A 57,671-nucleotide genomic window follows, 5' to 3' on the forward strand; every position below is an offset into this window, starting at 1 on the left:
TGAAACGTAACGGACTCGCAGCACGCCAGATTTTTCGATCAGGTTTTTCATGAGGTCATATTTTTTCCGAAAATGAGCGCGCAATTTTTCTAAATACACCGACATCTTCCCTTTTCGCAGAAAACGTTCAAAACACTGCTGTTGTAAGTCGGGAGATGAAATATCGGAATAAAATTTCGCGGAAACGACCCGATCGACCAGTTTTTTGGGCAGGATCATGCAACCCAGACGCAATCCTGGCATAAGAATTTTTGAAAATGATTTCAGGTAAACGACTCGATCGTTGGTGTCTCTGGATTTTAAAAGTGCATGAGGTTTCTCGTCAAAGTAAATTTCTGACTGGCAGTCGTCTTCGATGATAAGAAAATTGTGTCTTTCCGCAAGTTCCATCAATCGAAAGCTGTTTGCTTCAGAGAGACATACGCTGGTGGGGCATTGAAAAACGGGCATACAGTATAAAAAATGTATTTTTCTTTTCTCCAGTATTCTCTCCAGGCTCTTTATGTCCATTCCTTCTTCGTTTACCGGTATGGAAAGAATTGTCGCTCCCGCTCTCGTAAAGGTATTGAGCGCTACCGTATAACTGGGATTTTCTGCCAGCATGACGCTGCTGGGGTCAATTATCGATTTGCACAGCAGGTCGATCCCCTGTTGGCTGCCGTTTAATATCTGTATACATTCCGGTTGGGTTTTCACCCCCTGTTCCTCGAAATATTCCCGAAGCCGCTGACGCAGATGATAGTTCCCCTGAGCTTCACGATAGGCGAAACTCTTAGAAAGCCCTGATTTTGCCAGCTCGATGAGAATTTCCTCGAAGTCGTGGGTTGGATAAATGTCGATGTACGGCGTCGCACTGGAAAAGTTGATTAAAGGCTGTTCGAATACCTGACCTTTATTGAAGTTCTCCAGCACAATTTTCTCGGAGAAAAAATGAGAGCGGTGGAGGGCCTTGACGTAACAGCCGCTTCCCTGAACAATACTGATGATGCCCGTTTCTTCCAGCATTTCGTAAGCGTGAATGACAGTCGAAATGTTTATTCCGTATCTTTGCGCAGTTCTCCTGTAAGAAGGCAGTTTATCCCCCGGACGCAGCGTTCCGTTGATGATTTCGCGCTCAATGTTGTTATGGAGCTGTAGATACAGACTGTCATTTTTTGTTTTATGCGCACTGGAGTCCAAATGAGAAAACATCATACACCCCCAAGAAGCGTTGCTTTAAATTTCTGACCTCCGATTTGGCAAGAGTTGTTGTTTTGTTATTATGCACTGGAAAAATTGTATCGAAACACTTTCTAGTTTTGAATTCTTGAAAATATATAAAAATAGTATAGAGTTATCATTGGAAAATATCTATAAATAAGTGACCTGTGCTTACCCGCTTTATCATAATGATGTCAATTTATTATCTAAAAAACAAATGGGGAAAGGGTGAAAGTGTGTGAAGAAATTAATCGCTCTGATGGTTGTGTGTTCGAGTTTTATGTTCGGTATTTCCAGCAGCAGTGCGGCGCCTGTCGTTATTAAAATTTCCAATCCGGTTACCGAAAATTCAACGTGGTACAAGGGACTCCTCAAATTCAAAGAGATTATCGAAGAAAAAACCAGCGGAAAATACGAAGTGCAGATTTACAACAGCGATCAGTTGACAGCGGGAAACCAGACCCAGGCTCTGGAAATGATCCAAATGGGCGCCACGGATTTTGATTGCCGCGGTATGGTTATTCATACCGTTCTCGATGATCGCTTTACGGTGGTGAACATGCCCTTTATCCTGCCTGACCTTGAAACCGTCGATAAAATTCTTTCCGGTTCCGGCAAAGAGGCTTTGTTTCAATTCGCTTCCGAAAATGGTTTGCACCCCCTGGCTCTGGGTGAGTCCGGCTATCGCCAAATCACCAGCGGCCCTAAAGCCATCCGCGTTCCGGCGGACATGAAAAACCTGAAAGTCCGGATTCCCTCCATGCCCATGTTTTTTGACCTGTTCGAAATTCTTGGGGCAAACCCGACCACCATTAACATGAGCGAGGTATTTACGGCTTTGCAGCAGGGAGTCATCGACGCCCATGAAAATCCTCTGGATGTTTCCAGGTCGTATAAAATCAATGAAGTGCAAAAATACATCACTTTATGGAATGCCGTCTACGACCCCATTTTGTTCTGTTGCAGCGAGCAGTTCTGGGCCCGCCTTTCCGATGAAGAAAAGACTCTTTTCCAGAATGCCTCCTATGAAGCGTTGAACTATCATAAACAACTGGTTCGTTCGTAAAACGACTCCATTCTCAAACTTTTCAGTGAAACAATGGAAATCATCAGGCCGACGGAGGAAGAAATGGCTCAGTGGAAAGCGGCGGTGCAACCTGTATATGAAAAATGGTATGGCAAAATTGACCCGAAAATTTGGGCGGCTTTTGGTTATACCAAAAAATAACATTGTTGACAGGTGTTTATAATCACTGCTCCCTGCCGGCGGCACTTCAACGGCAGGGAGTATTTTGAGTTCGATTTCGCCCCCGCCGGTGGGGTGTGTCTGTCTTTTCCAAAAGCAGAATTTCCGCTTCGTTTTTTATTGTTTTTCATTGTCTTTCATTGAAAAATTCTTCAAAAAGATCGTTCACAGGAGGCGTGTTTATGACCGTTGTAAAAATGCTGGCGTATTTCGTCCGCCACCTGGAGGAGATCGTAATCGGCCTCAGCATGATCGTTATGATCGTCATCAATTTTGGGAACGTGCTTTGCCGATACGTGATCAATTTTTCTTTCGGATTTACGGAAGAATTATGTGTGATGCTGTTTATTCTTGTCAGCTTCATGGGGGCGGCCATGGCAGCCAGATACCGGAACCATCTGGGATTTGACATGTTACTCGAAAAATTTCCGCCTAAGATGAGAAAAGCTGTGGAAACCGCTACTCTGGTTCTTACCCTGGCTCTCATGGGCATTATGTTCTATTACGGACTGAGCCGATGTCGAAATTTATACAGGTATAAAAGTGTCAGCGCCTCCATGAGAATCCCTGAGTGGATTCCAGGGCTGATTATCCCGGCAGGCAGCATTGCCATTGGTATTCGAACAATACAGGCTTATCTGGAAAAATATCGACGGGATAAAACGCGGTAGGCTGGAACAGGGAGGAAAGAAACGGATGACCATAATCTTATTCGGCTGTTTTGTTCTCTTTGTATTTTTGGGAATGCCCATTGCCATATGTTTAGGGCTCTCGTCTGTGGGAGCTATTCTGTACAACAATATTCAACTGGTGATCGTTCCCAACATCATGTACTCCGGTACCGGCAAGTACAGCCTTCTGGCTATCCCTTTTTTTGTGCTGGCTGGCGTTATCATGGAGAAAGCGGGAATATCTCAAAGACTGATCAAATTTGCCTCGGTGATGGTGGGGCATATTTTTGGCGGTTTGGCTATAGTTACCGTTCTCGTTTCCTGCTTTTTTGCCGCTATTTCCGGTTCCGGCCCGGCAACGGTGGCGGCCCTGGGCCCCGTACTCATTCCGGCCATGTTTAACGCCGGTTACGAAAAAGACTGGGCGGCCGCGTTGGTGGCCAACGGGGGTAATATAGGCATTATCATTCCTCCCAGCGTCGTTTTCGTCATCTATGGCGTGCTGGCGGAAGTGTCCATCGGCAGGTTATTCACAGCCGGCATCATTCCGGGAATTTTGTTTGGCGCTGCTTTGATTTTCTGTTCTCTGTTCTCCCTGCGGAATGAAACAAAACTGAAAACTTTATCAAGAGCCACTGCGCGGGAGCGCTGGAAGGCTTTCAAAGATGCCTTCTGGGGATTGATGACGCCGGTTATTATTTTGGGCGGAATTTACGGAGGCTTCGTCACCCCTACGGAAGCGGCCGGCATTGCCGCGGTATACGGACTTCTGGTGGGTGTTTTTATTTATAGAGAAATCAAACTGAAAGATTTGTGGCGACTGTTCGTTGATGCGGGCATTTCTTCAGCTGTGATCATGTTTGTCATAGCCAACGCTTCGGTGTTTGCCTGGATTCTCACCACCAGCCAGCTGGCAGCCAGGATTGCCCAGAATTTGATCGGACTTACCAACAGCAGCGTATTAATGCTGCTTCTTATCAATCTGATTCTGCTGCTTGCCGGTTGTTTTTTGGATACGGGGTCCGCGATGTATATTTTTATTCCTATTTTATTGCCGGTCGTCAGGCATTTTGGCATTGATCCGCTGCATTTCGGAGTGATTGCGACAGTCAACCTGGCTATCGGAATGGCTACTCCGCCGGTGGGACTTGACCTGTTTGTGGCCTGCAACATTTCCGGAGTGGGACTGAAGGAAATCTCTTATCAAACCCTTCGATTTGTGTTCAGCAGCCTCATTTCTCTGTTGCTCATCACTTATCTGCCCTTCCTCAGTACATGGCTGCCTGAAGCGGTTCGAGTGAAGTGAGATGAGAAGTCTTATTCATCACAAAGAAGGCTGCCTGTTCCTTGTGCAGACGGATCACCTGTCAGGCGAGGATATTGGTGTTGCTATCGGTATTCTCTATGAATCCGGCGCGCGAAACGTGCAGGTCATTCCCACAATCACGAAAAAGAATCGACCGGCTTACATTTTTTTGATTGACGCTTCCCAGGCCGAAACGGAAAATCTGGAGGAAGCCATCGTGCGGGAGTTGAGCGTAACGGGCTGGCATCGCCTGAATTCAGATCATTGTTATATTCCGGCTAAGGAGATGAAGCGAACTTTTTGCGTAAGTACTCCCGGCAGTTCTTTTTCATTTGTCGCCAGGGCAAAATGGGATGAGGGAGCGGCGCAGTGGCGGCCGGAACAGGAAGATTGCCTTTCACTCAGATTATTGCTGAAAGCCGGACTTGTTTCCCTCCCTGGAGTCATTGAAATCAAACGCAAATTGTCCGCGGCGTTTTCTTCGGAAGAAAAAGAACCTTCTATAGAGTTCGGCTCTCGTTCTGCGTGAAAGTGTGCCAAAACTGCACTGAAGATGAGGAGGATCGACATGAAGAACATGGACAGGGATAAAATTATATCCGCGGCGGTGATGGCGACGGCAGCAGATGTCTGCAACATGACCTGCGACCGGATCGAATCTCTGAAGGCCGGGCACGGTATGCTGAATTTGGCCATTCACACGACAGGCAACGTTATCGCGGAGTCCATTTTGAGCGGAATGGACACAAAACTGAGCAATGCGAACGTACAGACTCTTCCTTTGGACGACGTGATGAAAAAAGTCGTTCAGACAGCGAAAGATTCCGGATGCGACGGAGCCAACGCCGCTCTGATCTCCGCTGTGATGATCTACATGGCCGGGACGGCGGCTCAGGTCGGAATACCCGCCGGCAACAGAAAACTGGGAGCCATAGCGAGAATTGCCGCAGGGGCGGACCGGTGCGGGGTGGCTACGATCCCTACGGCAAAAATGGGGAGTAAAATTTCCGGATTTGCGGCAGTTCAGGCGATTTATCAGGCCATGTGGGAGGGGAAACTGACGCGGATCAACGGATATAAATTGCCTTTAAATGTAGGTGTAAGCCCATTTTATGGTCACAGTGCCCTGGGAGAAGATTATTGTTTTCCGGATTTGGCAATCAATGGCGCTAAAATCGGAACCAAAGCCATGATGGATGCCTGTGCCGGAGCCGGGATGGCTCCTCACGCCTTCACCTGCGCGTTGTTCGGCGCGGCCGCCATTCTGGAGATCGTCCATCCCGATGCGGAAGTGGCGGAAGAACACGGCGTTTACGGCAAAATCAATACAGCTTATCTTGCGGGCAAGACCGCGGCGGAAACCGCAGGTTTGCCCGAAAAACTTCACATTAAGGGAATCGATGAAGAATATGACACGGCGAGGCTTATCGGCGATTTGGGTTTGATTTTGAAAGATGTCGGAGGACCTTCCGTCATTGGCATGATGGCACTGAGCGAGATCATGGCGGCGTTCAGAGAGGGAATTGCCGGTTCTTCCGGGGGTGCGGGAAATTCTCCCCTGGGACATCTGGGAGGGTATGCGGTGGTGGCAATGAAAGCTCTGCTGCATTTCAGGGGAGATAAGGAAGCGGCGAAAAAAGCCTGGGTGGAAGAACGAATCGGCAGCAATATGAGCCCCGAGCACGCGTTGTGCAACATTTATTTTGTAGCGAAAAAAGCTGCGGAAATCAAACCGGGGCCTGTGACGGACGTATTGTTGGATGGCGCTTACCCTGCGCTCGCTCAGGGAATTTTCCGCCGGGCTTCTTTTGCTTATGACGAACTCTCCTCCGGTAAAAAATTGGAGGAAGTGGTCGCCTCGCTGGAAGCGGAGCGGAAAGCAACTATCGAGGCCGGAGCCGCAAAAATTCTTTCCGAAAAACTGGGAAAAAAGATCTCCGTCAAAATTCTCACGATTCGTCCGGCAGCCAGAAGAAAAATCAGCAAACTGGCAACCCGCTATCTGTCTTTCGACCCCTATTTTGATATTGAAGTCACAGCAGACGGAAAAACGACTGTGCTGAAGGGCCTGGCCAACGACATCATCCCGAAAGCGGTCCTTGGAGAACTGCCGGACTTACTGTGGGCCATTCCGCCTGCCTGTCCTCCCTGTGCGGAAATTGTACTCAGCGGCAACAATCTGTTGAACATCGTAGTTCCGGTAGCGGTGGCCTGTGTTTTGAAGTTGCATGAACCTGCGGAAGCTGCGGAAATTGCAGAAAAGGCCGCCTATATTACAGCCTCCATTCCCGGTGCAAAAGCTCCGGCCCGTAAAATCGGAGAACTGGCCGTGAATATTATGAATTTTACGTTATCGGGTTCCGTTTCATAATTTGTTGAGAAAGGCCTGTTCTTATCGTCAGTTCAAAAGGAGGGGATTTTTGTGTCTGATATTTGTGAGGAAATGAACAGAATGGTCAGCGAGTATCTGCGTACAGCAACCTTTCCGGTCGCCGTCAAAGTGTACAGGAAAGGGGAGTCCGTGCCGCCGGAATGCAGAGCGAAGGCCCCGCTGAAGGATTTCGGGCATCGACTGGCGGTTTGTCAGGCCGTTACGATGGCGCGGAAACTGGGCAGCGTGATTCAGTTGTCCAAAAAGGACCAGGCCTGTCCGCTGGCTCAGGTCATTCTGGGATATGCGGAAGAGCCGGATTTCATTAAGGACGGCAGCGTGGTCTATCCTCTTTATGTCAGCAATATGGAGGCGGCGAAAAGGACTCAGGAGACGACGCCTAAAATGCCGAAAGCGGATACCGGCGCGATCCTTGTGGCCCCGCTGCATCGAGCCGCCTTCGAGCCGGACGTGATCATCCTCTACGGTAACGCCGCTCAGATCGTCCGCATGGTGCAGGGCGCGCTCTACCACGAAGGCGGGTACATCGAATCGCGTTTTTCCGGACGGGGAGCCTGCGGAGGCGAAATAACCGTACCTCTGACGCAGCAGAAATGCAACGTCATCGCTCCGGGAGGAGGCGAACGGGTCTTTGCTCTCACTTCCGACGAGGAACTGGCTTTTGCGGTTCCATCCTCACAGTTTCAGTCATTCATTGAGGGCGTTATCGAGACGCACAAAGGCGGCGTGGCTCGAATTCCCACACCCATAGCGGGCGTCAACCTGGAGCCCAGGTGGCCCTCCACCTACGAAAAGCTCGCAGCGTACATGGAGTCGCAGTGATAAAGTGTGAATTACAGTAAAAGCTGGAACGGTTTTTAATAATTTTCCTCACCGAAAAATGAGCTTTTTGGTGAAACCATTCACCGAATAGCTTGATATTTGGTGAATGAAGCTGATAAAATACCCTCATTATGGAAATATATTCGAGGGATTTGGAAAAAAGCATCAGGAACCGCCTGTTCGAGAACGGGAAAATCATCGTCCTTTACGGGCCGCGGCAGACGGGCAAGACGACGCTGGCGAAAAAAATCCTGCGCGAGTGCGGCGACGAAAAAAATTTTTTCAACTGCGAAGACTCGTCCGTCGCCGAGACGCTCGCCTCGCACAGCGCCGCGCGGATGAAAAATTTCTTCGGCACGGGGGACGTGATCGTGCTGGACGAAGCGCAGACCGTGCAGAACATCGGTCGCGCCCTCAAGATTTTTGTCGACGCGTACCCGGAAACGCACATCATCGCCACAGGGTCGTCGAGCTTCGACCTGGCGAACAAAATAAACGAACCACTGACCGGACGTCACTACGAATACTTTTTGTATCCGCTCAGCTTCAACGAAATAGCTCAGACGTCCGGCAACCGCGTCCTGTTTGAAAACCTGGAGAGCCGCCTGATCTATGGAAACTATCCCGAGATAGTCACGGCAAAATCTTTCGCCGACGCGCGGGAAAAACTCACCGCGCTGGCAACGAGCTATATGTACCGCGATGTTTTCAAATTCGGCAGCGTCAAAAACCCGGAGGTCCTCTCGAACATTCTGCGCGCGCTCGCCTTTCAGGCGGGGAGTGAAATCTCCCTGACGGAAATCGGCGGTTTGACCGGCGCGGACAAAAACACCGTGGCGAGTTACATCCGTCTCCTGGAGCAGGCGTTCATCGTTTTCCGCCTTCCGTCGTTCAGTCGAAATATGCGGAACGAAATCAAAAAAGGCAAAAAGATTTATTTCTTCGACAACGGAATCATTTCCGCCCTCACAGGCAATTTCGCCGCCCCTGAAACTGGCCGCGACGTGGGCGGTTTGTGGGAAAATCTGATGATGAGCGAACGGTTGAAATACAACCAGAACCATCAGCTTTACAAGACGCTGTATTTCTGGCGCCGGAAAGGAGCGGGGGAGATCGATCTGGTAGAAGAACACGACGGCGCGCTTTATCCTTACGAGTTCAAATGGAACAAAAACAAAATCTCCGCCGGCGCGCGTTCTTTTGTGGAAAATTACGGGACGCGCCAGGTCGAAATCGTCAACAGGACGAACTTTATCGACTTCGTGCGGTGAACTGCCATTCCTCACCGACAATGATCCCAAATGAGGCCCAGCGGCAGTCATGAACCTCCAACGCAGTCGGAGGACTGTTTGTCCCCGCCGGAAAAAGAAAATCAGGGAAAGAAAACTGAACTGAATCCGAAAAACCGCACTTGCGTGAAAGAGCTTTATATACTAAGGTGAAGCAAGTTTTTGTTCCTGAAAGAGTTTTTTGAATCAGTTTTTTTGGGGGATGAGTTTTGAAAGCTTTTGAAGGACGAATTTTCAGATGATGGATCGCTTTCCCGCGGTTGCCGTTATAGGGCCGACGGCTGTGGGAAAAACGATGTTGAGTCTGGACCTTGCGCGGGAACTGGGCGCGGAGATCATTTCGGTGGATTCGCGTCAGGTCTATCGTTATATGGATGTGGGAACGGACAAAATTTCCCGTGAGGTCCGCCGCGAAATTCTGCATCACGGCATCGACGTGGCGGATCCCGACGAAACCTTCACAGTGGCGTCTTTTGTGACCCTGGCGGAATCGGCGGTCCGACGCATTCGAGAGAGAGGGCATGTCCCTCTGTTTGTGGGGGGAACGCCCTTTTACTACAACGCCCTCTTTCACGGGGTGCTGAACGCGGACTTGCCCGCCGATCCCCGGATTCGGGGCCGTTTCGAGGCAATGGCGGAGACGGACGGGCCGGAAAACCTGCATCGGCTGCTCGCCTCCGTGGATGCGGTCACAGCGGAGCGACTTCATCCCAACGACGTGAGGCGGGTTTCCCGGGCGCTGGAAATTTACGAGCTGACGGGGCGGCCTCCTTCGAAGCTCTACGAGGAAGGGGAGAAAACCCGTTCTTCCATGGATGTGCTGTACATTGGCCTGAACCGGCCCCGGGAGGAGCTCTTCGAAAACATCGCGGCCCGGGTGCGGCAGCAGTTCGCATCGGGATATCCCGAGGAGGTGGCCTGGCTGATCGAAAAGGGATTCGACGAGCGATTCCCCTCGATGCAGGGGTTCGGTTACAGGGAACTTGCCGCCTGGTATCGCGGGACGATGACGATGGAGGAGGCCCTTGAGGGGGACATTCGGAGGACGAAGGCATTTTGTCGCAGACAGATGACCTGGTTTGGTAAATTTAGCCCCGCCTTGTGGTATGATACTTCTGCTTTAAACGGCAGCGAATTGATGCGCCGTATTTTAGAAGAGATGTCGAGACATCTGGAAGGCAAAACTTAAGTGAAAGAAGTTATCGTTGCCGATCACGCCGGATTTTGTTTTGGCGTGCGTCGGGCAGTAGACGCGATTGTATATGCGCTGGCGGCGAAAGAGGAGGTTTGGTCGATCGGTATGCCGATCCACAATGCCCAGGAGGTGGCCCGTCTTTCGGAGATGGGGCTGAAGGTGGCGGAAACGGTGGATGACATTCCTCCCGGAGTGACGGTTCTTGTACGCGCCCACGGAGAACCCCGCGCGGTTTTTGAATCGCTTCGGGAAAAGGGCCTGCAGGTGGTCGATATGACCTGTCCTTTCGTGCGCAAGGCGCAGATGTATGCCGAAAAACTTTCCTCGGAGGGTTTTCATGTCGTTCTTCTGGGAGATGCGCGGCATCCTGAAATACGCTCGATTATGGGCTATGTCGATGGTTCGATCGAAGTGATAACCGATGTTTCCGAGGCAGAGAATCTTTCCCCGCGTCCGCGAATTGCTTTGATTTCCCAGACAACCCAAAAAGAAGAAAACCTTACCGAGGCCGCTTCCGTTCTCGTGCGGAAAACAAAGGAATTATACGTCTGCAACACCATTTGCAGGGCCACGGTGGAGCGGCAGACCGCGGTGCGCAGTCTGTCGGAGGACGCAGTAGATGGAATCGTTATCGTCGGCGGACGGGACAGCGCCAATACGGCAAAATTACGGGATATTGCCCAAACCGGCGATGTGGACGTTATTTGGATAGAAAGCAGCGAAGAGCTGGACGGGAGGTGGGCAGAAGGGAAAGACCGCATAGGAATTGCCGCGGGGGCGAGTACGCCTCAGTGGCTCATTAACGAAGTTCGTAACAAAATCGCGAGAATGTAGGCAATCAGGGGGGCTGGGTGGCAATGGATCAGGTCATGGATAACGAAACGGTACACGAGTCGGCGGCACAGGAAACGATGGAAAGTATGATGGAGCAGATTGCTCTGTCGGATCTTCATAAGGGTGAAGTAAGGACGGGTACCGTCATTGGAGAAACAGAAAACGGATGGCTGGTAGACGTCAGTTACAAATGCGAAGGGTATCTTCCCGCGAAGGAGTGGACCCACCGTATTTTGGTCGGAGATGCTGAAAAACCGAAAGTTGGCGACAGCATCGAGGTTCAGGTGGTCAGCATCCGCGAGGGAGAAGAGGCGCAACTTCTGTTGAGCCGCTGGCGCCATGAATTTGACCGGCGGTGGGCTGAATTTGAAGATAAACTCGCCCAGAACGAGGTTATACAGGTCAAAGCCCTTCGTAAGGTCAAGGGAGGGTTGATGGTCGACTGCTGCGGTCTGGAGGGCTTCATCCCCATCTCTCATCTCGCTGCTGACGGTCGGGGTGTGAACCTCAACAAATTTGTGGGCGAGGTTTTCGATGTTAAATTGCTTGAAAAAGATCGCCGAAAACACCGAATCGTCTTCTCCAGAAAATCTCTGGTGGAGAAGGAAATGGCCCAGCAGCGCGCAAAGTTTTACGAGGAAGTGGCGGAGGGCAGCGTCATCGAGGGAGAAGTCAGCAGCCTGACGGACTTTGGCGTATTTGTCAACATCGGCGCGGTGGACGGCCTCGTGCATATGAGCGAAATTTCCTGGAAGCGCAGCGTGCGCATCAAGGACGCTTTCCGGAAGGGAGACAAAGTCACCGTCAAAGTGATCGGCATCGACCGCGAGAGCGACCGCATTTCCCTGAGCATGAAGCAGGTGGGCGGCGACCCCTGGAACACGGTGGTGGAGCGCCTCAAAAAGGGCGAGGTCATCCTTGGCCCCGTCACGAACGTCACCGATTTTGGCGCTTTTGTCGAGATCGAACCCGGAGTGGAGGGACTTGTTCACATCGGAGACATCAGCTGGGCCCGAATTCGCCATCCGAAGGAAGTCTTCCGGAAGGGGCAGGAGGTTCAGGTTCAGGTGCTGGACGTGGATGTGGACAAGCGCCGGATCAGTCTGGGTTACAAGCAGCTCAACGACCCCTGGAAGGATATCGACCAGCGTTACTCCAAAGGACAGGAGCTTCAGGTTAAAGTCGTGCGTCTGGCTGACTTTGGCGCTTTTGTCGAAGTCGAGGACGGCGTGGAGGGCCTGATCCATATTTCTCAGCTCAGCACGAAGCGCGTGGAAAAGCCCGGCGACGTTCTGCAGGAGAAACAGGACGTGGTGGCGCGCATTATTGAAATCAGCCCCGAGCAGCGGAGAATGCGTTTATCCATCAGCGCCATCGAGGAAGAAGGGCTTCGCGCCTCCCGGGAGGAAGAGAATAAAAAACGTGCGGCGGCCCGGACCGAGCAGGAGAAACACAATCGGGTTCTGCAGGAAGAAGAAGCCAACTACACCATGGCGGATCTCTTCAAGGACCAGAATATCACGCAGTGACACCCGGCTTGCGTTCAATCGGAACCTTTAATCGATATTGAACGGCGGTATAAAAAATTTCGGCAGTTCAGCCATAAGAAGCGAAACGGCGGCCTCAAGCCGCCGTTTTCATGATGTCAGGACCCTGGATTCCTTCACCGTCTTGGTCATCGCGCGGATATTTTCTATCGGGGACGATGTGCTGAGTCCGCAGGCGGGCGCCACGATATCGACGCTCTCCCGCACCAGACGTCCGGTCTGTTCCACAATGTTTTCCGGCGTCTGGAATTCCAGCGCGTAAGTGCTCACATTGCCCATTGTAACGAGCTGCGGATAATCATCTTTCAATTTTTTCAGGTTGACGACAGCGTCGGTGGATATGGCCTGTGAGCGTATTTCCGGTATATATTGGCGAACTGTCCTGATATCGCCGCATATATGAACTATAACCCTTGCACCGGCCTCGTTCAGTGCGCCGACAAGCCTGTTAAGGCATGGAACGGCATATTTTTTGAATGAGGCCGGCCCCATTATTTCACCCGTGGCGGTAGGGTCGGCGATCGAAATGAATGAAGCTCCGCTTTCTATCAACGCGCATCCGTAAGCAATCAGAAAATCCGTGACGTAATCCAAAAGCCTGGCTGAATTATCCCTGTCCTTTATCAAACCTTTCAGAAAAGTCATGGGTTCAACGATGGAAGCCGCGGTACTCACCGGCCCCGTCAGATTCCCTATGACGGGAATATCACCGTGCTTCCCCGCCAGGTAATGGACAGCCCGCGTGACCGTTCCCACCCGGCCCGACTCGAGGGCTGTCCTGATATTCAGCCGTTCCACTGAACCCGCGCTGGCGTATCTTTCCTCCCGTATTTTGGGCTCGCAGCCGAGCGTTCCGAAGTTTATCGCGCTGCCCAACACCTCCGCCTCCACAGTCATACAGAACGGAAGTCCGTAATTTTCAAAACCGGTGAACTCGTTTACGTCCTCCGCCAAAGACGCCATCATCCGGTCGTCGTGATGCGCTTCCGGGAGAGTGTGCCCTCCTTTTTTCATAACGTCCACGACCGCGGCGTTCATCATTCCGCCGGGGCAAATGACAGGAGGACGGTCGGCCGTTTCCCTGTCGAGTACGCGGGCAAGTCGCTCTTTCGGACTGATGTCAGTCATCTTACTTTACCACCGGCGCACCGCACAAATTTCCGGCGAGTTTCACAGCTTCAGTCGCGTTTCCGGCATAACCGTCCGCGCCTATTTTATCGGCGTACGCTTTCGAAACGGGACCTCCGCCCACCATGACCTTGAAACGCTCCCTGATATTCCGCGCATTCAATAAATCTACCACTTTTCTCATTCCGGGCAGCGTTGTCGTCATCAGCGTCGAAAGGGCGATCACGTCCGCTTCGTTTTTTAGAGCTTCGTCAATGAACAGGTCCGGAGGAATATCGCGCCCGAGGTCCAGCACGTCGAAACCCGCCGCCTCCAGCATGATTTTCACGAGATTCTTGCCGATATCGTGCGTATCCCCCTCGACCACTCCTATGACAATCCTGCGTCTGACTCCGGCGCCGCTGCGTCTGATGTGCGGTTGGAGTATATTCAATCCGGCATACATGGCGTCGGAGCACATCAAAAGTTCGGGAACGAAATATTCTTCGTTTTCGAACAAATCTCCCGCCCGCCGCATTCCGTCCGAGAGACCTCTGTCTATGGCTTCATAGGCGTCGACGTTCTGGTCGAGGGCTTCGCGGGCCAGTTCGACGGTCGTGTCCTCATCCATACCGACGACCGCGTTCGACAGTCGGGCAAAAATATTTTCAGCGTCATCCGTCATGTTGTCATCCATCATGTTCATTGTCTCTCCCGTCGATTCCCGCAGCGGCAGGTATCACCACTATAATACATATCAAAATAATATATTTTATAAATTATATAAATATTTTTTTTCGTGTCAACTATTGACAAATTTTAAAAGCAAGATATTATATCTAATAATTCATATTATTATTATATGATATATATAATATACTTAAGTTTGTTGGAATCTCCTGCTGAGATAAGTAATAAAAATATGACGTATTAATTTTTTCAGGGAAGCCGGTGAAAATCCGGAGCAGCCCCGCTACTGTAATCGGAACGAAACTGCAGCATGTCATTGGCGTAATACGTAAAAGCCGAGAAGACGCGGGAGTAGGAAAAGAAAGAACGCCGTAAGCCAGGAAACCTGCCGCTCAAATTCCACCCGAGGGAACCCTGTTTAACATGGATATTTTATGGATATTTTTCGGTTTGTCAGCGCTTTTATCGATGTCTGTTTGTTTTGTGCGCCGAAATTTTCGCACGTTACGCCAGATTGAATGTACGGCGCGCAAATCAGCAGAACAATCAATAATAGCCGGGAGGTGGGTTTTTTGTATCTGAGCGGTTTATTCTACCGGTTGAATATAATCAAGATTTTCCAAATATGTACCGATTGACGCATATTGTCCGCTTTTTCGGACGGATGCGGCGAAACGCGGTGCCTGTTTTATGAAAAGGGACCCCGCATGCGGGGCAGCGTCCGGCATTTACGAATTTCCGGACGTGGTAAAAACCACGAAATAATCAACAACACGGAGAGGGGGTATTTTTATATGGCAAGGGACGAAAAGCAGCTTATCAGCGATATCAGCCAGGCCATTCTGGACTTTGACGAAGATGCCGCCATCAAGGCGGCAAAGGAAATCATCGCGGCGGGAGCAGACCCGGTAAAGGCTGTTTCGGCGATGGGAGACGCCCTTAACAGCCTCGGGGACCAGTTCCAGAAAATGGAGGTTTTCCTGCCCGAAATTATCCTGGCGTCCGACGCATTGAAGGCGGGACTTACCATTCTTGAACCGGAAATTCTGAAAAAACAGACCAACTCAGAATCCAGACCGGTAGTTATCATAGGCACCGTCAAGGGAGACGTGCATCAGGTAGGCAAGGATATGGTGTCCACAATGCTTCTCACAGCCGGATACGACGTTCGCGATCTCGGAGTGGACGTCGCGCCTTCCAGGTTTCTGGAAGAAGCCAATAAATTCGACGCGAAGGTCATAGCGGCTTCGGCGCTGATGTCTACCACGCTTCCGGTGCAAAAGGACCTGATCGATTTTCTCGAAGCCAAAAACGTGCGCAGGAACTATAAAGTGATTGTTGGCGGCGGCGTCGCGACGAAAGAATGGGCGGCCCGCATCGGAGCCGACGGCTACTCGCAGGATGCGATCGGCGCTGTGCAGGTCGTGAATCAGCTTCTGGGGAGGTCGTAAAAGATGGGACACGGAACGAAAGGAAAATTCATAGAATATTGGGGACGCGGGGAAACGGGTCCCATAGCTTTTCAAAAAGAATTCGACACGAAGATCTTTTGGCCCAGACTGAAAGAACTCACTAAAAAATACAGAATCGAATTCGACCCCAAGCGAACGGTTCCGACCGACGATGACGAGTTGGACGCGATTTGGAAGGCCGGCTACGAACTTCTGCTGGACGTGGGTATTTTGAACACCACAACGGAAAGAATAATTAAGTTCAGCCCGGAAGAGGTAGACACCGCGCTGAAAAACCTTCCGAGTTCCGCCACGATAGGCGAGGGCAGCGATTCCATCACGGTCGGCCACCGAGGGTTCGAAGACTACGACAGCGGGCCGACTCCGGTAGGGACGATGGGACGCATCCTGGGGCCTATTTCCGAGGACCTTTATGCCAAGATAGCGCTGAGTTTCGCGCAGGAACCTCTGGTGGACTACGTTCATTTTCAGGGCGTCACTCCCGAGATAAACGGAGTGCCCGTAAAACCGGGGTCGCCCTTCGAACTGATTGCCGAAATCAACCGTGTGGCTACCGTCAAGGATGTTCTTCGCAGAGTGGGCAGACCGGGTTTGAGCGACGGAGCGAGCACGCCCGTCAACCTTCAGGCTGAAATAGCGGCCGCCAATATCAACTGGGGAGTCGGAAAGGGCGACGTGCGTCACGTTTACGTGATGCCGCATCTGAAAACCGACTATGACCAGATGACACGCGCTTATTTCTGGCACCAGTACGGAGCAAACCTGTGGGGTATTCTCCAGGCTTACATCGGCGGTGCGGCGGGAGGTCCGGCAACATCAGTCGTCAACGGAGTCGCGGACCTGATAGCCTACACTGTGCTCTACGAACCTACCCAGCTCGGCACTTGGCCAACCGACGCGCTCTATTTCAGCAATTCCAGCAAATACGCGCTGTATGTCGCCAATTTCGGCGGCGCGGCGTTCTCGAAACATACCAACTTCACCGCCCTCATCGGCGCGGCGTGGCAGATGACGGCGGGAATAGGCAGCGAGGAGTACTTCTGGGAAACGGCCGCCGGAGCGATCGGCAGCGCCACGTTGGGCTTCTGGGTCGCCGGGGGAACCGGACATCAGAGCGGAGGGCTCGACCAAGCCGGAGGGCTCGGCGCCAGGTTCGCGGCGGAAGTGGGCCGGGCGGTCGGCAAAGCGCGCTTCACGAGGGCGAGGGCCAACGAGCTCGTTCAGAAGATTCTGCCAAAATATCAGCCCTACATCGACGATCGTACGCTCCACACGAGAGGCGGCGATTTCAGGGAAGTGTACGATCTGAAGACCGTTCAGCCGAAGCCGGAATATTTGGCCATATACAATAAAGTCAAGGCGGAGCTGAGAGATCTGGGGCTTCCGATCGACTGAGGGACGAATGTCCGGCGTACGGAACGAACATCATGTGACCTTCCAGCCCTCGGGCATACGGGGAACGGTTGCGGAAGGAAAAACGCTGTTGCGGGCGGCTCAGGACCTCGGTGTTTTCATCGAAGCCGCCTGCGGCGGCGATAAAAAGTGCGGCAAATGTCGAGTGACAGCGGAAAACGGATGCCAGGGCGCGCTCTCGCCGGTAACTCCGGAGGAAACCCGTCTGTTGAGTGCAGATGAGCTTATGGCGGGCTACCGTCTGGCGTGCTGCGCCCGGATAACCGGCAGCGTATCGGTCACGGTACCGGAGGAAAGCCGCGGAACCAAACAGACGGTTCTGGAGAACGGCAGTTTGAGAAACTACAGGGTAAACCCGGCGGTGAGGAACTATTACGTAACGATGGAACCTCCCAGCCTCGAAGATTCGTTGTCCGATCGGGCGCGGCTCGTCGCGGCGCTGTCGAGTCAGCATGGCGTGGGTGGGGTTTCCGTGGACTTTGTGACGCTCAGGTCTCTGCCGGGAGCGTTGCGCGACGGCGATTGGAAGGTTACGGCGACGGTCTGGCAGGGCAGGGAAATTATCCGCGTCACCCCAGGAACCGCGCCCGACGCTTTCGGCGTCGCCTTCGACATCGGAACCACAACCGTCGTCGCCTTCCTGTGCAACCTGCGAACCGGGGAGGTTTTGGCCCAGGCCTCCCGGATGAACCCGCAAATCGTATACGGAGAGGACGTCCTGGCGCGTATCGCGTACATAATGAATCAGGAGGATGGACTGTCGATACTCAGGAAAGCCATCCTTGAAGCCGTCGACGATCTTTTGTCCGAATTGGCGGAGCAGGCCGGAATCGTCGCTGAACAGATAGACGAAGCCGTTCTGGTTTACAACACCGTCATGCATCATATCGCCCTCGGCATCGACCCGTCTTACGTTGGCCGGCTGCCGTTCGTGCCAGCGGAAAACGCGCCTCTCGACGTAAAAGCCCGGGATTTCGGGATCAAAATCAATCCGGCCGGCAATGTTCATTCGCTGCCGATAGAGGCCGGTTTCGTCGGTCCGGACAACGTGGCTGTGCTGATTGCCGAGGAGCCCTACAGGAGCGGCGAAACGCAATTGATAATAGATATCGGCACCAACGGGGAATTGGATCTGGGGAACAGAGACCGTTTGCTCTGCACTTCATGCGCAACCGGTCCCGCTTTCGAGGGAGCGCAGATCAGGTTCGGTATGCGCGCCGCGAATGGCGCTATCGAGCACGTCCGGATAGATCCGGCGACTCTTGAACCGGAATATAAGGTCATAGGCAGCGACGAATGGTTTCCGCGAAGCGGAGAGACAGGCGCCAGGGGTATCTGCGGGTCGGGCATCATCGACGCGATAGCCGAGATGTTCAAAACGGGAATCATTCTTCCGTCCGGACGATTGAACATGGAGGCGAGGACCGCACGGGTGAGAAAAGGGGACGATGGAAAATCCGAATATGTGCTGGCCCGGGCGGAGGAAACATCGACAGGCAAAGATATCTCCGTCACTCAGGCGGACGTGCGAGCCGTGCAGCTCGCGAAGGCAGCCATATACACAGGAGCGGCGTACCTGATGGAAAAATTCGGGGGTGGTCGCATATCCAGCGTTAAACTGGCGGGGGCTTTCGGAAGTTACATAAATCAGGAGAGCGCCCGCCTGATAGGGATGTTTCCCGACTGCCCGCCGGAAAACGTCACAGCTGTGGGAAACGCGGCCGGAGACGGGGCGAAGCTGGCCCTTCTGGACAGGGACAAACGGGATGAAGCGGCGCGGACGGCCCGACGCGTCGAATTTGTCGAAACAGCGGCGGAACCGGATTTCCAGCGCCGCTTTATGGACGCGATGACGTTCCCTCACGCGAAAGACAGGTTTCCCCATCTGGAAAACATACTTCAAAATATTCCGTCTTTCGGAGCGGAGCGCAAACGAGAGGCGAAACGATGAGAGCGGCGGCGCGCACGAAGATCCTGGCCTGCGAGGTCATGAAAAAAGAGCTCGAAAAAATCGCGCGCGAAAAAAATCTGAACGCCGATATCAGTTTCATCGAGCTCGGTTTGCACCTCGTACCGAAAAAACTGCACAACAAACTCCAGGAAGCGCTGGACACCTGTTCAGGGTACGATCGCGTCATCCTCGCTTTTGGGTTGTGCGGCGGCTCGGCGAGCGGCATCCGGAACGGCTGCGCCTCTCTGATCATCCCGAAATTCCACGACTGCGTTCCAATACTGTTGGGAAGCTTGGTGCAATTCGAACGGTATCAGAAAGAAGAACCTGGCACTTACTACTTATGTCGGGGATGGGTGGAGGGTGGACAGGGAATTTTACACGAATACGAAGCCTGGCGCGATAAATACGGTGAGGAGAAGGCGAAAAAATTGCAAAAAATCATGTACGCGAATTATCGGCGGCTGATATATATTCATTCCCCCGTCGCCTGTGGGACGGATTTACGCAGTCACGCCGGAGAATCGGCCCGAATGCTGAATTTGGAATACGGCGAAACTGTCGGGGACTTGGGAATCATGGAAAAAATTCTCGCCGGACCGTGGGACGACCCGGATTTGTTCGTCAACATAAGTCCTCACGGCGTCGTCACGGAAGAACATTTCGGAATATGAACGCATCGACGAAAAGAGTTCTGGCGGCTTTACGCAATGAAACGACGGATTGTACGCCGGTAATAAGCGTGTGCCAGCACGCGACCTACGACGTTATGGAACGGGTGAACGCTCCCTGGCCCCAGGCTCACGGCGACCCGGAAATGATGGCGGCTTTATCGGGCGCCGGAGCTGAAATACTGGGGCTGGACGCCGTGCGCGTTCCGTATTGTCAAACCGTTGAGGCTGAGGCGTTGGGAGCCGTGATAAAAAGCGGCGGAGCTCTCCATCTGCCCAGTATCGCGGAACACCCGTTCAAAATTGGAGACGATCCGGAATTTCCCCGGGACTTTTTGCAATTGGGCAGGATCCCTGTCGTTCTCAGGGCTGTCGAACTTATCAAAAAACGTTTTGACGGCAGCGCTGCCGTCATGGCCGGGTTGTGCGGACCTTTCAGCATCGCCGCCAGTCTTCTGGGTATCACTGTGCTGCTGAAAACAGCATATAAAAAACCGGAAGCGATAACCCCGTTTCTCGAACTGGGACTGAAATGCGGATCGGCCCTCGCCGAAGCTTACAGGCAGGCTGGCGCAGATGTCATAGTGATTGAGGATATGATGGCCTCGCTGGACATGATAAGCCCAAAAATGTACCGGGAAATCGTTGCCGGATACGAAACCAGGCTGGAGGAAGCCGTTAAATTGCCATCCATCATCCACATCTGCGGCAAACTGGACGGTATCATAGCCGATGTAGCTCGGACAGGAGCGAACGCCGTCAGTGTGGAGTCCTCCGTAAACATTCCCGCGGCACGGGAAACGCTCGCGGGATACGGGCTCTGTACCTCCATAGCCGGAGCGGTGCATCCTATGGAGGTTTTGCTTGAAGGTACGCCCGAGGATGTGACTTCGGCCGTAGAGAGCTCCATTGAGGACGGCGCGGCGCTGATTTCACCCGGATGCGCCGTGGCGCCGGGCACGCCGACTGAAAATTTGATCGCGATGGTAGAAGCGGGACACAGATACCGCCTTCGTTTCACGGAAACGAAATAAGCAAACAGACTGTTGAGCCGAGAGAAAGCTGTTTTCTGCCAGCTGCATACTGGCGGGCTGGCCGCATTCATAAGATTGTACTTTGCAGAGACTTTAAATCAAAAATACGTATCCTGAAGAAGTCTCTGTGATGATAGAATGGTGTACAACAAAACAGGAACGCGTTTCGACAAAGGGAATCCGGTGCGAATCCGGAGCGGCCCCGCCACTGTAAACAGGACGAAATCGCGAAAAATCACTGCCTGGATAAACCAGGCGGGAAGATGCGAGAGTAGGATGAGTGAAAGTCAGGAGACCGGTCGAGATGTTTTGCCTTAAAATTGCGCGTGGGCGTAAGAGGCTTTTTGAATCTGTCCGGTTTTTATCGATGGAGAAGCCTCTCAGGAAGCTTCTTTTTATTTTGTTTTCTGATTGAGGGAGTGAATTATGAATCGTATTCGACGTTGGACTCTCTGCTTCGCTTTTCTGTTGATGACGACCGGACCGGTTTTTTCAGCGATTCCGGAACGCATTATTTCCATGTCGCCGGCCGCAACGGAAATTCTTTTCGCTCTTTCTCTGGGGGAACGCCTCGTTGGAATCACCCGATTCTGCGACTATCCGCCGGAGGCCGCAAAAATCCCAAAAGTCGCCAGTCTGCTGGACATCAACCTGGAAACTCTTTTGAGCATTGCCCCCGATTTCATGGTTCTGGACAACCTGAACGAAAGCCTGAAGGAGAGGATAGAGCGGCTGGGGATCACCACTTTCGTCCTGCATCACGAAACTCTGAAAGAACTTTGCGACTCGATTGAGGAGCTGGCGGCGGCCTGTTCCGTTTTCGAAAGAGGTAAAATTCTGGCGGATTCCATGCGGGCCCGGTTCTTTCAGGCGGAGGCGCTTACCCGGTCTCTTCCCCGTCCCAAAGTGGTGGCCGCCGTGGACCGCGACATCACGGATCCGGTCATTCGTTCCCTTTACATCGCGGGGAAAAACTCCTTTTACGACGAGCTGATCTACCTGGCCGGCGGACGCAACGCTTTCACCATCGAAGGGCTTTCCTATCCCAGGCTGACGGCGGAGGGGCTGATCGGCCTCGACCCGGATTTGATCATCGACATCGTGGGGGACCACGGCTTTCGCGATGGAGTGAGACCTGACAATCTTCTCACCCAGTGGGACAGCCGTCCGGAGCTGCGGGCGGTGAAGGAAAAACACATTTACCTGCTGGCGGGGAATTACGCGCTCCACCCGGGGCCCCGTCTCGTTCTGCTGCTTCAGGATTTTCTGACTTTCATTCATCCGGAACTGAAACTTTCAGATCCGAAACCTTCAGATCCAGCCCCAGCACCTTCCGAGCCGAAACTCACGGAGCTGGCTTACTCGGACCGAATTCCTCCGGCGAAGTGAATGTCCGTCCGGTTCAGAGAAAAAGAAATGGAAGAAAAAGGCGGTCCTGCGCTGAAAGTGGAAAATCTTACGTTTCCCGTCAACGGCGAAGCGATATTGAAGAACCTCAGTTTCAGCCTGGGCAGGGGAGAGTTTGTAGCCATCGTGGGGCCCAACGGCGCTGGAAAGAGCACCCTTTTGAAGTGCATTGACCGCATTTTTCCCCGTTATCGGGGTGAGATTTTTCTGGACTCGAAGTCCGCCCGGCGGTTTTCTCAAAAAGAGCTGGCCCGAAAGATGGCCTATGTGCCGCAGCTCACCGATGGTTTTTCCGGCTTTACCGTTCAGCAGTTCGTGGAGCAGGGACGTTATCCCTGGAAGAAATCCTTCGAGATGGAGTCCGCGGAGGATCTTCGGGTGGTGGAAGAGGCCATGAGGCTTGTGAGAATGGAGGGGCTGGAAGGACGTTTCGTGGACTCCCTGAGCGGCGGAGAGCGTCAGAGAGTTCTGATCGCCGCCGCTCTGGCCCAGAGCTCGCAGTTGTTATTGCTGGACGAACCCACCACGTATCTGGATTATCGCCACCAGGTCGAGATGCTGGAGCTGATTCGTTTTGTCCATCAGCGGAAAAAACTCACGATACTGGCGGTAACTCACGATTTGAATTTTGCGCTGCAGTCGGCGGATCGGCTGATCGTCCTGTCAAAGGGCTCGATCGTCTGGGAGGGAAGCGCCGCCGCCCTGGCCAGGCCCGGGTTGCTGGAGCGGCTTTTCGAGACGGATTTTTTGCGCTTCGAGGGAGCGATGGACAGAGAACAGGCCCCTCTGGTGGTTCCGGCGGCTTTCGCTTCGAGGGTGACGATTCGAGAAGAGAGCAGACGTCCATGACAGGAATATTGGATAGGCAAAGGAGCCGTCTGCTTCTCGTGATTGTGGTCCTGGGGACTCTGGTGCTGCTCCTGGCTCCGTTTTGCGGCCCGGAAAGTCTTTCCTGGGAGGACATCCTGAAGCGCGGGGCGACGACGAAGAGCGGTCGGATTTTCTGGGACCTGAGAGTCCCCCGGGTGCTCCTGGCCTGGCTTTGCGGCGCGACACTGGGGCTTTGCGGCATGATTTTTCAGGCGCTTTTTCGCAATCCCCTGGCGGAACCCACCATGCTCGGCGTGGCCAGCGGGGCCTCCTTTGGAGCGGCTTTCTGCATCTACATGGGTTGGAACTTTTCGCTGTTTGGACTTTCGGGAACGGCGATCAGCGCCTTTGCAGGGTCTTTTTGCTGTGTGCTGGCTCTGCAGGCCATCGCGGATCTGAAGCTGGATTCCGGAGGGGTGGCGCTTCTTCTGGCGGGAGTGGCCTTCAATTTTTTCTTTTCCAGTCTCGTCATGATCGTCCAGTATATAGGGGCCTATCATGACTCCTTCCGGCTTCTGCGCTGGACTTTGGGGGGAATACAGGTCATCGGCCTGGAGGAGGGCGTTCGGCTTCTGCCGTTTTTTTTGCTGGCCGCCGGAGTCTCCATCGGATTTGCCCGGGAATTGGATCTGTTGCTCTGCGACCCCGAAATCGCGGTTTCCCGTGGGGTGAACCTGGGACGGACCAGGAGGATTTTATTTCCGGTCGTCTCTTTGTGCGTGGCCGCCTGCGTGGCTCTCTGCGGTCCCATTGCGTTTGTGGGGCTGGTGGTTCCTCACCTGTGCCGCCTCATGGTGGGAGTCTCCCATCGGAAGCTGGCGGCAGCCTCGATTTTTTTCGGAGGGGCCTTTCTGACGGCCTGTGATACGACCTCCCGAACGCTCTGGGCTCCCATGGAACTCCCCGTGGGGATCATCACCTCTTTTCTGGGGGCCCCGTTTTTTCTGTGGCTGCTGCTGCGCCGCCGGCCCTGCTGAGGGCGTCTTTTTTAGTACACGATTACGCGAAATTAAAATTAATATCTGAAATCAGTATTTGAAAAGGGAAATTGAAAAGGGAGAGTTTTTATGAGCCAGTTCATGTTTTATATGGATGCGGGGGGGCCGATCATGTGGGTCATTCTGGGGTTGTCCCTGACGGGTGTGGCCCTTCTGGCGGAACGTTTTCTTTTTTTCACCCTTGCCGGCGGCAGAGCGTTTTCCCCGCCTGAAACGGAGAAGGATCTCGACGGCGATGACCTCCAGGTGCTTGCGGACCGTTGCGTTCGGGCGGAGATGTTCGTCTGGCAGAAGCACCTCGGCCTGTTGGAGATTATCGTTCGGGTCACGCCGATGCTGGGACTTCTGGGGACCGTTCTGGGTATGGTGGAGATGTTTCGGGTTCTGACCCTGGGGACGGGAATCGATGTGACAAAAGTGACCGGCGGTATTCGGGTGGCCCTTTTCACCACGGTGGCGGGGCTGTGTTGTGCTGTTCCCCTTCTGGTTGCCAGCGGGTTTTTGAACGCCGCGGTGGACCGGCAGGAAGAGCGTCTGAACCGGCAGGCCGACGCCTGGATTCAGGAAAAGCTGAGGAGAAAATGAAAAAAGCCCGAAGGAGGGGAAACGGCGCGGACATCGACATCACCCCGCTGATTGATATTCTGTTCATGCTGATCATTTTTTTTGTCCTCGCCAGTACCTTCATTCAGGGACGCCTGACGGTGGACCTTCCCCAGGGGACCGGGGAACCGGTGAACGACGGCAATCCCTTTCTGGTGACTCTGACCCGTGAGGGAAAGGTTTTTTGGGCGGATTTTCCTCAGCCGGTCACCTCTGAGGACCTTTACCGCCTTGTACGGGAAAATGCCGGTAAACGGGAAATTCTGGTGGCGGGAGACAGGGACGCTCCCTACGGGGAAGTGGCGGGGCTGCTGGATGAGCTGCAGAGCGCGGGAGCGGAGCGCGTGGGGCTGGTTCTGCGGGGAAAATCCCGAACTGCGAGCCGGACGGATGTTTCTCACGAGTCGACGCCCTCTGCGGCGACGTCGCCTTCAAAGACGGGCTCGGCGTTTTCTCATGTTCCCTGAGGCCGGCTCCAAAATTGAATCTGCCCGCTGGGCCGCGGCCCTGCTCTTCAGTGTCGCCGTGCATACGGCGATTCTGGGGATTTTGCCCGGAGAGAGAGAGGCGGCGGATATTGCGTCCTCACCGGTGGTGACCGTGACGCTGCGTCGCATGGCGGAACCTCAGGCGCCGGCAGAAGCAGAAACAAAAACGAAAGCGAAAACGGAGGACTCGAAGGACTCGCAAAAATTTTCCGAAGCGAAAAACCTGGAAAAAATTCCGGAGGTGACACGGCCTGTTCCCCCCTCGAAGCCGCAAAAAAAACGGAAAACGGCTCCGGAAAAATCCCCGGCCAAACGACCTGAACCTCCTGCTTCGGAAAAACGGCCGGAATTGGCCTCGATGCCGTCGTCATCGGCAATAACGACATCGACAGCGTCATCGACATCGGCTGCTGCCTCAGCTTCGGCGGCGGCCTCGACATCGGCGCGGTCCTCTTCGTCCGCGATTTTGGATATATCGAGTCTCAGGGTTCTGAACAGGGTCAGGCCGGATTATCCCGCCATTGCCCGCAGGCGTGGAGACGAAGGGACGGTCACGCTGCTGATCACTCTGGAGGGAAGCAGCGTCTCGGGGGTTTCGGTGGAAAAGAGCAGCGGTTCTCCGGTTTTGGATCAGGCCGCCGTGTCCGCGGTTCGAAAATGGAAGTTCGAAAACGCCGGCAGGACGCGGGCACGGGTTCCGGTGACGTTTCGTCTGAATCGATAATCCGCGGTTTTTTGATTTTATGAATAAATCATCATTTGTATTGGAGGTCATGATATGAGAAAACGCGTAAAAATGTTTTTGCCTGCGGTGTGCCTGCTGCTGTCGCTCTGTGGGGAGGCGACGGCAAACACAGTCTATACGACGGTGGATTTCAGTTACACTTCAGGGTTGCTGGGACTGGTGGACGAGACCCTGACCGCCTCCGCGCTCGTTCCCAATCTGACGGGAGACAGCGCGGTCTTTTCCTTCTTTCACAATTCGGAGTCCCGTGTGGCGGTTGTGGACCGATCCAACTACGCGGTGGGGGACAGGATTATGATTTACGCCCCGGCTCAGGGATGGGAGGTCCCTCTGGCGAACGAATCCTGGGAGAGCGTCGTCAACATTCACAGTATGGCGGCCTCGGGAAACAGGCTTTACGCGGCCGGCTTCGGCGCGGTGGGGAGCGTAGCGGGAAAAATTGTCGAGGCCTCTCTTCCCGACGGAAAACTCACCGGCAGAGAATATGCTCTGCTCGCATCCTCGGACTTCACGGCTCACGCGGAGGAAGTTTTGGTGAAAGACGGGTTTGTTTACGCCCTTTTCACCCAGGAGAAGGGGGAGTATCCCAATTATATCTACGGCCCCAGTAAAGTCGTGAAGCTGACCCTGGATTTGACTCCGGTCTCGGAAAGTGACGCGGGCAAAAACTCCACGGATATGGCTCTGTGGGGGGATAAAATCGTCATCGCCGGCTGGGGAGGCCCTCAGGGGTTCGGCACCTCCGGCGGCGTGGACGTTCTCGATTTGGCCACCGGAACCGTAACGCCTCTGCTGGGGGACTCCTTTTCCGAGGGCGTCTCGGCCGTGTGCAGCGCCGGAGGGACCCTGTACTTCACAGGGCAGACCTACCTGACGGCAGAGGATTTCTTCCCCGTCAGCACCCTGTATAAATGGACGGGAACGGCGGTGGAGAAGGTTCGGGATATTTCATCCCGGTCGGGCTATACATTCCAGCTCGCCTGGGACGGCGACAACAACGCCCTCGTGACGGCGGCGGGAGACATTCTGCTCCTTTTCAACCCGGCCGACAACTCTCTGAAAAAGACGCTGCTCACTCCGGAACTGGGAGGCAATCTCTACTCTGTGGCGGTGATTCCCAATATCTCCAAACCGAACGGAGATAACGACAGCGACAGCGACAAAGACGGCGGCGGAGGCTGCAACTCGGTGACGGGAGCTTTGGTTTTGATTCTCTTTCTGCCTCTGGGGATGCTGCGCGGGAGAAAGTGACGAGAGCATGAAGGCCGGACGGAGAACACGGATTGCGATTATTCTCGTTTTATGGGGGAGCGTTTTTTTGCCGTCTCCCTCCGCGGCGGCGCCTGTAGAACTGGAAGAGGAAGTGGTGTCCGCTTCGGCCTTCGAGGAAGACCGCGACAAATCTCCGGGGAGTGTGACGGTGATCCATGCCGATGAGATGAAAGGAGAGATGCGGTCGCTTCCCGAGTTGCTGGAGCGCGCGCCGGGACTGCACGTGATCCGGGCCAGAGGCCGGGGAGCCTATACCGTGACCTCCATACGGGGCAGCACTTCGGCGCAGGTGGCGGTGTACCTTGACGGCGTTCTGCAGAACCTGGGAAGCGAGGCCGCGGTGGACCTTTCCGCCGTCCCCGCCGCGGAGGTGAGCCGGATCGAGGTTTATAAGGGGTATATTCCATCTCGTTTTCCGGAGGCGGGGATGGGCGGAGTCGTCAACATCGTCACCCGGGCGCCGGAGGCCAAAAAGCGAACGACCCTCACCCTGGGCGTCGAATCTTTCGGCGCGAAGGAGGGCAGAATCGCTCAGTCCGGCCCTCTGGGGAGGGGGAAATATCTCGCCTCGGCGGGATACCGTGGCAGTGACGGAAATTTCCCCTACCGCAACGATAACGGCACGCCCTACAACGAAAAGGACGACTACGACGCGAAGCGCAGCGGCAACGGATACGGAATGACCGACCTTCTTTTCAAATGGGAGGACGACCACTGGGACGGACGTTTCTCCTGGAGCCGCCAGGATCGCGACCTTCCCTCTCCCGCGCCAGGCATGGACAAATCGAATTCACCCCGGGGAGCCCGTCTGGATACCGACAAATGGGACCTGTCCCTGTCCCGCAGGCAGAAATGGGGAGCGGTGCTCTGGGGCTGGAGGCTGGAATATCTGGCTCAGAACAGAGTATGGGACAATCCGGACAACATTCTGGGGGGAATGGGGGAGCGTCACAACGAATATCGGGCCAAACGGTTTTCCGGTTCTCTGGACGCCTCCTGGACCTGGGGAACGCGGCATTTTTTCGAGGCGACGGTCTCGGGAAGCAATGAGTCACTGGACGTGGAAGGCGACGTGGTGACGGTGTTCCAGGGACGGCGCTCCTTTGATCGTGCCACCTGGAAGGCCGTGCTGCAGGACTCCATAAGCCTGACCCCCGATGGCTCCCTGCTGTTGACTCCCTCCTTCCGGTGGGACGCCGCGGGAAACGAGGGGAAAACGGCCTGGAGCGTGGCCGCCGCGAAGCAGATTGGAAGCGAATGGATTCTCAGGGCGGGGTACGGCTCTTATTCCCGGGCCCCGAACCTGTACGAACGCTACGGCGACGGAGCCACGATCCGCCCGAACGATAAACTGAAATGGGAAACGGGAACCCAGTGGGACTTCGGCGTCTCCTGGAACAACCTGAAGCGTGAGCGAAAAAACGCGGATGTGGCGCTGATGCTGACGGCTTTCGGGCGTGAGACGGAGGAGCTGATCGAGTTCATCATGGCCAGCCCCCGGTATGGAGTCTATGAGAATATCGCCCGGGCCCGGGTGTATGGACTGGAGCTGGAGGGAAGCATCGACAGCCCCCTCTGGAAGCTGGCCTTTTCCGGTACCTGGATGCGGGCGAAAAACGAAACTCCCGACAACTTCAGAGAGGGCAGACGTCTGCCCAATGCCCCGGAATGGACCTGGAGCGTCCGGCTGACCCGGCGTTTTCCCGACCGGAAGGGAAACGTCCGTCTGTGGGCTTTCGTGGAAGGACAGTTCACCGGCGACAACTACTTCGACCAGGCCGGAACGGTACGGTACGACGACCTGTTTCTGCTGAACATGGGAATGAAATGGCGTATTCAGGAGGATATGGAACTGGCCTTCGGCGTCCGGGACGTACTGGACAACGGCCCGGACGTCAAACTGAAAGCGGTTGGCGGCGGGCTCGACCGCATGAGCTGGTACCCGCTTCCCGGTCGGAGTTTTTACGCCTCGCTTTCCAGGGTTTTCTGAAATTCACCTCTGCTTCCTCAGGAGGGCAGAGGCAGTTTTTCCAGAACCTCCGCGAATTCGACCCTGTCGATCCGCTCCCTGAGCCAGACCACCATGTCCGCCTGATATTCGTAATCATAGCGTTCCAGCTCCTCCAGAATTTCGTCCGCCGCATCCATGCTGAAATGCAGACAGGCCTCTCTCAGCCGGTTCAGGAGCTCTTCGTCCGGCCTTCCCTTTTTGATGCGGGGCTCCGATTGCAGTCCGGACTCCGAAGTTTGAGCGAGCAGACGGGACAGGTCTTTGATCAGCTGTTCCGTAAGGGCGATGAAGGACTCGCCGTTGGCCGCGAGGTAAGCTCTGTCTCCTTCCCGGGCGGCGTGTTCCAGATATTCCGCCCTTCTGCCTGCCTCGTCGGCGCTTATGCTGTAGCTGCTGCCTTTGATTCCATGCACGGCAATGATGTATTGGGATAAATCGTCCGCCGTCTGATGAAGACGCGCCTGCTCCAGCAGATGGGGCGTGTTGAGGACATAAGAGCGGAGAACCTTCATCAGCGTTTTTTCGTCCCCGCCAAACAGGCTCAGGGCTTTTTCCAGGTCAACCCCTCGAATCTTCCGTCCGGGTTTTTCCCAGGACGGACTGTTCTCGTCGAAGATCGGGCTCGGCGCAATTTGTTCTGGCTGATCCCGATAGCCTTTGTCCCGCACCCACTGCCGTATGATCTGATCCAGGCGCATGATGTCGATGGGTTTCGAAAGAAAGGCCTGAAATCCCTTTTCCAGGAATTTTTCCTCGCTGCCGATGAGAGCATTGGCGGTCAGGGCGATAATGGGCACCGTTTCCGCGTATCGGGAGCCGATCTCGCTGCGGATGATTTGCGTGGCTTCCACTCCGTCCATTTCCGGCATCATGTGGTCCATGAAAATGGCGCTGTACCTGACGTCCGCTTTCCGAACCAGCTCGACGGCTTTTTGGCCGCTGGTGACGCAGTCGATGTGCATTCCGTAGGGTTTCATCATCCCTTTGGCCACGTCGAGGTTGGTGGGAACGTCGTCCACCACCAGAACCCGGGCGTGAGGGAGGCTGATTCGGACCAGAGTCGAATTGCGGTCGCGGCGGGTGTCGGCATAGCGGAAACTGCGGAGATTTTGCGCAATTGCTTCGCCAATGACCTCGTCCGACACAAATTTTTGCCGGAGGCGAACTCTGAATACGCTGCCCCGTCCATATTCGCTTTCCACCGTTATGGTCCCGTCCATCAGCTCGGTCAGTCGTTTGGTGATGGACAGGCCGAGACCGGTTCCCTCTATGAATTTGTTGAGCTTCGTGTCCACCTGGCTGTAGTCGGAAAACAGACGTTCAAGGTCCTCTTTCCGTATTCCGATGCCGGAGTCCCGCACCTCGGAAATGAGCCAGAGGTCTTCTCCCTCTCGTTCGCAGGCGATATACCAGTCCACCGTGCCTTCCTTCGTATATTTGAAGGCGTTGCTCAGAAGGTTGTTGAAGATCTGCCGTATTCTCAACTCGTCGCCCAGGAGGCTGACCGGCAGGGTTTCGTCCAGGTGCAGATGGAACCGGACGGGTTTTCCTCCGATGCGAATGACGTTCAGAGCCGCAGTGTCGTTGATCAGACTGGGGACGTCGTAAACGGCCGGGATCAGTTCGAACTTTCCCGACTCTATTTTCGAAATATCCAGAATGTCGTTTATGGTTCCAAGAAGAGTTCTTCCCGCGTTGTGAATTTTCTTCAGATAGTCCTCCGACTCCTGTCCCGAAGCATCGGTCAGGGCCAGTTCGCTCAGGCCGATGATGGCGTTGAGGGGCGTCCGCATTTCATGACTCATGCCGGCCAGAAAATCGCTCTTGGCCCTTGAGGCGCGTTCGGCGGTCTCTCTGAGTTCCTCAAGATGGACGTTCTGTTCGTCGATTTTTTGGATGGGACGGGCGATTTGGTTTGCCGCGAAAACAGCGGCCAGTATGCCCAGCAGCAAAAACACTCCTCCGGTGAGCAGCAGTCCATGTTTCAGGGCGGTTATGGGGGTTTCCGCGATGGGGGCCGCGACTCCCAGAGACCAGCCCGTTTTCGAGCTGCTGATAGGGCTGTAGGCGCAGATGCGTTCAAAACCAAGGAAGTTATACCGACCGACGCCTTTTTCTCCCTCCGTCATTCGTTTATGAAAAGCCGCGGTTTTCCGCATTTCCTTCTCGTCCTCCGGTGGAACGGACTGAGTGGACTGAAGTTTGGGTCTTTTGATGAAATTCCATCGGTCCCGGATAATGTTCCGGTCCCCGTGGGCGATAAAAGTCCCGCTCTCATCGAGAATGAAAATACTTCCGGTTTGCCATATTTTAAATTTTGAAATGATATCGCTGAAAAAATAACCTGAAATGGTTCCAACCAGAACGCGATCGCCGGAAGGGACGCAGATTCGGAAGACGAGTTCTCCGTTCGGAGCCGTTTCCGTGGTGGAAATGATCTGTTCTCCCTCGAAGGCCCGCCTGCAGTATTTATTGAGGAAAAAGTCGGGGAGGGGAGCGGCCGTTCCATAGGAGACGATGGTCCTTTCGTCCCTGTTCAGAAGCGCCAGAGACAGGTAAAGCTCGTTGATTTCGGTCTGGGCCTTCAGCACGTCGGATATTCTGGAGTCGGAAACCCGGTTCAGCAGAGTGGCAACAGCGTTCAGATTCGCCTTTAGCAGAGCGATTTCTCTGGAGAGCAGATTATCCGCAATTTCTCTGACCAGAACCATGTCTCCTTCAATGGTTTTCAGACCCTCGTTTTGATAAACAAACAGCCCCGCGGCCGTACTGGATATGGCGATTACTGCAACGATCGAAACGATGACGAGAATTATCCGCATCCGTAACATGACGATATTGCCTCCAGACTTCTCCGATTCTCCTTCATAAAACATGCAAATTCACGTACGCTTCCGCCTCTGACGGCGTTTTGCCCTCATCAGGTTGAGAAAAATTTCTATTTTCTTTTGTTGGAATATTTATATCTTAAAGAGAGGACTGGAGAAATCAGTTTTATTGCATAGTAAAGTAGATGTATATTTACCTAATTCTTGTGTTATCTGCCCCAGGCGCGACCTGAGGAAATGTTGAGGGAATATTGAAGAAATGTTGAAAAAATGAGCTCGTCCCTGCGGCTTTTCGAGCCACGGTTTTTCAAATCAAAGGTACAGGAAGCGCATTTGATTCAGAATTGACAAGAGACAGTTCTCTCCTGTCGTTTACAGCTTTTGTAACGCCAGAAAATGGCGTTTTGTCTACGCTTCCTGCAGGGCGTCCTGAACCATCCTTGTCAGTTTCTCGCGATCGTAGGGTTTTATGAGGTATCCCTTCGCTCCCGCCTCTTTGGCTCGGAGGACAAAGTCCCCCGTCGCGTGAGACGTCACAAAAATAACCGGAATCTTTTTCGTATCCTCCCCGCGATTGATGGCTTCCAGCAAATCCAGGCCGGACACGCCGGGCATCTCGATGTCGAGGAGCACCAGGTCGATTTTTTCGCTCGTCATGATTTTGAGGGCCGCCATGGCCGACTTCGCGATTCTGACGTCATAATCCGGGGAAAGGACTTCGTTGATTCTCATGAGATGCAGTCGAATGTCATCCACCGCAAGGATAACCTTTTTTTGAACGACCCTGAAAACGGTTTTGTCCTCTGTGCTTTCTTCTTTGGCAAGAACCATTGCGCTTCGTCCCTCTCCTCTGGTTTGGCCCACCTCTGATTCAAACCACTGATGATCGTTTCAGGTTCATTTCTTACGATAAAATACTCCAGGAAAAAGGAGGCGCTCCTGTCCAAGCTCTGTTCCCCGCTCAGGAGTATACCCAGTGTATTTACATAATCATTATTGGGCTTTTTTACTTAAATTGCTCATTATGTTATGCCATGGAGAGGGAGATCTGTCAAGACCTCTCTGAAAAATTGAGACCTGCAAAGCCGCGCGTGACGGTTGTCATAAAGAACATCCTCCGCCGTTTCGTCGGACAGGTTGAACCAGGCCCCGCGGCAGGCCCAGACGTAACGTGAGTTCGATTTCACGGAGGAGGACGTTTTAAAATGAGGACGTCTTAAAATGTTACGCGATGCCCTCCGGGGTAACGCGTGAGGCGCGCTCGCTGAAAAGCAGCATACCGATCGTCATCACCAGCAGGAACCAGGGTAAAATGGACATGGTCAGCGTTTTTGAGCATATTCCCACCAAAAGGGGGACAAAAGTGCCGCTGATGTAGGCGCTGGCCAGTTGCAGCCCTATGACGGCCTGAGAAAATTTTTCTCCGAAGCGCGCGGGAGTGTTCTGCAGCGTGGCCGGGACGAAGGGGGCGCAGCCCAGCCCCAACAGGATAATGCCCGTCAGGGTGGCTGACCTGGACAGAGGAAGTATCAGGAGGACGACTCCGGCAATGCAGGTACAGCAGCCCAAACGTATAATTTGAGCGCTCTGCAGTTTGATCATCAAAAAACCGGAGATGCACCGCCCGGCGGTGATGCTGGCGTAATAGAAAGAGGTCCACATGGCCGCCGTTATGGGGGACATGTGGTGCTGTTCAACGAGGTAACTGGCGATCCATAGAGCGGCGGATGCCTCACAGGCGCTGTCGCAAACCAAAGAAAAGATACTGTCCCTGATGCCGGGAAGCCTCAGCGCCTCTCTGTTGGTGACGGGACGCCGCTCCTGGTCCTTTGAGTTTCTGTCGGAAGCGGCGGTCTGACGTCCGCTCATCCTTTTCCACAGAGGGAAAGAGCCCAGCAGGATGAGAACGAGGACGAACAACAGCGCCGAGACGGCCGCGTATCCGCCTCTCCAGCTCATTCCGCCTTCCAGAAACCCGGACATGACCATGGGGCCAAGGGTGGCGCCAATACCCCAGAAACAATGAAGCCAGCTCAGATGCCTCGCCTTGTAATGCAAAGCGATGTAATTGTTGATCGCTGGGTCTATGAAGCCGGAACAGACCCCGAGAACGGCGGACCAGAGGCAAAGCTGCAGCAGAGAAACGGCGCCTGACGTGCCCAGCAGGGAGATGGCTGCCATCAGAAGGCTCAACAAAATGACTTTTTCCGTTTTTAAGTTGAAAATAACCCGATTGCTGTTGAGCGAGGAAAGAATGCCGCTTCCTCGCATGATCAGAGCGATGAATCCTGCGGCGGAGGCGGGAGCGATGACATCAAATCGCATGACAGGCCATATGGCGGAAAACAGGGAGCTCCACAGGCCAAAACCGATAAACGCTATATAGATTAAAATCAGCAAAACTATCATGAACATCTCTCCAAAATTTTCACCACTTACCAGCGTCAGGCGCCTTTTTTGGTACGCGGTTACGCAATCCGCTATAAACCCGTCTGCGAGCAGTCACGAATGTCAATGACGACGCAAAACTTGCCGCCGTCCATCAACGTCAGTAATTCCTTCAGCGACGCGATTCTCAAATCCGCCCTGGGATACTTTGCGGCGTCGCCGATTCCGATGGCGTAAAATCCACCGTTCTTTGCCGCATCGATGCCTGCTGCGGCGTCTTCCACAACGGCGCACTCCGAGGGAGACAGGCCGATAAACGCCGCCGCCTTTAAAAACACCTCCGGATCGGGTTTAGGGCGCGATATATTGTTGCCGTTCGATACCGCGTCGAAATACTCCGTCAGCCCTGTTTTCTCCAGTATCAGAGGCGCATTTTTGCTGGAAGAGCCGATCGCCAGCTTTATCCCGTGGCTCCGCAAAATTTTCAGCGTTTCCCTCGTGTCCGGATCAATGGATGCCGGAGAAAGCTCACTCAAAAGAAAACGATAGATCTCGTTTTTCACAAAGGCGATGTTTTCTCTTTTTTCGGGAGACAAATCCAGCCCCGCGTTGCTCAAAATGATGTTCAGGCTCTCCATGCGGGACACGCCGCGCAGACGGTTATTCAACACTTCGTCAAAAGGTGCGTTGAGCCTCTCCGCGACCATTTTCCAGGCCTTGTAGTGGAATTTATCGGTAAAGGCGATAACGCCGTCCAAATCAAAAACAATGCCATTGATCACCATGATTTCACCTTATTTGCGATATTGTCCTGCCGGGTCGTTCTTTCGGAGGAACGGGAACGGTTGGTTCCGCTTCACCGGTCAGAACCGCGTTTCCCACCGGCCCAGAAACGCGTCCACAGGGCTTTTTCCCTTAAATTCAGATTTGCCCGTGAGCTTGTCCAGAAGTGCGTCCACCACCACGTCGCTGGCGCCGAAGGTGTTGATATAGGTCTTGACGCGGGGCACGTCCAGCAGGTGATAGGGGTTTTCCAGGGAGATGAAAATCGATGGGACGGCGTTGATGAACATCGGGACGTTCGCCCCCATGGGCTGAGCCCACTCCATACGCACGGTGGTCTGGTTGGACTTTGTGGCCAGGTTCGCAGAGTAAATCAGCAGGTCGTACCGGTCTACCGTTTCGGAGTAGCCCGCCGCCAGTCCCTCGAAGGTCGGCGTCGGTTCAAAAATGTCCACGTGGAAGCCGCGTTCCCTCAGTTTCGTTACAAAAATCTCGTTGTTTTTGTTGTCCCCGAACATGCTGATTCCGTTTGGATCAATGGGAAAGAACAGGACGTGTTTGTATTTTTCAGGGCTGAGGGGCAGAACGTCCTGAATGTTTTTCTCCAGAGTGATGCTCCGGTCGGCTACCTCCCGCGCAATGGCCTTATGGGCCTCGCAGCCGACCACAGACGCCATTTCCGCCGGATCCGGCACGAGTTTCCTTTTATGGAGCCCGATTGCCGCTTTTGTCGCCAAAATTCTCGTCACCGCTTCGTTCAGACGCTCCTGGGAGATCGTCCCGTCTTTGATGCCCTCGCGCATATAACCAAAATCCTCTTCCAGATTTTTGGTGAAAAGGAACATGTCACAGCCCGCCGCGATGGTCAGGGGCACGGCCTTCTTCCGGTGCATCGGGATCGAAAAACCGTTCATGGTTGTGGCGTCGGTGACGATCATCCCGTTAAATCCCAGCTTTTCTCTCAGAAGCCCGTTCAGCAGTTCCGAGGCCAGGGTCGCGGGCAGAATATCCTCGTCCTTCAGCGACGGGTTCAGGGCCTTGGAACAGGCGGGCTGCATAATATGGCCGATCATCACCGTCAAAGCCCCCGCTTCGATGGAGGCTTTGTAGACTTCTCCATAGGTTCTCTCCCAGTCCTCGACGCTCATGTCGTTGATGGATGTGACAAGATGCTGATCCCGCTCGTCGCGGCCGTCGCCGGGGAAGTGCTTGATGGATGCCGCCACGCCGTGGGACTGTACGGCTTTGGTATATTCCGCTCCGCAGCGCCGGACCATTTCGGGGTCTGAACCGTAGGTGCGGGTTGCCGTGATGGGGTTGCGGAAGTTGTAATCGATGTCTATAACCGGAGCGAAGGCCCAGTTTCCCCCGGCCGCCCGGGCTTCGGCTCCGACCACGTCTCCCAGAGCGTAAGCGTATTTTGGGTCGTTTGCAGCCGCGATTTGCATTTGTGAACCGACTTTTGTCCCCTGGAGGGTCAGACCGTTGCCTCCGGCCTCCAGGTTCGCCGCGATGAACATGGGGATTTTGGAGTTCTCCTGCAGGATTTTAACAACGGAGAGAAGTTCTTCGTTACTCTCCATGGGACGGCACATGAGCCCTCCGATATGTAAATCGCTGGCAAAGCGCTTCAGCATCTCGTTGTCGTCCCTGTACGCCACAAGGCAGAAAATTTGTCCTAATTTTTCTTCTTCCGTCATGCCCGCCAGTGTCTCATTTACCCATTTCACGCTTTCCGCATCAAGGTTGAACGGTTTCGCCGTCAAATTAATTTTCACGTAAACTGCCTCCTCCGGTGTTTATACCTGTTTAGTGATAGCATGACATACATCTTTCACTTCACCATCCATATTTATCAATAATTACATGCAATGTCAAAGTTTAAATACGCATATATACATACGTAAACACTGTTTACATATCTATTTATTGTATTTTACAATTATTCACGAATTAATAAATTTAAACATAATAACAATTTATGCTGATTGAATTTTGGTAAGGATTGGAATGAAATAATTTGGGATTGCATATATCGTGAATCAGGCAAATGGGCATAAAAAAACGGCCCCTGATTCGGGAGCCGCCTCTTGCATATTTCATGTATAGGGGGACATAAAAATCCCGCAGAAATTAACGCTTCGAGTACTGCCTCTTGCCTCTCGCGCCTTTCTGACCAAACTTTTTGCGCTCGACCATACGGGGATCGCGGGTCAGAAGTCCTTCTTTCTTCAGGGTGGGGCGCAGTTCGGGATTCAACTGGATCAGCGCGCGAGCGATGCCCATTTTGACGGCTCCCGCCTGTCCTGTAAGACCGCCGCCGGAAGCGCGGACGAAAACGTCCACCTTGCCCTCCAGACTGGCGGTTTTCAGAGAGAGTAAAACCTGAGACTGCCAGACCAGACGGGGGAAATAATCTTCCACGGAACGGTCGTTGATTTTGATTTCACCGGTGCCTGGCCGAACTCTGACCCGGGCCAGGGCGTTTTTGCGTCTGCCGGTTCCCCAAAAATAACTGTTATCCTGCATTTATTCTTCCTCCTGCTTCCTACAGATCCAGCGCTGTGGGCGACTGGGCGGAGTGGGGATGAGTGGCGCCCGCGTAGACCTTCAGCTTGCGCTGATATTTAAGCCGTGTTTTGGGCAACATGCCTTTTACGACGTGCTCGAAAAGAAACTCCGGTTTTTTCTCCAGCATGACGCTCCAGGGAATCGAGCGATAACCGCCGCTGTGCCCCGTATGATAATGATAATGGGACTGGGCGCCCTTTTGACCGTTCAGACGGACTTTGGAGGCGTTGATGACGATAACGAAGTCGCCTGTGTCCACATGGGGAGTAAAAGTGGGTTTGTGTTTTCCCGTCAATATACGCGCGATCTGTGCCGCGAGACGTCCAATGGGTCTGTCCGCAGCGTCGACGACAAACCACTCTCTTTCTGTTTTTTCGGCTTTTGCAAGCCAGGAACCACTGCCTGCCATTCTGTTTCCTCCTCGAATAGACGTAGAAAGTTCATATAAACCAATCCTGTGCTCTCACGGAAAAACTTCCTCCGTCCGGAAATGTGGCAGGGGGCCTTTCCAAACGAATACTTCCGCGTTCCGTACAGCGGTGATTTACATCCTCTCTCCGACAAACTCCCTTATTTTATATGAACGAAATAATCGTTTACAAGCCCTTTTATTTTATAAGAATCAAAAGAATGGAGGTCAGCATAAAAAAGGCCGCCAGGATGACGGTGATACGCGTCAGGGCCGTGAATCGCTGCCACTGCCCCACGTCCGCCTGCGTGCCGCCGCCGAACGCTCCGCCAAATCCGCCCTGTTTGCGGTGCTGCATCAGAACCACCGCGGACAAAACGACACAGAGCACTATATGAATAACGGAAATCAACATTCTCATACCGTAAGAATCCTCCTAATCTATACTGCCGTAGACGGCCGGAAACCGGATAACTATTTTACCATGAAAAATCCCATTTTCGAATTCTTTTTTGATTTTTTTCTAAGAAACTTCATTCAAAATCTTGCATCAAAATCTTGCCTCAAAATTTCAAGGAGGGTTTCCGTCGCTTTCGCCCTGTGGGAAATTTTATTTTTGAGGGCGGGGGAGACCTCCGCCAGAGTCGCGTCATACCCGTCGGGAATGAAAAGGGGATCATAGCCGAAACCGCCGCCGCCGGCTCCGTCTTCAGCCAAACGCCCAGAGCAGACCCCCTCGCAGACCAGCGCCCACTGATTCGGAACCACCAGGGCCAGTGCTGCGACGAAGTGAGCGCGGCGGTTGGAGCGTCCCCGCATCTGCTCAAGAAGCCATCGATTGCGGTCGGCATCGCTGCCTTCCACTATTCGGGCGGATCGCACCCCCGGCCTCCAGGCGAGGGCTTCCAGTTCAATACCGCTGTCGTCCGCCAGGGAGGGGAGGCCCGAGGCTTCAGCCCAGGCCTGGGCTTTCAGAATGGCGTTCATGGCGTAAGTTGTTCCTGTTTCGTCCACCTCCAGAGGCGCGACTTTCGGAGCGAAAACAAGCTCTTTCACCAGGTCCTTCGGGAGAAGTTCAAGAAACTCCTGATATTTGTGACGGTTGCCGGAGGCCAGCAAAAGGCGGTCAAAAAGCAAGGCTGCTCTTTTCCTCCGTCGAAAAATCCAGGACCTCCAGTTGAATCCTTCGGATCTCGTTACATCCCTGTTCGCAGAGGTCCAGAATCCGGTTCATTTCCCTTCGGGAGAAAAAACCATCTTCTCCCGTTCCCTGCATCTCCACGAAATCTCCCCTGTGGTTCATGACGACGTTGAAATCCACCTCTGCCGCGCGATCTTCTCCGCTGTCCAGGTCCAGGTAAATTTCGTTTTCGAGGTTTTCCGTTTTGAGTTTTCCCGCGCTGACGGCGGAAATGACGGAAATCAGCGGAAGCTGACGGAGAACGCCGTTTTGCACGAGAAGCCTCAGGGCATCCGCCAGAGCCACGAATCCTCCGTTGATCGCCGCCGTTCGTGTCCCTCCGTCGGCCTGAAGAACGTCGCAGTCGACGGTGATCGTTCGAGGCCCCAGTTGGCTCAGGTCCACCCCCGCCCTCAGAGAGCGGCCGATCAGACGCTGGATTTCCGCGCTTCGGCCGCTGATTTTCCCGGAGGAAGGGCGCGGAGTTCGCCGGTCGGTGGCTCGGGGCAGCATGGCGTATTCCGCGGTGATCCATCCCCGGTCCGTCCCCTTCAGGAAAATCGGGGCTTTTTCCTCGACCGAAGCGGTGCACAGCACCCGGGTCTCCCCCCAGACGACCAGAACGGAGCCCTCCGCGTAACGGGTATAGCGCCTCTCGAAGGACAGAGGGCGCAGCCGGTCGATGGGGCGTCCGGCCTGACGTTTCCCGGAAGAGGATGTCGGAGGAGAATTTTCCGAAATGTTCATCCAGCAATCCTCACTGAGGCAGCTGCCAGGTGGCGGTCAGATCCACGGGAGCCCCTGCGGTGGTGATTTGGGAGTCCACCATGAAGCGCACTTTTTTTATGGGGGGAAAGTTATCCCGCAGCGTACGGACGACGCCTGTAATAAACAGAGTGCTGGGTTTTACTCCGACGGCGGAGAGTGCGGGAATGAAGGCCCCCGAAAAATCCAGGAACACCGTATCCACGTTGCGAAAAACGTGCAGCAGCCGAATTTCTCCCTCCGGGAAACCGCTCAGAGTCAGCAGTTTGCGAATCGCGTCCTGAATATTTTCCTCCTGTGTGCCCGGCAGAATTTCAGCCCTCTCCTCCGCCAGATTTTCTCCTTTGGGGTAAAACAGAGCCAGCTTCGTCCTGGGAAGTTCTGAGCGGGACGGGGACTCCGCCGGAGTTTCAGAGCCGAGAAGCGCGCGGAGTTCCTCCTGGTTTTGGACTCTGCCCTCCGGTTTGAGCAGGCTCTGGGTGTCGAGCATGTGCAGCATGTAGGAGGTTCCCACATAGCCGGCCACAAAGCAGAGTAAAATAACTCCGCACCATGCCAGAACGCGCAGCAGAATAGGAGCTTTCTCCTTTTCAGCGCGTTCAGAGGCTTTTCGTGGATCAGAAGAGGGACCGGACCGTCTGCGTCTGGCCTCTACTCTTTCCTCGAACTCTCTTTCCGAAAAATCGTCCCGATAACGTTCGGGTGAACTGCTCTCTTTGCGGCGAGCCATTTCCTCATTCCTTCCTCCGAGCCGGCTTATTTCAGATACGTATAAATACCGTTGGCCATGGCTTCGGCAATTTTTTGCTGGTAGCCGGGGTGCGCGAGAAGTTTAGCTTCCCGGGCGTTCGTAATGAATCCCGTTTCCAGAAGAACAGCGGGCATTCCCGCTCCCCGCAGAACAAAAAACGGAGCCTGAGCTACGCGTTTCATGGGCAGGGACGCCGCGTTTCCCGCTTTGAGAAGCACTTCCGCGACGGTGGTACTCTCGCTGATTTTGTTGTTTTGCTGCATGTCTCCCAGAATTTTCAGAAGAACTTCGGTTCGGCGGTCCGATGCCGCGCCGCTGGCGTTTTTGTCCTCCAGATATTCCCGGTTTTCTATTTTTGCCAGGTTGAGGGCGTCTTTGTCCGTGGGCAACGCCATCAGGTAAATCTCGAACCCCGTGGAATTTTTCCCCGGGGGCAGGGCGTTGACGTGGATACTGACAAACATGTCCGCGTTGGATTGATTTGCAATATCCGTCCGTTCCTGAAGGGTCAGATAAACGTCCGTATTGCGGGTCATAATGACGTTGAAGCCCTTTGCCTTCAGAGCTTTTTCCATCTGCAGGCCGATGTTGAGGGTGATGTCCTTCTCCCTGAAACCGTTGCCCACGGCTCCGGGATCCTTGCCTCCATGTCCCGGATCCAGAACCACCAGCATTTTCTCTTTTTTCCCGGAGGTCGTTCCCGCTTTTCCGTTTTTCTCCCGGGAAACGACGGGGGCGGTGCTTTCCGGCCGCTTCACCTCTTTGATCCTGCCCGGAGAGTCGAAAATGAAATCGAAAACGATCCGCCTGGGCTTGTCCAGAACGAATTTTTCGATTCTGACGCCGGAGACGGAGAAGGTGAGAGTCACGAGATTGGTTCCCTGCACAAGTTCGGCGTCCACATTTTCGTAAGGCGAGGGGATGCCCTCCAAACCGTCCACAATACGGCGGAAATTCATCGAGATTTTTCCGGCGGCGATTTTTACCTCCGGGTTTGAATCATCGGAGCAGTCGATGACGGCGCGTATCTTTTCCCGTGAGGTACTCCATCGAAGCGCGCGAATTTCCCCCGAAGCGGGAGTGGAAGCAGGGGTCGGGGAGGTGCCTGCGCCGGAGACGGCAGGGGGAGACGACGGAGTTTCCTTTGGAGCGTTCATTGAGGTGACCGTCAGCTCGCCCTCCGGCGGCGTCTGAGTCTTTACGGAGGGAGCGGGTGCGGGGGCCCTTGCGGTCTTTTCCTCTTTGGCCGGAGGAGCCGTCCGCACTTCTTCGAGACGCAGCCGGTCGTCCTTTTTATTGCCGGCGAAACGTTGCAGAAGGCTCATCAGAGAGGGAACGTCCAGCCACCATCGGCCGTCCTGAATCCGTCCCGGGCCGTACAGGGGGATAAGCTGATTGTTGTACCAGGCCGCCACGGCTTCCGGAACGATTCGAAGCCGATTTCCTCCCCGGGTCAGCAGAAGCTCCTCTCCCGCGAGAGATGCTTCCAGTCCCAGCAGGGCTCCCGCGTCCGCGATGGAAACCGCGTAGCCGTCCGGTCCGTCCCTCACCGGAACCTGCCCCAGCTCGGAGTCCCCTTTATAGAGAACGGCCACCCCGGCCTGGGCGGGAACGGATAAAATCCCCGTCAAAAAGATAAAAGCCAGGGTAACGAAAAACAGGAGCGTCGAAAACACTCCTGCCCGCTCTGAATCAGGCCGATGCCAACTCATTGCTGACGGTTGAACTCTTCTGTGATGATTGTGGCGGCTTGGACGGCCTCTTCACGGCTGACGTCCAGATGAGTCACCAGGCGGAAGGTGTCCGGAGCCGTTTTGTTGAAGAGGACCTGACGTTTTTTGCAGGCCTCAAGAAGCCGGTCCGCGCTTCGTTCATCCGCCGTTCCGAAGTAAACCATGTTTGTAGGGCGCCGGACTTCCTCCGTACGCAGACCGCCCTTTTGAAGTATTTCCTTTATCCGGCGGGCGTTTTCATGGTCCTCCGCCAGCCGGTCGATGTTGTGTTCGAAAGCGTAGATTCCCGCTGCGGCCACAATTCCCGCCTGACGCAGCCCTCCTCCGACCTTTTTTCTCCAGTAGCGGGCGCGTTCGATGAAATCTTTCGAGGCGCAGATCAGGCTGCCCATGGGGGCGCCCAATCCCTTCGAAAGACAGATCTGCACGGAATCGACGGCTCTGACGATTTCCGCGGGTTTTACGCCCAGAGCCGTGGACGCGTTGAAGAGCCGCGCCCCGTCGAGATGGACGGACAGGCCCTGTTCATGAGCCCAGGAAGCCCGTTCGTAAATTTCTTCCGGCGTGGAGGCGTGGCCGCCTCCGCTGTTATGGGTATTTTCGAGGCAAAGCAGTTTGGGATAGGCGAGGTGGACGTTTCCCTTCGGTTTCATGACGTGATTCAGATCCGCCAGAGCGGGAAGCCCTTTTTCGTCCTTCACCGGAATGGGAACCATACCGCCGAGAGCGCAGAGACCGCCTCCCTCGGAGTTCAGAACGTGAGCGCCCTGCCCGACAAGAACGCCGTCGCCCCGACCGCAGTGAGTCAGGAGAGCCACCAGATTTCCCTGGGTTCCCGAGGTGACGTAAAGAGCGTCTTCTTTGCCCAACAGTTCCGCGGCCATGACTTCAAGGCGCCGGACAGTGGGATCTTCTCCGTAAACGTCATCTCCCACCTCCGCTGCGTACATCGCCTTCCGCATTTCCTCACTCGGCTTCGTTACCGTATCGCTTTTCAAATCTATGGGAAACACCAAAGCCACCTCCATCTCTTTTCGGGATTTTTACTGCAATCCCCCGCAAAACCGGGCCCAGGGCAAAAGACTTTCTTCCACCACCACTCCCACTCCATGGGCGGTATGATCCCCTCCATGAAAATCGGAGCCGGCCGTGGGGTAAAGCCCAAAACGATCCGCTGTCCCGAGAGTCCGGTAGATCTCCCCGGGGCTGCTGCCCGATGCCCAGCACTCAAGACCCCACAGCCCGTAATCTTTCAGCTTTTCCAAAAGGGGTGGGAGGTCGTCGAGATCGGGCGTCGTCTGAAGAGGGTGCGCCATAACAGGCAATCCTCCCGCTCCCCGTATGAGCCGGATGCACTCTTCAGGCGGCAGGAGAGGGCGAGGCGCGTAAGCCGCTCCGCCTTTTTTCAGATATTTATCGAAGGCTTCCTTAAGACTGGACGCGTATCCCCTGTTTACCATCAGACGCGCCAAATGAGGACGCCCAATCACATCCGATCCGGCCAGAGCGCGAACATCCTCCAAATTCACGTCAAAACCGAGATTTCGCAAATTCTGACAGATTTGAAGGTTGCGTTCATGCCGGGCCCGTTTGTTCTTATCGAGAGCAGCCTTCAACGCAGCGTCTTCAATGTCGAAACGATAACCCAGTATATGAAGTATCCCGTCATGCCGGGCCGAAAATTCGACCCCGCTCACGGCACGAATTGCCCTTTTGCGACAGGACGCCAGAAAAAGGGCGACGCCGTCGACGGAATCATGGTCCGTCAGACTGGCCACCGAAACCTTTGCCCGGGCGAGCTTATCCGTCAGTGCCTTCGGAGAGAAAATTCCATCCGAAAAAGTACTGTGAAGATGAAGATCAATTCTGAGCAAATGGTCTTCCCTGTTTATGCTTCTTCGACCAGGATTTGATCCAGATCGAAGAGCGATGAAATATCCAGCAGCAGAATGAGGCGACCGTCCGCCGGTTTTGCCACCCACGTGACGTAACGCTTGTCCATAGCGGAAGAAAGCCGGGTGGCGGCCTCCAGCTGAGACTCGTAAATCGTACGGACTTCCCGCACGGAGTTGACGATGATCCCAAACATGATGTCGCTTACGGAAAGAACCACAATCCGCGCTTCCTCCGTCAGAGGAGTCGAGGGCATGTCAATTTTGAGCTGAGTGTCGAACACGGGCACGATGGTTCCCCGCAGGTTGATGACACCCCGTATGTAACTCGGCGCGTTGGGAACGCGGGTAATGAAAGGAGGAACCCGAACGATTTCCCGTACGATATTGACGTCCACTCCAAAATCCTCGTTGCCCAGAGCGAAAACCAGATTGATATGCTCTTCCCCCAAAGCCTCCAGATTGACGTCTTTCTGGTTGGCTTCCTTCTGATTGATCTCCTTTTGCGAGGTGCTGACGACCTCTCCCGTCTGCACAGCCATCTGCTCGACCTCCTGTGTGTCGTTTACTTTCGATCCGATACCTGCCATTCGACGTCTTCCGTTCGATGCTTTAAATAAACGTTCTTCAGAGCCACATATCTTCACGATCCGGCGTTCCTGAAATCCGACTGCACCAGGGCGGAAATTTCATCGAATTCAACTGTTTATTATAGCAGGAGAAGATACACAACAAAATCGTAATTACCGAAGTCTCTTCTTACTGGACGCACAAACCTCTTATGGGCGCACAACCTCGGTTTTCATTTCTTTTAAAAGCGCGGTGACGCTGGTGGAGAACAGGGGAGCCGCGTCCACGTACTGTCCCCCCAGGCTGAGACCGTAGTGCAGATGGGGGCCGGTGATGCGTCCTGTAGCTCCGGTTTTGCCGATGATCTGCCCTTTTTCGATAAAATCTCCCTTTTTCACGTCGATCTCGCTCATGTGAAAGAAGAGGCTGATCACGCCGTTGCCGGAATCGATGTACACGCTTTTCCCCGCGTAGTAATGATCTCCCGTCAGAACCACGGTTCCAGCAAAGGGGGCGCGAATCTGCGTCCCCACGGCGGCGCGAAAATCCGTTCCCCCATGGTAACCCCCCGGGACGCCGTTGTAAATGCGCCGGTATCCGTATCGACTCGTAAAAACCCCCGGAACGGGCCGCGTTGGAGGAGTTGTCCAGAGGCGCTTCGCAGTCATGGTACGCCGGGCGGCCGCTGTCAGCCGGCTTTCCTGTTTGATTCGCTCCAGTTCGCTTTTTGGAGGGTTGATCATTTTGTTCGCGACCTTCAGTTCTTCTTCGGGATACTTTCGATTTTTGAGAGCGATGCTGCATTTTACGCGAAAAAGCCGATTATCCTGGGTGAAATCAAAGTTCAGCGGATGATTGCCGGCCTTGACGTCGCGGACGTGGGCCCCCAAAAGCGCGTAGGAGACGTAGCCTTCCCGTCCGGGCTCCACGTCAAGGGAGATCACCCGGCCCTGCCAGGTGACGGAAGGATTTTCAAAGGGCCTGTGTGAAGAAAGGGCCACCACGAAGGCCTGCCCCAGGTCCCAGCTTTCCGGAAAGGTGACGCTGGTGGAGGCATAAAGCGGACGGGCGGCGAAAAACGCCCACAGAGAAAAAACAAGGGCGCTGAAAATTTTTGTTCCCCGTTGGAAAGGAGTTTTTCGGTTCGTGCTTTCGGGGAAAAATGTTCGGTTTTCAGATAAAACGGCCTGGATCATGAACGTCTTTACAGCCTTTCGTCACTGAGAGTTCTCATCAGGGCGCGCAGCAGTGCGGCGATGCGGTCGGAGGCGGCCTGCATGGCCGACAGAACTTCCTCTTCGGTCAGGATTTCGTCGGAGAGTCCGGCGGCCTTGTTTCCCACGCAGGAAATAACCGCTGTTTCCATCCCCATGGCGTTGGCGACGATGACCTCCGGAACGGTGGACATACCCACCACCGAAGCGCCCAGAACCCTGGCCATCCGGATTTCCGCCGGCGTTTCATAGGAGGGGCCGGAAAAGGCGATATACACTCCGCGGTGAACCTGGACTCCCGCGGCCGCGGCGGCCCGTTCGCAGAGCTTCAGCAGGCGTGGGGAGTAGGCGTGGGTCATGTCGGGGAAGCGGACTCCCCATTTGCTCTCGTGAGAGCCGATCAGAGGATTGGTCCCCATGTGGTTGATATGATCCTGAACCAGAACCACATCCCCCGCATTCAGGGCGGCGTCGATGCAACCCGACGCGTTGGTCCCGATGTACTGGCGCACCTTCCACATCCCCAGAACCCGGGTTGAAAAGGTGACCTGTCTCATATCGTAACCCTCGTAATAATGGACGCGCCCCTTCAGAAGGGCCACCGGGCGTCCCTCGACGGTTCCCAGGACGATTTGTCCCGCGTGACCCGGGGCAGTCGATCGAGGCCAGTGGGGAATGTCCTTTGTCTCAATGATTCGCGGTTCCTGGACCGCCTCGGCGACGTTTCCCAGCCCGGAGCCCAGCACAATGGCCGTGGCGGGCTGGAAATCTCCGGCGATGGAGCGGATAAAGGCCAGGGCTTCCGCGACTTTTTCATAGTAATGTTCGTTGTTGGACATTGTCTCTGTACAACACCTTTCCTGTTTTTTTCTTTTTACTTTATGCTCTCGGGTGAAAACGGTCGTAGGCGTCTCGAATTTCCCCGTCGAAATGGGAGTACATCTGAGTCGTCAGGAGGGAGACGTGGCCCAGCATCTCCTGCAGAGTGCGCATGTCCATTCCTCTCGACAGAAGGTGGGTGGCGAAGCTGTGCCTCAAAATGTGGGGATACAGCCGGGAGGCCGTAATTCCCGCCTGTCTGCCGTGCTTTTTCAGAATACGCCATAGGTCCTGACGGCTCAGAGGGCGTCCCGAAAAGGAGAGAAAGACCCTTTTCAACCCTCTGCGGTTCAGGGCGGGGCGCACGGTGTCGAGGTAGATTCTCACGCTTCGGGCCGTTTCTCCCATGAAGGGGACCAGCCGTTCCTTGTCGCCCTTCCCCAGGGTTCTCAGAAGTTTTGAGTCGAAGTCCAGGTCCAGAACCTCCAGTGCGCAAATTTCACTGGCCCGCAATCCGCAGCCGTAACCGATCTCGAAAATGGCCCGATCCCGGATGAGCAGCGGTTTGCTTCCCGTGCAGACACTGAACAGACGCTTGATTTCAGCCTCATTCAGAATGCGCGGTTCCAGGCGCGTCTTCTCCGGAAGCTCGGGCATGACGAGATCCAGGTCCTCGGACTCTTCCAGCTCGATGAAGTGAATCCAGGAACGCAGGGCCGCGATACAGCGCTGCTGGGTAGAACGACGCTTGCCCTGATCGTCCATTTGACGCCGAAATTCACTGACGCCGGCCAGAGAGGGGGGAAACGGCGGATGGCCGGCCGCCTCGCAGAATTTCAGCCACTGTTTTAAATCAGATGTGTAGCTCTCGGCGGTGAGCGGGCTTCGTCCCCGTTCTCCCAAAAGATAAAGACGAAAGCGGGCCAGAAGTTTTTCGGCTTCGGCGATGCTCAGTTCGTTCCGAATTTTAACTGACTTCTGTCCCATGACCTTCATCCTCTCACCGACGGGGGCGTTCAGAGCTGGAATCGTTCAAAAATCCGGTCCACGAAACGGGTATAGAATTTCACGTCGAAGAGGGAGGCCAGCCTTGCTTCGTCGATAATGCCCTTCAGGCGGCTGTCGTTTTTCAGCAGGTCGAAAAAATTCCCCTCGCCGGCGGCCGTTCGCATGGCGTTTTCCTGAACGATTTTGTAGGCCGTTTCACGGGGGACCTTCAGTTCGTCGATGAGGTCCAGCATGACCCGCTGACTGTAGACCAGCCCTCCCGTACCGGCCAGGTTCTTTTGAATCCGGTCTTCATCCACTGCGAGTTTCCGGATCAGGTCCGCCATATCCAGCAGCATGAAATGCGCCGCGTGAAAGGCGTCCGGCCAGATCACCCGCTCCGTGGAGGAATGGCTGATGTCCCGCTCGTGCCACAGAGCGATGTTTTCCAGAGCGGTCATGGCGTATCCCCGCAGAAGCCGCGCCAATCCGCAGACACGCTCGCTGCGTATGGGGTTGCGCTTGTGGGGCATGGCGCTGGAGCCCTTCTGTGAACTCCCAAAGGGTTCGGAAATCTCTGAAACCTCGGTGCGCTGAAGGTGGCGAATTTCCGTGGCCATGCGTTCCAGACCGGCCCCCAGCAGGGCGATGGCGTTCAGGACGACGGCGTGCCGGTCCCTCTGGAGAATCTGATTGGAAACTCCGGCGGGGGTCAGGTTCAAAATCTCGCAGACCCGGGCTTCGATTTCAGGGGGGCAGAGCGCGTAGGTTCCCACCGCTCCGGATATTTTACCAGCGGAGATCTGAGAGATGGCAAGGTCCAGACGGGCCAGATCCCGCTCCAGCTCGGCATGCCAGTTCAAAAACTTCAGTCCAAGGGTCATGGGTTCGGCGTGGATTCCATGAGTGCGGCCGATACAGGGGAGGTGCTTATACTGGCGGGCTTTTTCCGTCACGGCGGCGTCCAGGTCCAGCGTCGCTTTTTTGACGATCTGAAGCGACTCCCTCAGCATGATCGAAGACGCTGTGTCCAGAACGTCGCTGCTGGTGAGACCGATGTGGATGTAGCGTCCGCTTTCTCCCACCTTCTCGGCCACCGAGGAAACGAAGGCGATGACGTCATGGTGGACGGAGCTCTCAATTTCCCGGATGCGATTCAGGTCAAACGCGGCCCGGTTCAGAATTTCCTCCAGCGCCTCCGGGGGAATGCGTCCTTTTTCACTCCATGCCCTGCAGGCGGCAAGCTCCACCTGCAACATCACCTCGAAGCGATTTTCTTCGCTCCATATCGCAGACATTTCCCCGGTCATATAACGATCGATCAATTCGCCTTCCCCTTTCAGAAACCCGAGTATCAGAAACTCAAAAAACGCATCGGGTACACGGTCATTTTGGAATCTCTCCTGTATATTACACGTGCGTGGGGCTTTTTTACAGGGAACGGAAGAAAAAATACGAAATTATTTTTTTCTCTTTATTTTTTTCTTTCCCTGAGCCAGGACCGGCGCGCTTCGGAAAGAAAAGCGTCGTAAGCGCCTCCGGCAAAATCAGGGAACGTGTAGTCGAAGGAAACCCATTTTCCGAACCGGTAGCGCAGCGTCACCTCGGCGTAAATCCGGTCCCGCAGGTAGATGCGGTGCGCGTGGTCCTTGGTGGAGGCCAGAACCAGCCGGGCTCCGTCCACATATCCCGGGTCGATGTTGACCGCCCGGGGCGTCCGGCTTCGGGCTTCGATCTGTCCGGAGGCCCGTTTCCAGTCGGCCAGCCCTCCGGCGTCGAAAAACCCCGGAAAACAGACGAAGCTGCGCAACAAACGCGGCGCGATGTCTCGGTAGTAGTCCGTATTCGTAAAGGGAAAAGGCCCCGCCTGAATCTCCGGTTTCCCCCAGAGTTCGGTCAGTTCCCCGATGGTCCAGTTCAGCCATTCCCCGTCAGGATGAAGAATACCGGCAATGAGTTTAACTCTGGAGTCACCCATCGTTTTTTTTCAGACTCCTTTTCGTTTGTCTGAGGCGCTCCGTTTTTTCAGGAGCGGCCGGACTGCCGGCGGAGAGGAAATTCGACTCCGGAGCCAGAAGCGCCATGGTCTGAGGTCCGAGAGCTCCAAGCGGATCCTTTTCTTTTTCCTCCGCGCTCCGCTTTCGTCTTTGTCGGGTTTCGCCCTGAGCGTTTCTCTGATGTGTTTTTGCCTCTCCGCGGGAGGAGTTTTTCGTCCCTTCGGGAACCGGGGATTTCTTTCCTCCTGTTCCACGTTCGGACGCGCTTCCTTTCACCTTCAAAGGACGCCGAGCGCGTTTTTCTTCGAGATTTTTTTCTCCTTCGGGGTCGCGTTTTGATGAGGAGGTTTTGTTTTTTTTCGTTTTGGGGTTTTCCACGCAGAAATAGCCCAGAAGCCGGCCTTCCCACTCGCAGGGCAGGATCGTGTCGTCCTCTCCCTGGAGAGCGGCGGCCTCCGATTCCGTACAGCGGCGGTAGCTTATCCGTTTTTCGTCCAGGGTGGCGGTCCAGGCCTTTCCGATGGAAGCCCACCAGGCGATGTCCTCCGCCAGCGCGGCGTCTCCCGTACTGTCCTCCAGCATGAAGGTGTGGGCATCGAGACGACGAAAGGTGAGAAGACAGGGGAAATTCGCCCCCTCCAGCTCCACCAGAAACTCGTCTTTATTGGGGAGCGTACAGGTGGCCATGCGTTTCAGGTTCGGCCCGAACAGAGCGTTGGCCGTGGGGTTGAAGTACAGTTTTTTTGAGAAAAACATCGCCAGAGGAATGGGAATCCCCCACCATTCCGGGAAACTGGGCCCCATCAGGAGCGCTTCCCGAATGGAAGAGACGCTGGAACCGCCCTCTTCCACCAGAAGGACCCGTGTGTTCTCCGGCTCCGGAGGCGTCACGGGTTTGAAAAGCCCGCGGGCGGCGAGCCCGGGAAGGTCTTCTATGGAGGTGTCCGGACTGCTGCGTTCGATGAGAGAAATGAGCTGATCTTTTGTAAAAATGAGGGCCTTGTCGGATTCTCCCGGTCCCCTCAGTACGCAGTAATCCAGCACCATTCTGTAAAGAGTCCTCAGCAGCACCAAAAGACTGGATTGAGAGGAGAGAGACTGAAGCGACTGATCGTGAGCGGGGCTCATGGCGATTTTTCTCCTTTCCTGTCGATGATCCTTTTACGTTTCATCACATTACGGCTCGTTGTCATCGAGGGTATCCGCTCCGCCCATAAGAGCGGCGGCGAATTCCGCGGGGTCGAAGGGACTCAGGTCTTCGATTCCCTCGCCCAGTCCGATGTAGCGTATGGGAATTTTCAGCCCGGAGGCGATGGACAGCACGATGCCGCCTTTTGCCGTGTTGTCGTATTTTGAAAGGATCACGGAGGAGAGGGGCAAAACGCGGTTGAAGGTCTCCGCCTGGGCCAGGCCGTTCTGCCCCATGACCGCGTCCAGAACGAGGATGGATTGAATGTGCTCTGCTCCCGCTTCGCGCTCCAGGACTCTGTAGATTTTTTTAAGTTCTTCCATCAGGTTATGCTTTGCGTGCAGACGCCCTGCCGTGTCCACGATCAGAACGTCCCCGCCGGAGGCCCGCAGGGCCTGCCATGCGTCGAAAGCCACCGCTGCCGGATCACTGCCCTGTTTTTGGGCGACGACTCTGACTCCCGCCCGCTCTCCCCACACCTGCAGCTGTTCCGTGGCCGCGGCCCGAAAAGTGTCCGCGGCGGCCATGACGACCTTTTTCCCCTGGCTCAGAAACTGTGTGGCCAGCTTTCCGGCGGAGGTGGTTTTTCCGCTGCCGTTAACCCCGATCATCAGAAGCACCAGAGGAGGATCGTCCACCGTAAAGGGCCGCCCCATCCCCTCGATGGACGAAAGCCGCTCCGCTATCATGGAGACGAAGATTTCCCTGAGTTCATCGCTGGAGGTCACGTTTCGTTTTTTGACTTCCTGCTTCAGATCCGCCACGATTTTTTCGGACAGGTCCACCCCCACGTCGCCGGAGATCAGTCGTTCTTCCAGTTCGTCCCAGAAGGCGTCGTCCACGGGAGCGGAGGTGAAGAGAGAAGCGATGCCGGCGCTCCAGCGGGCCCGAACCTCTTTGAGGCTGTTCCTCAGCTTGCTGAAAAAGGCCATTTATCCTTTCTCCTCTCCGGGATTTTCCGTTTTTTTCCGCCTCGCCTCGCCGGAAACACGACGTCTGGACCGACGTCGGAGAGTTCCGGACTTTTCTTCGCCGCCGCCGCTTTCTCCGCCTGAGAGTTTCGGCGCGTCAGTACGGGGAGTTCTGCGGTTTTCCGGAGGACGGGGACGCTCTTTGCGGGAACCCTGGGCCTGGGGACCTCCGGATTTTTCCGGAGAGCGTGCGGGGCGCTGGTCCGATCTGCGTCGAGCCTGTTTGTTTCCGGCGCCATCCCGACCTCTGCTCTCCTTTTCCCGAGGTTCCTTCCCTTTGACTTCGTTGAGTTCTTTCTCTCCAGCCTTCTCTCCAGCTTTTTCTCCAGGGGCCTGATCTCTGCTTTCCTTTCGGGCCGCGAGCCTGTCCTTCAGGTTCCGGGGAGGAGCGGGACGCTCAATGGAGTCCTCGCGTTCCGCCAGGTGCTCCTCAATGGAGATTTTTTCCGGCTTGAGTTTTTTGTATTTTGGCGCGTCCTCCCGGGCAGCAGAAGAAGCAGAAGAAGAAAGGAGAGAGGATTTTGTCGAAAGAGAACCGGGTTTTTTTGCGGAAAGCAGGGGAGGACGTCTGACCGGTTCCTCCGGAACGTTTTTCTCCCATGTTCCGCCATTCAGGACGACTTCCCGAAAATTTTCAAACTCCGCGATGGCCACGGGAACTTCCCGCCCCTCGGGGAAGCGAATCAGGACGTTTTTCGACTGCAGGTCCACGCCCTCAAGGACAAAGTTCCCCTGAGGCGTTCGAATTTTGGAACCCGGACTGGGCAACGATTTCCAGAGTTCGCTGTAGGTGTTGTGTTCATAGGCCATACAGCACATGAGCCTGCCGCAGATCCCCGAGATTTTTGTGGGATTGAGGGCGAGATTTTGCTCCTTCACCATTCGGATATTGATGGGAGTGAAGCGATGGAGCCAGTAACTGCAACAGCAGGGACGTCCGCAGGGTGAGATTCCGTGGACGGTTTTGGCTTCGTCGCGAACGCCGATCTGACGCATTTCGATGCGTATGCGAAATTCTCTCGCCAGGTCCCGGACGTAGGCCCGAAAATCGATTCTCTGTTCGGAGGTGAAATAAAAAAACAGCTTCTTTCGGTCCATGGTGTACTCCACGTCCACCAGTTTCATCTGAAGCTGATGATTTTTCAGAATCTGACGGGCGCGAACGACCACGGTCTCTTCGTCCGCCCGCCGCAGAAAATATTCCTGAACCTGCAGTTCTCCCGCCTGTTCGACGAATTCCACTTCCTGCAGCATGGGCTCGGGAGTTCGGGTTTGTTCTTCCCCCGAGTCTTCGAGGCAGGACGCTTTGTACTTCGCCGCCTGCTCCTGGGAGAGGGAGCCGCCCAGCTGCCCCATTTCCAGTCCCCGCACCGTTTTCAGAACGACCCACCGTCCGGTCACCGGAGTGGCCGTGTCGGCGATGTTCACAAGACCGAGATACCGCGGTTTACCAAATATCGCCAGATATATATTCAAAAGGAAGAGCCTCCCTGAGCGTCAAAATTAAAAGATCGCAAATCATATTGCGTGAAAGTTTTTTTTGTTCAACAAGCAGTCGCAGTTTTTCCATGCGGGCCGCTTTCATCAGTCCATTGTTTTCTCTATTGTTTTCTCCATTGCTTTTTCCGTTGCTTTCTGTCTGCATGGCGTATGAAACCCAGTTGGAGAGGAGTTCCGAAATATCCGGCTCGTCCTCCTTCGCTCCTTCCATCTTCATTTTTTCCAGCCAGGCCAGCCACTCCACGTCATTGTCGGGGGCCGGCTTCGCGGAAAGGGAGAATGGAGCCGTCAAAACGGTAAAACGTGAACGGCTCCGCAGCGTTGGGAGAAAATCGTCGCCTTCCATGATAAAGAGAATACAGGCGTGGGAAGGCGGTTCTTCCGTGATTTTGAGAAGACTGTTGGCCGCCGCCGGCAGCAGTTTTTCCGCCGAGGGCAGAACTCCCAGGCGGCGTTTCGCTGTCACCGGTTTCAGCGGCAGCTCCTGGATCAGGGCTCTGCAGGCATCGATGCCAGCGGCTTTTTCAAAAGTCCCCGCCATGGTCAGGTCGGGGTGGGTTTCGCCCTTTTCCTCCGTGGCGCTCCAGGCCCGACACCCCGGACAGCCGTCGTTCCCCTTTCCGTTGTCGCAAAGATACAAATGGGACATGGCCTTCAGAATTTCTCCATGCCACCCGGCGGGAGCGCGGATCGCCCAGCAGTGGGGAATTTTCCCCACGAGAAAGTTTTTTTCGATTTCCCTCCAGGCGGGAAGTTCCCTGAAGGAGATTTCCTCTGTTCCCGCAATATTTTTTTCTAAAACAGGAGTGAGATCAGGCATCCTTTTATCTCCTCCAGAAGTTGAAGCGTGCGCGTTCTGTTGCTTTCCTGCGAGAATATCTGTTCCAGTTCCGCCATGGCGGCCTCCGCCTTCTCGACCGTGACGTAGGTGGCGCGGTCGCTGCGCCGCCATTTCAGATCCCGGCGCAGGTTGAATCCCTTCATGATTTTCTTCAAAAGTTCTCTGAGGATGGATTTGTACTCCATCAACAGACCTTCGGCCGGAAAAACCGACAGTTTCAGAGTGACGGCGTCGAGGTGGTCCAGAAGGGCCTGAAGCTCCATTTCTTCCGTCATGTTCTCCATGGAGTCCGCGAAGGAAGCCCTCACCGGCGACAGAGACTGAGCGCCGGAGTGGTAACGTCCGCTCCCGCCGCTTTGATGCTCTACCTTGCTGTCCGTTCCCCGGCCGACCTTCATTTCATCATCCTCTGAGCGTTTCCAGGAGGGCCGTTACGTGTTCTCTCACGTTTTCCGCAACCTGTTCCACGCTTCGGCCCGCATCAACGGTGACGATTCGTTCGGGAGCCCTTTTCGCCAGCTCTCGAAAACCCTCGGCCACCCTGCCCATGAACGCCCTGCCGTCGGACTCGATGCGATCTGTTCCGCCTCTTGCCGTCAGCCGGGAAAAAGCCGCGTCCAGGTCGATGTCCAGAAAAATCGTCAGGTCGGGGACCGGAAATCGGCACCACTGAAAAAGCGACTCCATCTCGCTGAAGGAACCTCCCCGGCCCCAGGACTGATAGGCAAAGGTGGAATCCGTATAACGTTCGCAAATCACCCACTGTTTTTGCCGGAGCGCCGGAAGAATCTCCGCGTCCAGGTGCCCGCTGCGGTCCGCCAGGAACAACAGCAGTTCCGTCCGCAGTCCCAGCGGAGTGTCTCCCAGCAGGAGGTCCCGCAGGAGCCTGCCGCCCTTCCATCCGCCTGGCTCGAAGGTTCTCAAAACGCCTTCCGCGCCGGGAGTTTTTTTCAGAAAAGCGGCCAGACGTTCCGCCTGAGTGCTTTTTCCGCAGCCGTCGATTCCCTCGAATGTGATAAAAACGCCCTGTCCGTTATCCCTGTTCGCCGCCATAAATTTTTCCCGCTCCGGTCAGTTTTCGCCCGCGACGTTGACTACGCGTTTCATGATGCCGTCCACCACGTACTCCGAGCGTGAAATGCGCAAAGTTCCCTCTTTAATCCGTCGGGCTTTCGTTTCACTGAGAAACTCTTTTTCTTCCGGCAGAAGCTCCGCGGAGCTCTTTTTTTCCTTCGCGGTCTGCCGGTCCTCCAGTGACCCGATCCGGTCGTGCAGCAGTTCCACGATAAGTTCGTTGTTGGCGTCCACCGCGGAAATCTCCTTCATCATTCGGGCAAAACCGTCGATGGACTTCCAGCCTCCCTCAATGGCCGTCTGGGTGAGGGAGTTTATTCCTCCCCCCCGAACCACCAGCTCACAGACTCCCGTGACGTCTTTGGGAACGGTGAGCTCGAATTTCTTTTTGACGGGAGAACGCCGCCAGGGGCGCAATGTGACCTCCACGTCCAGAGTATCGCCCGGTTTTACGTCGGAAGACACGTTGACGTCCTCGATGAGCAGGATTTTGGGCTCCTGTGTGGCGGAGACGTCGAGTCGAAATCCCACGGGGAAAATTTCCCTGAAGGGCTGCCGGAGAAAAAGTTCCATGATCGCGGCGGATTCCCGAAGAGCGACGCTGCTGGCGTCATTCTCCGAGAAAAACATGTTCGTCCGCGTCCACCCTTCCGTCATGCCCTGACCTTCCACCCGAAGCGTAACCATCAGGGTTCCCTGTCCCCGGCGCTGCCACTGATCGTCCAGGAGCCCTTTGTAAATGCCCTCCAGCAGTTTCGGTCCAAGGGTTTCGTCCGGCGCCATGCGAAATTTTTTTTCAGTTCGTTTCCCATTGCCGGCGTCCAGGTCCAAAAACGTCAGAGTCGCCGGAATAGAGGGCGTGAAGTATCCCATTCGCCCTCCGATGCCCTCATTCCGGTCCTGAGTGGCCGTGCCCGTCAGGGAAAGGGGAGAGGCAAGCTTGAAGGGAAACAGCCTGCTGGAGACGATGTCGTGGATATACGCCTTTCCCACGGGAAAATTCACCGCTCCCCGATTCAGAAACGGATGTCCGAAAGCGAGAAAACGTCCGTCCTTTGACGTGGCTGTCACCGTTCCCGTGGCGGAAATTTCCACGTCTCCCCAGGCCAGAAGCACGGAGATGGCGTCTCCCGGGCGGAATTTTTCAGATTTCACCGGAAGATCCCCGGCGGCATCCCAGGGGACCGACTCCAGAGGAACTCCCAGCCGCTCTCCCAGATTCAGAGCGGATTCCTGACTCAGGCCTCCCGCTGTGAGGGTTGAGGACGACAGAAAAAGATCGGAAGCTCGATCGGAGGTTTTCTCCTGCCCGGAAGATTTGAGAAGCTTCGGCGCGTCGGGATGGGAAAAGACGCCGCGCATGGCCTCTATGGGGGTCACCAGCGCCGTTTTGTGGTCGCTGAAGTTCCAGCCTGTCCCGATGGCCCCGACCAGCCTGTCGTCAATGAAGACCGGAGAGCCGCTCATGCCCTGGGCGAAGCTGCCGGCCGCCCTGGAAGAAGAGGGCAGCACGCGTATCAGAACCGCGTTTTTCGCGGAGTCCTTTCGTGGAATGACGCTGACAATTTCCACCGGCAGACGCGCGGGTTTCGTCCCCTTCAGCACCGTCAGCGCGTAGCCCCGCATTCCCGGACGCAAACGGCTCGCCGGCATGACGGGCTGTTCCGGGATGAATGCCGCGGGGGCGGCAAAGGACGCCTGAGACAAAAACACCGAAAAAACAATAATGAAACTATATAAAAAACTCCGTTTTAAATAATTCAAACTTATAACTCCAAATCTGTGGCTGTTGTATTTGCCCCCTGCGGAACCTGCGCGGAAAACGACGTCCTTCCGTCCTGAGGCTTCTATTGCCTGTTCCATCGCAGATAAGCCATAATAAAATCGTCGATGTCGCCGTCCAGAACGGCCTGCACGTTTCCCTTTTCCGTTCCCGTGCGATGATCCTTGACCAGCGTGTAAGGATGCAGCACGT

The 57,671-nt window shown here is 54.8% G+C and carries 53 protein-coding genes, 1 pseudogene and 2 riboswitches (1 of these 56 running past the window's edge); of the genes and pseudogenes, 23 read left to right on the forward strand and 31 right to left on the reverse strand.

Translation table 11 applies throughout. The annotated features are described in order from the left end of the window. A partial coding sequence (locus LBR61_08345; protein MDR1732088.1) for a PLP-dependent aminotransferase family protein occupies positions 1–1,191 on the reverse strand: 1,191 nt, incomplete at its 3' end. 247 nt (positions 1,192–1,438) lie between these two features. Here LBR61_08345 and LBR61_08350 point away from each other — a divergent pair. From LBR61_08350 to LBR61_08395, 10 genes are all read left to right on the forward strand, one after another. Next, positions 1,439–2,266, forward strand: a complete 828-nt coding sequence (locus tag LBR61_08350) for a DctP family TRAP transporter solute-binding subunit (GenBank protein MDR1732089.1) — start codon at positions 1,439–1,441, stop codon at positions 2,264–2,266. 362 nt (positions 2,267–2,628) lie between these two features. After that, a complete protein-coding gene (locus tag LBR61_08355) occupies positions 2,629–3,117 on the forward strand; it encodes a TRAP transporter small permease (GenBank protein ID MDR1732090.1) in 489 nt (162 codons plus the stop codon). 25 nt (positions 3,118–3,142) lie between these two features. Then, positions 3,143–4,423, forward strand: a complete 1,281-nt coding sequence (locus tag LBR61_08360; GenBank protein MDR1732091.1) for a TRAP transporter large permease — start codon at positions 3,143–3,145, stop codon at positions 4,421–4,423. A gap of 1 nt (position 4,424) precedes the next feature. Beyond that, a complete protein-coding gene (locus LBR61_08365) occupies positions 4,425–4,952 on the forward strand; it encodes a LarC family nickel insertion protein (GenBank protein ID MDR1732092.1) in 528 nt (175 codons plus the stop codon). Positions 4,953–4,991: 39 nt separating this feature from the next. Continuing rightward, positions 4,992–6,794, forward strand: coding sequence for a hypothetical protein (locus tag LBR61_08370; protein ID MDR1732093.1), 1,803 nt, complete (start codon positions 4,992–4,994; stop codon positions 6,792–6,794). Between the two features lie 51 nt (positions 6,795–6,845). Next, positions 6,846–7,637 carry a DUF169 domain-containing protein gene (locus LBR61_08375; GenBank protein ID MDR1732094.1) on the forward strand — a complete coding sequence of 264 codons (792 nt, stop codon included), beginning with the start codon at positions 6,846–6,848 and terminating at the stop codon, positions 7,635–7,637. Positions 7,638–7,789: 152 nt separating this feature from the next. Beyond that, positions 7,790–8,908, forward strand: coding sequence for an ATP-binding protein (locus tag LBR61_08380; GenBank protein MDR1732095.1), 1,119 nt, complete (start codon positions 7,790–7,792; stop codon positions 8,906–8,908). Positions 8,909–9,164: 256 nt separating this feature from the next. Next, complete coding sequence (miaA, locus tag LBR61_08385; GenBank protein ID MDR1732096.1) at positions 9,165–10,115, forward strand: tRNA (adenosine(37)-N6)-dimethylallyltransferase MiaA; 951 nt, start codon at positions 9,165–9,167, stop codon at positions 10,113–10,115. Further along, positions 10,116–10,955: a 4-hydroxy-3-methylbut-2-enyl diphosphate reductase gene (gene ispH / locus LBR61_08390; protein MDR1732097.1), complete on the forward strand. Its 840-nt coding sequence runs from the start codon at positions 10,116–10,118 to the stop codon at positions 10,953–10,955. 23 nt (positions 10,956–10,978) lie between these two features. Then, the gene (locus LBR61_08395; GenBank protein ID MDR1732098.1) at positions 10,979–12,484 is read left to right on the forward strand and encodes a S1 RNA-binding domain-containing protein; all 1,506 of its coding nucleotides are present in this window, start codon (positions 10,979–10,981) and stop codon (positions 12,482–12,484) included. Between the two features lie 108 nt (positions 12,485–12,592). On the opposite strand, the gene LBR61_08400 is transcribed toward LBR61_08395, so the two are convergent. Both LBR61_08400 and LBR61_08405 read right to left on the reverse strand, forming a co-directional pair. Continuing rightward, on the reverse strand, positions 12,593–13,630 hold the full coding sequence (locus LBR61_08400) for a methylcobamide--CoM methyltransferase (GenBank protein ID MDR1732099.1): 1,038 nt from the start codon (positions 13,628–13,630) through the stop codon (positions 12,593–12,595). A gap of 1 nt (position 13,631) precedes the next feature. Continuing rightward, entirely contained in the window at positions 13,632–14,309 is a 678-nt protein-coding gene (locus LBR61_08405) for a corrinoid protein (protein ID MDR1732100.1), read from the reverse strand. Positions 14,310–14,501: 192 nt separating this feature from the next. Beyond that, a riboswitch (cobalamin riboswitch) is annotated at positions 14,502–14,707 on the forward strand. A gap of 386 nt (positions 14,708–15,093) precedes the next feature. On the opposite strand from LBR61_08405, the gene LBR61_08410 reads away from it, so the two are divergent. The 13 genes from LBR61_08410 (at position 15,094) to LBR61_08470 (ending at position 29,213) form a co-directional block, all read left to right on the forward strand. Next, positions 15,094–15,750: a cobalamin-dependent protein gene (locus LBR61_08410; GenBank protein ID MDR1732101.1), complete on the forward strand. Its 657-nt coding sequence runs from the start codon at positions 15,094–15,096 to the stop codon at positions 15,748–15,750. A 3-nt stretch (positions 15,751–15,753) separates the two neighbouring features. Then, the gene (locus LBR61_08415; GenBank protein MDR1732102.1) at positions 15,754–17,166 is read left to right on the forward strand and encodes a monomethylamine:corrinoid methyltransferase; all 1,413 of its coding nucleotides are present in this window, start codon (positions 15,754–15,756) and stop codon (positions 17,164–17,166) included. A gap of 7 nt (positions 17,167–17,173) precedes the next feature. Beyond that, the gene (locus tag LBR61_08420; GenBank protein MDR1732103.1) at positions 17,174–19,135 is read left to right on the forward strand and encodes an ASKHA domain-containing protein; all 1,962 of its coding nucleotides are present in this window, start codon (positions 17,174–17,176) and stop codon (positions 19,133–19,135) included. After that, positions 19,132–19,809 (forward strand): DUF1638 domain-containing protein, encoded by a 678-nt coding sequence (locus tag LBR61_08425; protein ID MDR1732104.1) that lies wholly within the window; start codon positions 19,132–19,134, stop codon positions 19,807–19,809. The genes LBR61_08420 and LBR61_08425 overlap by 4 nt, the downstream gene beginning before the upstream one ends. Continuing rightward, entirely contained in the window at positions 19,806–20,840 is a 1,035-nt protein-coding gene (locus LBR61_08430; protein MDR1732105.1) for an MtaA/CmuA family methyltransferase, read from the forward strand. The genes LBR61_08425 and LBR61_08430 overlap by 4 nt, the downstream gene beginning before the upstream one ends. 129 nt (positions 20,841–20,969) lie before the next feature. Further along, positions 20,970–21,159, forward strand: a riboswitch (cobalamin riboswitch). A gap of 107 nt (positions 21,160–21,266) precedes the next feature. Beyond that, positions 21,267–22,229 carry a helical backbone metal receptor gene (locus LBR61_08435; protein ID MDR1732106.1) on the forward strand — a complete coding sequence of 321 codons (963 nt, stop codon included), beginning with the start codon at positions 21,267–21,269 and terminating at the stop codon, positions 22,227–22,229. Positions 22,230–22,256: 27 nt separating this feature from the next. After that, on the forward strand, positions 22,257–23,096 hold the full coding sequence (locus LBR61_08440) for an ABC transporter ATP-binding protein (GenBank protein ID MDR1732107.1): 840 nt from the start codon (positions 22,257–22,259) through the stop codon (positions 23,094–23,096). Further along, positions 23,093–24,094: an iron ABC transporter permease gene (locus tag LBR61_08445; GenBank protein MDR1732108.1), complete on the forward strand. Its 1,002-nt coding sequence runs from the start codon at positions 23,093–23,095 to the stop codon at positions 24,092–24,094. The genes LBR61_08440 and LBR61_08445 overlap by 4 nt, the downstream gene beginning before the upstream one ends. A 90-nt stretch (positions 24,095–24,184) precedes the next feature. Continuing rightward, entirely contained in the window at positions 24,185–24,700 is a 516-nt protein-coding gene (locus LBR61_08450) for a MotA/TolQ/ExbB proton channel family protein (protein ID MDR1732109.1), read from the forward strand. After that, positions 24,697–25,185, forward strand: a complete 489-nt coding sequence (locus LBR61_08455; protein MDR1732110.1) for a biopolymer transporter ExbD — start codon at positions 24,697–24,699, stop codon at positions 25,183–25,185. Before LBR61_08450 ends, LBR61_08455 begins: the two co-directional genes overlap by 4 nt. Continuing rightward, positions 25,175–25,930: an energy transducer TonB gene (locus tag LBR61_08460; GenBank protein ID MDR1732111.1), complete on the forward strand. Its 756-nt coding sequence runs from the start codon at positions 25,175–25,177 to the stop codon at positions 25,928–25,930. Before LBR61_08455 ends, LBR61_08460 begins: the two co-directional genes overlap by 11 nt. 54 nt (positions 25,931–25,984) lie before the next feature. Next, the gene (locus LBR61_08465) at positions 25,985–27,202 is read left to right on the forward strand and encodes a hypothetical protein (protein ID MDR1732112.1); all 1,218 of its coding nucleotides are present in this window, start codon (positions 25,985–25,987) and stop codon (positions 27,200–27,202) included. Positions 27,203–27,209: 7 nt separating this feature from the next. Further along, entirely contained in the window at positions 27,210–29,213 is a 2,004-nt protein-coding gene (locus tag LBR61_08470) for a TonB-dependent receptor (GenBank protein MDR1732113.1), read from the forward strand. 17 nt (positions 29,214–29,230) lie between these two features. On the opposite strand, the gene LBR61_08475 is transcribed toward LBR61_08470, so the two are convergent. The 28 genes and pseudogenes from LBR61_08475 to prfB all read right to left on the reverse strand — a co-directional run. Beyond that, positions 29,231–32,065 (reverse strand): response regulator, encoded by a 2,835-nt coding sequence (locus tag LBR61_08475; protein MDR1732114.1) that lies wholly within the window; start codon positions 32,063–32,065, stop codon positions 29,231–29,233. A 405-nt stretch (positions 32,066–32,470) separates the two neighbouring features. Next, positions 32,471–32,893, reverse strand: a complete 423-nt coding sequence (locus tag LBR61_08480; GenBank protein ID MDR1732115.1) for a response regulator — start codon at positions 32,891–32,893, stop codon at positions 32,471–32,473. Positions 32,894–33,286: 393 nt separating this feature from the next. Continuing rightward, positions 33,287–34,471 carry an MFS transporter gene (locus tag LBR61_08485; protein ID MDR1732116.1) on the reverse strand — a complete coding sequence of 395 codons (1,185 nt, stop codon included), beginning with the start codon at positions 34,469–34,471 and terminating at the stop codon, positions 33,287–33,289. Positions 34,472–34,542: 71 nt separating this feature from the next. Then, complete coding sequence (gene pgmB, locus LBR61_08490; protein MDR1732117.1) at positions 34,543–35,235, reverse strand: beta-phosphoglucomutase; 693 nt, start codon at positions 35,233–35,235, stop codon at positions 34,543–34,545. Positions 35,236–35,313: 78 nt separating this feature from the next. Beyond that, positions 35,314–37,011: a hypothetical protein gene (locus LBR61_08495; protein MDR1732118.1), complete on the reverse strand. Its 1,698-nt coding sequence runs from the start codon at positions 37,009–37,011 to the stop codon at positions 35,314–35,316. Positions 37,012–37,366: 355 nt separating this feature from the next. Beyond that, positions 37,367–37,762, reverse strand: a complete 396-nt coding sequence (gene rpsI / locus LBR61_08500) for a 30S ribosomal protein S9 (protein MDR1732119.1) — start codon at positions 37,760–37,762, stop codon at positions 37,367–37,369. Between the two features lie 19 nt (positions 37,763–37,781). Next, complete coding sequence (gene rplM / locus LBR61_08505; GenBank protein ID MDR1732120.1) at positions 37,782–38,213, reverse strand: 50S ribosomal protein L13; 432 nt, start codon at positions 38,211–38,213, stop codon at positions 37,782–37,784. Positions 38,214–38,412: 199 nt separating this feature from the next. After that, the gene (secG, locus tag LBR61_08510) at positions 38,413–38,634 is read right to left on the reverse strand and encodes a preprotein translocase subunit SecG (GenBank protein ID MDR1732121.1); all 222 of its coding nucleotides are present in this window, start codon (positions 38,632–38,634) and stop codon (positions 38,413–38,415) included. A 116-nt stretch (positions 38,635–38,750) separates the two neighbouring features. After that, positions 38,751–39,350 carry an RdgB/HAM1 family non-canonical purine NTP pyrophosphatase gene (gene rdgB / locus LBR61_08515; GenBank protein MDR1732122.1) on the reverse strand — a complete coding sequence of 200 codons (600 nt, stop codon included), beginning with the start codon at positions 39,348–39,350 and terminating at the stop codon, positions 38,751–38,753. Beyond that, positions 39,340–40,140: a ribonuclease PH gene (gene rph / locus LBR61_08520; GenBank protein MDR1732123.1), complete on the reverse strand. Its 801-nt coding sequence runs from the start codon at positions 40,138–40,140 to the stop codon at positions 39,340–39,342. Before rph ends, rdgB begins: the two co-directional genes overlap by 11 nt. Positions 40,141–40,150: 10 nt before the next feature. Next, positions 40,151–40,888 (reverse strand): GerMN domain-containing protein, encoded by a 738-nt coding sequence (locus LBR61_08525; GenBank protein MDR1732124.1) that lies wholly within the window; start codon positions 40,886–40,888, stop codon positions 40,151–40,153. Positions 40,889–40,914: 26 nt separating this feature from the next. After that, positions 40,915–42,585 carry an N-acetylmuramoyl-L-alanine amidase gene (locus LBR61_08530; protein MDR1732125.1) on the reverse strand — a complete coding sequence of 557 codons (1,671 nt, stop codon included), beginning with the start codon at positions 42,583–42,585 and terminating at the stop codon, positions 40,915–40,917. 32 nt (positions 42,586–42,617) lie between these two features. After that, positions 42,618–43,658 carry a low-specificity L-threonine aldolase gene (gene ltaE, locus LBR61_08535; protein MDR1732126.1) on the reverse strand — a complete coding sequence of 347 codons (1,041 nt, stop codon included), beginning with the start codon at positions 43,656–43,658 and terminating at the stop codon, positions 42,618–42,620. Between the two features lie 27 nt (positions 43,659–43,685). Beyond that, entirely contained in the window at positions 43,686–44,516 is an 831-nt protein-coding gene (locus tag LBR61_08540) for a PHP domain-containing protein (protein ID MDR1732127.1), read from the reverse strand. Positions 44,517–44,530: 14 nt separating this feature from the next. Continuing rightward, entirely contained in the window at positions 44,531–45,076 is a 546-nt protein-coding gene (locus tag LBR61_08545; protein MDR1732128.1) for a chemotaxis protein CheW, read from the reverse strand. A 237-nt stretch (positions 45,077–45,313) separates the two neighbouring features. Then, positions 45,314–46,300 carry a M23 family metallopeptidase gene (locus LBR61_08550; GenBank protein ID MDR1732129.1) on the reverse strand — a complete coding sequence of 329 codons (987 nt, stop codon included), beginning with the start codon at positions 46,298–46,300 and terminating at the stop codon, positions 45,314–45,316. An 8-nt stretch (positions 46,301–46,308) separates the two neighbouring features. Further along, positions 46,309–47,157: a purine-nucleoside phosphorylase gene (locus LBR61_08555; GenBank protein MDR1732130.1), complete on the reverse strand. Its 849-nt coding sequence runs from the start codon at positions 47,155–47,157 to the stop codon at positions 46,309–46,311. A gap of 40 nt (positions 47,158–47,197) precedes the next feature. Beyond that, complete coding sequence (locus LBR61_08560) at positions 47,198–48,124, reverse strand: tyrosine-type recombinase/integrase (GenBank protein ID MDR1732131.1); 927 nt, start codon at positions 48,122–48,124, stop codon at positions 47,198–47,200. Positions 48,125–48,153: 29 nt separating this feature from the next. Further along, positions 48,154–49,449: an adenylosuccinate lyase gene (purB, locus tag LBR61_08565; protein MDR1732132.1), complete on the reverse strand. Its 1,296-nt coding sequence runs from the start codon at positions 49,447–49,449 to the stop codon at positions 48,154–48,156. A 149-nt stretch (positions 49,450–49,598) separates the two neighbouring features. Beyond that, a complete protein-coding gene (locus tag LBR61_08570) occupies positions 49,599–50,102 on the reverse strand; it encodes a DUF4416 family protein (GenBank protein MDR1732133.1) in 504 nt (167 codons plus the stop codon). Next, entirely contained in the window at positions 50,095–51,249 is a 1,155-nt protein-coding gene (locus LBR61_08575) for a hypothetical protein (protein ID MDR1732134.1), read from the reverse strand. Before LBR61_08575 ends, LBR61_08570 begins: the two co-directional genes overlap by 8 nt. A gap of 48 nt (positions 51,250–51,297) precedes the next feature. After that, positions 51,298–52,242: a signal recognition particle-docking protein FtsY gene (ftsY, locus tag LBR61_08580; GenBank protein MDR1732135.1), complete on the reverse strand. Its 945-nt coding sequence runs from the start codon at positions 52,240–52,242 to the stop codon at positions 51,298–51,300. 825 nt (positions 52,243–53,067) lie between these two features. Next, positions 53,068–53,436: pseudogene (locus LBR61_08585) on the reverse strand (hypothetical protein). 292 nt (positions 53,437–53,728) lie between these two features. Beyond that, positions 53,729–54,601: a hypothetical protein gene (locus LBR61_08590; protein MDR1732136.1), complete on the reverse strand. Its 873-nt coding sequence runs from the start codon at positions 54,599–54,601 to the stop codon at positions 53,729–53,731. Continuing rightward, complete coding sequence (locus tag LBR61_08595; protein ID MDR1732137.1) at positions 54,577–55,020, reverse strand: DUF327 family protein; 444 nt, start codon at positions 55,018–55,020, stop codon at positions 54,577–54,579. The genes LBR61_08590 and LBR61_08595 overlap by 25 nt, the downstream gene beginning before the upstream one ends. A 4-nt stretch (positions 55,021–55,024) precedes the next feature. After that, positions 55,025–55,675 (reverse strand): dTMP kinase, encoded by a 651-nt coding sequence (gene tmk, locus LBR61_08600; protein MDR1732138.1) that lies wholly within the window; start codon positions 55,673–55,675, stop codon positions 55,025–55,027. Positions 55,676–55,693: 18 nt separating this feature from the next. After that, entirely contained in the window at positions 55,694–57,349 is a 1,656-nt protein-coding gene (locus tag LBR61_08605) for a peptidase S55 (GenBank protein MDR1732139.1), read from the reverse strand. 194 nt (positions 57,350–57,543) lie between these two features. Beyond that, positions 57,544–57,671, reverse strand: a protein-coding gene (gene prfB, locus LBR61_08610; protein ID MDR1732140.1) for a peptide chain release factor 2; it runs 968 nt beyond the window's last position. Within the gene, positions 57,544–57,671 belong to an annotated coding region that runs on past the window's edge; the region does not span the whole gene.

The organism is Synergistaceae bacterium (genome assembly GCA_031272035.1).
GTDB lineage: Bacteria > Synergistota > Synergistia > Synergistales > Aminobacteriaceae > JAISSA01.

Bases quoted from the DNA above. Each gene is read 5' to 3' on its own strand.
- LBR61_08445 (MDR1732108.1), top strand. From the start codon at position 23,093: ATGACAGGAATATTGGATAGGCAAAGGAGCCGTCTGCTTCTCGTGATT.
- LBR61_08470 (MDR1732113.1), top strand. From the start codon at position 27,210: ATGAAGGCCGGACGGAGAACACGGATTGCGATTATTCTCGTTTTATGG.
- LBR61_08590 (MDR1732136.1), bottom strand. From the start codon at position 54,601: ATGCCTGATCTCACTCCTGTTTTAGAAAAAAATATTGCGGGAACAGAG.
- ftsY (MDR1732135.1), bottom strand. From the start codon at position 52,242: ATGGCCTTTTTCAGCAAGCTGAGGAACAGCCTCAAAGAGGTTCGGGCC.
- LBR61_08480 (MDR1732115.1), bottom strand. From the start codon at position 32,893: ATGGTTCTTGCCAAAGAAGAAAGCACAGAGGACAAAACCGTTTTCAGG.
- LBR61_08435 (MDR1732106.1), top strand. From the start codon at position 21,267: ATGAATCGTATTCGACGTTGGACTCTCTGCTTCGCTTTTCTGTTGATG.
- LBR61_08485 (MDR1732116.1), bottom strand. From the start codon at position 34,471: ATGATAGTTTTGCTGATTTTAATCTATATAGCGTTTATCGGTTTTGGC.
- LBR61_08570 (MDR1732133.1), bottom strand. From the start codon at position 50,102: ATGGGTGACTCCAGAGTTAAACTCATTGCCGGTATTCTTCATCCTGAC.
- rpsI (MDR1732119.1), bottom strand. From the start codon at position 37,762: ATGCAGGATAACAGTTATTTTTGGGGAACCGGCAGACGCAAAAACGCC.
- LBR61_08405 (MDR1732100.1), bottom strand. From the start codon at position 14,309: ATGATGGATGACAACATGACGGATGACGCTGAAAATATTTTTGCCCGA.
- LBR61_08430 (MDR1732105.1), top strand. From the start codon at position 19,806: ATGAACGCATCGACGAAAAGAGTTCTGGCGGCTTTACGCAATGAAACG.
- LBR61_08355 (MDR1732090.1), top strand. From the start codon at position 2,629: ATGACCGTTGTAAAAATGCTGGCGTATTTCGTCCGCCACCTGGAGGAG.
- LBR61_08475 (MDR1732114.1), bottom strand. From the start codon at position 32,065: ATGTTACGGATGCGGATAATTCTCGTCATCGTTTCGATCGTTGCAGTA.
- LBR61_08595 (MDR1732137.1), bottom strand. From the start codon at position 55,020: ATGAAGGTCGGCCGGGGAACGGACAGCAAGGTAGAGCATCAAAGCGGC.
- LBR61_08440 (MDR1732107.1), top strand. From the start codon at position 22,257: ATGGAAGAAAAAGGCGGTCCTGCGCTGAAAGTGGAAAATCTTACGTTT.
- LBR61_08425 (MDR1732104.1), top strand. From the start codon at position 19,132: ATGAGAGCGGCGGCGCGCACGAAGATCCTGGCCTGCGAGGTCATGAAA.
- LBR61_08455 (MDR1732110.1), top strand. From the start codon at position 24,697: ATGAAAAAAGCCCGAAGGAGGGGAAACGGCGCGGACATCGACATCACC.
- LBR61_08365 (MDR1732092.1), top strand. From the start codon at position 4,425: ATGAGAAGTCTTATTCATCACAAAGAAGGCTGCCTGTTCCTTGTGCAG.
- LBR61_08555 (MDR1732130.1), bottom strand. From the start codon at position 47,157: ATGTCCAACAACGAACATTACTATGAAAAAGTCGCGGAAGCCCTGGCC.
- miaA (MDR1732096.1), top strand. From the start codon at position 9,165: ATGATGGATCGCTTTCCCGCGGTTGCCGTTATAGGGCCGACGGCTGTG.
- LBR61_08360 (MDR1732091.1), top strand. From the start codon at position 3,143: ATGACCATAATCTTATTCGGCTGTTTTGTTCTCTTTGTATTTTTGGGA.
- LBR61_08450 (MDR1732109.1), top strand. From the start codon at position 24,185: ATGAGCCAGTTCATGTTTTATATGGATGCGGGGGGGCCGATCATGTGG.
- LBR61_08525 (MDR1732124.1), bottom strand. From the start codon at position 40,888: ATGGCTCGCCGCAAAGAGAGCAGTTCACCCGAACGTTATCGGGACGAT.
- LBR61_08465 (MDR1732112.1), top strand. From the start codon at position 25,985: ATGAGAAAACGCGTAAAAATGTTTTTGCCTGCGGTGTGCCTGCTGCTG.
- LBR61_08605 (MDR1732139.1), bottom strand. From the start codon at position 57,349: ATGCCGGCGAGCCGTTTGCGTCCGGGAATGCGGGGCTACGCGCTGACG.
- LBR61_08410 (MDR1732101.1), top strand. From the start codon at position 15,094: ATGGCAAGGGACGAAAAGCAGCTTATCAGCGATATCAGCCAGGCCATT.
- LBR61_08400 (MDR1732099.1), bottom strand. From the start codon at position 13,630: ATGACTGACATCAGTCCGAAAGAGCGACTTGCCCGCGTACTCGACAGG.
- LBR61_08560 (MDR1732131.1), bottom strand. From the start codon at position 48,124: ATGGGACAGAAGTCAGTTAAAATTCGGAACGAACTGAGCATCGCCGAA.
- rph (MDR1732123.1), bottom strand. From the start codon at position 40,140: ATGAACATTTCGGAAAATTCTCCTCCGACATCCTCTTCCGGGAAACGT.
- LBR61_08420 (MDR1732103.1), top strand. From the start codon at position 17,174: ATGTCCGGCGTACGGAACGAACATCATGTGACCTTCCAGCCCTCGGGC.
- tmk (MDR1732138.1), bottom strand. From the start codon at position 55,675: ATGGCGGCGAACAGGGATAACGGACAGGGCGTTTTTATCACATTCGAG.
- LBR61_08460 (MDR1732111.1), top strand. From the start codon at position 25,175: ATGTTCCCTGAGGCCGGCTCCAAAATTGAATCTGCCCGCTGGGCCGCG.
- LBR61_08395 (MDR1732098.1), top strand. From the start codon at position 10,979: ATGGATCAGGTCATGGATAACGAAACGGTACACGAGTCGGCGGCACAG.
- LBR61_08550 (MDR1732129.1), bottom strand. From the start codon at position 46,300: ATGATCCAGGCCGTTTTATCTGAAAACCGAACATTTTTCCCCGAAAGC.
- LBR61_08545 (MDR1732128.1), bottom strand. From the start codon at position 45,076: ATGGCTGTGCAGACGGGAGAGGTCGTCAGCACCTCGCAAAAGGAGATC.
- secG (MDR1732121.1), bottom strand. From the start codon at position 38,634: ATGAGAATGTTGATTTCCGTTATTCATATAGTGCTCTGTGTCGTTTTG.
- LBR61_08415 (MDR1732102.1), top strand. From the start codon at position 15,754: ATGGGACACGGAACGAAAGGAAAATTCATAGAATATTGGGGACGCGGG.
- rplM (MDR1732120.1), bottom strand. From the start codon at position 38,213: ATGGCAGGCAGTGGTTCCTGGCTTGCAAAAGCCGAAAAAACAGAAAGA.
- pgmB (MDR1732117.1), bottom strand. From the start codon at position 35,235: ATGGTGATCAATGGCATTGTTTTTGATTTGGACGGCGTTATCGCCTTT.
- LBR61_08575 (MDR1732134.1), bottom strand. From the start codon at position 51,249: ATGAGCCCCGCTCACGATCAGTCGCTTCAGTCTCTCTCCTCTCAATCC.
- LBR61_08370 (MDR1732093.1), top strand. From the start codon at position 4,992: ATGAAGAACATGGACAGGGATAAAATTATATCCGCGGCGGTGATGGCG.